The sequence below is a fragment of the Brevibacillus centrosporus genome, assembly GCF_046622605.1.
Lineage (GTDB): Bacteria > Bacillota > Bacilli > Brevibacillales > Brevibacillaceae > Brevibacillus > Brevibacillus centrosporus.
In genome coordinates this window covers 2,093,609-2,148,617 of record NZ_CP176856.1, presented here as the reverse complement: position 1 = coordinate 2,148,617, position 55,009 = coordinate 2,093,609, and the positions used below count along the sequence as shown (strand labels likewise).

The following is a 55,009-nucleotide window of genomic DNA, read 5'->3' as shown; positions in this document are numbered from 1 at the left end:
TGCACCGTGGTCCAGACGACGATGGTTTTCATTTGGAGGATAACGTCGCCCTGGGCTTTCGTCGTCTAAGCATCATTGATGTGGAAGGCGGACATCAACCGCTGTTCAACGAAACACGGGACATCTGGATCATTGGGAATGGGGAAGTATACAATTACAAGGAATTGCAACAATGGCTAAAAGACATCGGACACGTTTTTCATACCGATTCTGATATCGAAACCATCCTTCACCTTTACGAGGAAGTAGGAACAGATGCGCCGAAGCATTTGCGGGGCATGTTTGGCTTTACCATCTATGACTCTCGCAAAAAACGAGTGTTTGGTGCCCGTGATCACTTTGGAATCAAGCCGCTCTACTACGTGGAGACGGCCGATTCTATCGGAGTCGCCAGCGAAATCAAGAGCTTGCTGGAGATGCCTGGCTTGACTCGCGAAGTGAACCATACGGCTTTTTATCACTATCTGACTTTCCAATACGTACCAGATCCTGAGACGATGTACCGAGGTATTTACCGCATCCCTCCGGCTCACTCTTTTATCATCGAAAACGATCAAATCAAGCTTTCCCGTTACTGGGATGTCGAGTTCAATCCGGACGAAAGCAAGCCTTTCTCTTATTATGTAGAGGGCACACGCAGCGTACTGCTGGAATCGGTCGATAAACACCGGATCAGCGAGGTATCGCGCGGAGCTTTCCTCTCTAGCGGTGTCGATTCTACCAGTATAGTCGGAATGCTTCGCACGTTCGAGCCTGTCAAAACCTTTTCTGTCGGTTCTGACATCCCTGGCTACAGCGAGCTGGACTTCGCTAGACGAACAGCACAATTTTTAGGTTCCGAGCACCATGAACTGGTCGTGGGCGCCAAGCAGTACATGAACGAGCTGCCTCGCCTGATTTGGCACCAGGATGAACCGGTAGCGGATCCGTCTGCGATTCTCCTCTATTTTGTCGCTCAAATGGCAAGTGAGCACGTAACCGTCGTTCTCTCAGGGGAAGGCGCCGATGAATTTTTCGGTGGCTACAACATCTATCGCGAGCCAAACTCGCTGAAAATGTTCTCCGGAATGCCTGGCTGGATGCGTCAATCGATCGGTTACATGGCAGAGCGTCTGCCAGATCAAGTCAAAGGTAAGAACTTCCTGATCCGTGGCTCCAAAACCGTGGAAGAACGCTTCTTCGGAAACGCTCTGATCTTCAGTGAAGAAATGAAAAAACGCGTCGTGATGGAAGATATCGCACGCTCCAGCTCGTATGTCTCTCCTTTTACCATTACCGAGGAAATCTACAAGCGCGCATCCCAGTACGACGATGTGACGAAGATGCAATACCTCGATATTCACACTTGGCTTCGCGGAAACATTTTGATGAAGGCAGACAAAATGACGATGGCCAACTCTCTGGAGCTTCGCGTGCCGTTCATTGACCTGAAAGTCTTTGAATTCGCTGCGACCATCCCGACGAAGTACAAAATCGCCAACGGTACGACCAAGCACGTCCTGCGCGAGGCGATGAAAGACTTCCTGCCGCCGGAAATCAAGATGAGAAAGAAACTGGGCTTCCCGGTTCCGACTCGTCATTGGCTGAAAAATGAATTCTACAAATGGGCGAAGGAAATCATTTTCGAATCCAAAGTGGACGATTTGATCAACAAAGCTTACGTCCTGTACATGCTGGATGAGCATCGCGAAGGCAATGCCGACTACAGCCGCAAAATCTGGACGATCCTCGTCTTCATGCTGTGGCATCAGATCTTCATTGAGCAAAAGTACAACTTCGATCCTTATGTCAGTCCGAACGTCGATATCCGACGCAAAAAAAGCTCGCTCCAGCATATTGGATAGAGCTGGCAAATAGATTTGCACACCCTCCCTTACTTTTCGTAGCATCAGGAGTAGAAGCAGTATCCTCTACTTCCAGAATCGACCAAGTAAGGGAGGGTTTTTTGTGTTCCTTGAATGGTGGGAGCGATATCGGAAAATTTTTTTAACAGCTATCGCGCTTTTGTTTGTAACGAGCAGCTTTTGGCTTTATCAGACTCGTGTGGCAGGACACGAGGGTACGGACACTGCACTCCCCCTCGTCCCTCCCGCTTACGCTTCGGATGATGTTTTGCCTGCTGACGAACAGGCAAAAGATAGCACTGTGGCTGGCAAACCAGCCTTAGAAAAAACGCCTTCTGCACCCGCGCCCCTTTATGTCGATGTGAAAGGTGATGTCAAGCAGCCCGGCTTATACCCTCTGGATGCTGGCATGCGTGTAGCTGATGCGATCGCCAAGGCAGGGGGAGCCAATCCCACTGCCGATCTTGCACAGATCAACCTGGCGGCTCCTCTGGTAGATGGTACCGCGATCGTCATACCTGTAAAGGAGAGCTCTCCTGCAGCAGGGCCGGTAAATCTGTCTGCACCTGCATACGCCGCCAATGGGAAAAATACGTCCAATGCCTCTTCCTCTGATCAAACGGTTTCGCTCAATTCGGCTACTGCCGAGGAGCTGATGACCTTGCCCGGGATTGGCGAAGCTCGTGCCAAAGCAATTATGCAGTACCGCGAGGAAAAGGGAAGCTTTCGGGCACTTGAGGAGCTGAAGAGCATCGAAGGTATCGGTGATAAGCTGTATGAGAGAATCGCTCCGCGCATACGGATCCATTAGTCCTTTTGGATTCTTGGTCATGATGGCTCCCCGGCGCACATAGAATGGGGAAAGAATAACGGAGGGAGGTATGGAGATGGATAGGATCGGGTTCATCGGTACAGGTAGCATGGGCACGATCTTGATTGAGGCTTTGCTGTCGTCCAAAGCCCTGTCCCCCGGTCAGATCATGATTGGCAATCGCACCCCCGCCAAAGCGGAACGGTTAGCCGAACTGTACCCCGGATTGGTCGTCGCACCAAGTAATGCTGAGCTGGCTGAAGCCGCCAAGGTATTGCTTCTGTGCGTTAAACCTTTGGAGTATAAGGTTTTGCTGGAGCAAATTACTCCTGTCTTGACCCCCGAGCATCTCTTAATCACGATTACCAGCCCGATCAAGCTGTCTTTGCTGGAGGAGCGAGTACCTTGCGCTGTTGCGAGAGTGGTCCCGAGTATTACAAATGCTGCCCGGAGTGGTATCAGCCTCTGCGAGTTCGGCTCGCGGATTGACGAGGCGCAAAAGCAGTACATTCTCAAACTCTTCTCGTCCATTAGCCACCCGACGATGGTCTCAGAAGTCTTTTTACGTGTCACCTCCGACATCACCAGCTGCGGCCCCGCTTTCTTGAGCTACATCCTCCAGCAAATGATCCAGGAGGCCGTAAACGAAACAGGCATCTCCGAGGACGCTGCCACTTATTTGACAACGCAGATGTTCATTGGCATGGCCGATCTCTTAAAAGAAGATATTTTCACCCTGCCTTCTCTGCAGCAGCGAGTTTGCGTACCAGGAGGCATTACTGGCGAAGGTTTGATTCCCTTGAAGGAAGGGATCCCTGGTCTTTTTACAGAGGTGTATCGCCGCACACATGCGAAATTCGCAGAAGATCAAGAGCTGGTAGAACAGCGGCTTACAAACCATCAGCGCTAATTGGAAAATTTGGCTGCGCCAAGCTTTGTGGGGGAACCTTAGTACCCAAAGGGCACAAGTCTTGCTTTCTCACTTCGTTCGAAGTCTCGCTATGTTGCCCTTATACTGGCTGAGAACCTTCTACATTCTTACTGTATGACAAAAAAAGGAGCGGAAACCTGTCTTGCACAGTCTCCACTCCTTTTTCGTTTTTTTAGCGAACGACGATGTTTACCAGTTTGCCAGGAACCGCAATCATCTTGACGATTGTTTTTCCTTCGATCAATTCCTTGATGACTTCATTTTCCATCGCAAGCTCTTCCATTTGTTCTTTTGTCGCATCGGAGGCAATGAGCAGTTTTTCTTTGTTCTTGCCATTTACCTGCAGAACGATTTCTACCTCATCTTCTACCAGCTTGGATTCGTCGTACGTTGGCCAAGCCTCGTATGCGATTGTTTCGGTATGCCCCAGCTTTTCCCACAGCTCTTCCGCAATGTGCGGAGCGATTGGGGACAGCATTTTCACGAAGTCTTCCATGTACTTCTTCGGCAATACCTCTTGTTTGTACGCTTCGTTTACAAATACCATCAGTTGGGAAATACCCGTGTTGAAGCGCAGACCTTCGTAGTCTTCGGTTACTTTCTTCACTGTTTGATGGTAAGTGCGCTCCATACCTGCCACTTCGGAGGTATCTACGATCTTCTCATTCAGCTGTCCGCTGTCATTCACAAACAGGCGATAGACACGGTCCAGGAAGCGGCGTGCGCCGTCCAGGCCTTTTGTCGACCACGCGATGGAAGCGTCCAGAGGGCCCATGAACATTTCGTACATGCGCAGTGTATCGGCACCATGGCTGTTGATGATATCGTCCGGATTCACTACGTTGCCTTTGGATTTGCTCATTTTTTCATTGTTCTCGCCCAGAATCATTCCTTGGTTGAACAGCTTTTGGAACGGTTCTTTCGTCGGTACGACTCCGATGTCGTACAGGAATTTGTGCCAGAAACGGGAGTACAGCAAGTGCAATACCGCGTGTTCGGCACCACCGATGTAAATGTCAATCGGCAGCCATTCTTTCAGTTTTTCTGGATCTGCCAGCGCTTTGTCATTGTGCGGATCGATAAAGCGCAGGAAGTACCAGCAGCTACCCGCCCATTGTGGCATCGTGTTGGTCTCGCGGCGAGCTTTTTGACCCGTCACAGGATCTACGATGTTGATCCAGTCGGTAATATTGGCGAGTGGCGATTCGCCTGTACCCGACGGCTTGATTTCTTTTGTTTTCGGCAGAATGACAGGCAGCTCTTCTTCTGGAACGACCTTCATCGTGCCATCTTCCAGATGAATGATTGGAATCGGTTCACCCCAGTAGCGTTGACGGCTGAACAACCAGTCACGCAGACGGTAGGTCACTTTGCGATTTCCTTTGCCGTTTTCAACCAGCCATTCGATCATTTTGGCAATGGCCTGCTCTTTGTTCAAGCCATCCAGGAATTCGGAGTTGATATGCGCTCCGTCCCCTGCGTACGCTTCCTTGGAGATATCTCCGCCTGCGATGACTTGCTTGATAGGCAGGTCAAACGTTTTCGCGAATTCGTAGTCGCGCTCATCATGTGCAGGAACCGCCATGATGGAGCCGGTACCATAGCTGATCAATACGTAATCGGCAATCCAGATCGGCAGGCGCTCGCCGTTCACCGGGTTAATGGCATATGCACCGGTAAAGACTCCGGTTTTTTCTTTCGCCAAATCTGTACGCTCCAGATCGCTCTTGTGTTTTGCCTGCTCCAGGTAAGCCGCTACCGCTTCTTTCTGTGCATCGGTGGTAATCAGGTCCACCAGCTTGTGCTCAGGCGCCAGAACCGCATAGGTCGCCCCATACAAGGTGTCAGGGCGCGTCGTGAAGACGGTAAAGGTCTCATCATGCCCTTCGATGCCAAAAGTGACTTCCGCACCCTCAGAACGGCCGATCCAGTTGCGCTGCATTTCCTTGATGCTCTCTGGCCAATCCAGCTCTTCCAGATCAGACAGCAGACGCTCCGCATACGCTGTAATTCGCAGGACCCACTGCTTCATCGGACGGCGTTCTACCGGGTGACCACCGCGTTCGCTTTTTCCGTCGATGACTTCTTCATTCGCCAGTACCGTTCCCAGTGCAGGGCACCAGTTTACAGCTACTTCATCGATGTAAGCCAAACCGTGCTCATACAGCTTTGTGAAGATCCATTGGGTCCATTTGTAGTAATGTGGATCCGTGGTGTTGACTTCGCGATCCCAGTCGTAGGAGAAGCCCAGTGATTTGATTTGACGGCGGAAGGTCTGGATGTTTTTCTCCGTAAATTCTGCAGGATCATTCCCCGTATCCAGTGCGTACTGCTCCGCTGGCAAACCAAACGCATCCCAGCCCATTGGATGAAGTACGTTGTAGCCTTGCATGCGCTTCATGCGGGACAAGATATCCGTCGCCGTGTAGCCCTCTGGATGCCCTACGTGCAGGCCAGCACCAGAAGGGTACGGGAACATATCGAGTGCATAAAATTTCTTTTTGCCCGCGTCCTCAGAAGTCTTGAAGGTCTTGTTTTGCTCCCAGTATTGCTGCCACTTTTTTTCTACGTTGTGATGACTAAAAACCATGGTAAAGCACTCCCATCCTTAATGGTAAAAAAATAAAAAAACCCCACGTCCCTATCGATTGACGAAAAGGGACGAGAGGTTGTGTTTACTCCCGCGGTACCACCCAGATTGGCAAATGTCCTGCATTCACCCACTTGATTCCATCCGTAACGTGGAGGATTCGCCCACCCTTACTCAACCGAGCTGTACCCGGCCTTGGGGGCAAGTGCTGGGAGGTGAGTTCAGCTTACTCCGGGTTGACTTGCACCAGCCGTCAACTCTCTTAGACTCGGAGTGATTACCTACTATTCCTCTTTCAACGCGTCGAATTTTGCAGTTATAACACGATTATAGTAAATGTGAACCTGCCGTGTCAACGTTTCGGCTTTCGTGCTGCAAAAAATAGGCGATCGCTCTTTTCATGCGGCGGTTGGTTGGAGTAATCTGCCGACAGCACGATATCTTCAAAACCTGCATCCTTCAGCCAGCGAATCAGTTGAATCGGCTGATATGCCCTTTGAAAATGCTCCTCTTCCATTCGCTCATACAAGCCATTTTCCTGGCGGATGAAAAAGGTCAGCTGATGCTCGACTTCAAGGCGAAGCGGATCGCAAAAACATTGCCAAATGTACGAAACTTCATCATCCATGTACGTGAACGTCTCGTCTCCGAAAATGTGCAGCATCTTGTACGGACTGTGTACGTCAAACAAGAAGCTGCCTCCGTAGGCGAGATGGGCGTACACCCTGCGAAAAGTCTCCTGTACATCTTCTTCCTCTGTCAGATAGCTAAGCGAATCACACAAGGAAATGACAGCATCTGCCACAGGCAGTTCCAGCTCACGCATATCTTGCTCGACCCAGTTAACGTCAGCTTGCGCCTGGCGCATTTTATCATAGGCGACCGCCAGCATATCGGCAGACAGGTCGACACCGGTCACACGATAGCCGCGCTTTGCGAGCGGGATGGCGATCGTGCCGGTCCCGCAGCCCAAATCAATCACCTGCTTAGGCTTATCCCCTTTTTCCCAGTTGCTTTCCACCCAGTCCAGCCACTGATCATAAGGCGAATCCGCCATCAGCTTGTCATACACAGCTGCCATATGCGCGTACGCCATAGCTATTACCCTTGTTCTGAGAAGGATACGACCTCTGCATCCTTCCACAGACGCTCCAGGTTATAAAACTCGCGATCCTCACGGTGGAACACGTGGATCACCACATCACCCAGATCGACGAGAACCCAGCGACCTTCCTCAGCACCTTCAATGCCGCGGATGTTCGTTCCGTTTTTGTGTGCCTGATCACGGATCTCTTTTACAATCGCTTGCACCTGACGCTCGTTGTTCCCGTGGCAAATCATAAAGTAATCGGAGATCACAGACAGATTGCGGATATCCAGCACCATTAGATTTTCTGCTTTCTTGTCCTCTGCTGCCTTCACGACCAAACGGGCCAAATCTTCTACTGTTTTAACCATTAAACCCTCCTATTCTCCCTTTTTAAGGATATCAAATCGTTATAAGCCAATAATGTCAACGGAAATACCGTCTTTTTCTTTTCTATCAAAAACTGCATCGTGCCTCCTAGAGCAAGGGCAAGCGCTGCATCCAGATCCTCTTGCGCCAAGGCGCGGATTTCTTCGACACCAGGGAAGTTGCGGTTCGGTTCTATATAGTCTGCCACACATACCACTTTTTCTAACAGAGTCATGCCTACACGCCCCGTTGTGTGATAGCGGACAGCCTGCAATATTTCCGGATCCGTAATACCGAGGTCTGACTGGATGACAATCGCTCCGGCAAAAGCATGCCACAGCTCTTTCTCGCCTTCCAACAGCTCTGTTGGCATATCATGGCGAACCAGAATCTCAAACATCTTGTCTACTGGCCAGCATTTGCAGTAATCATGCAAGTATCCGGCAAGCTGCGCTTTGTCAGGATCGGCCCCATAGCGTATCGCCAGCTGCCTTGCGGACTCCGCTACGCCCAGCGTGTGCGCATACCTTTTCTCATGCATTTGAGCCCGCACCTGTGCGAGCAGCTCCTCCCGATTGCTCCACTCACGCATAAAATCCGTTCTCCTTTATATAACGCTCGACTGAACGCGGAACCAAATAACGAATGCTTTGGCCTTCCGCTGCTTTCATCCGGATCAGCGTGGATGAGATATCCCAAACCGGCATTTCAACAAAGGTTACTGTGTCATTCGGCACACGGTCGATATCCGCACCAGGTCTCGCCAAACCGATAAATCGAATCATGCGGCTCAGCTCCTCAAAACGGTACCATTTCGGCAGGATCTCGACCATATCACCCCCAATGATAAAGGAAAAACGGCAATCTGGGTACTGCTCGACCAGCTGAACGATCGTGTCGTAGGTATAAGAGGGTCCCTCACGTCTGAGCTCCACATCCGTCACCCGAAACGATTCGTGATCCGCTACCGCAAGCTCCACCATCTCAAGCCTAGTAGCAGCGTCCGTCAGCCCGTCACGTGTTTTATGCGGCGGGATATGTGTGGGCATGAACCACACCTCATCCAGACCCGCTTGCTCCCTCGCCTGCTCTGCAGCAAGCAAATGGCCACAATGAATCGGATCGAACGTCCCACCTAAAATTCCGACATGCTTTATGCGTTCATCCATGATGTTCGCTACGGCAGCTTGATCGTTTTGTTTTCCCGAGACTCTTTGTACAGTACAACGGTATGCCCGATCAGCTGAACCAATTCCGCTCCTGCACCTGCCGCCAAATCTTCTGCGACTTCATGCTTGTCGTCATTGTTGTTTTGCAGGATCGCTATCTTGATCAATTCACGCACTTCCAGCGCCTCTTTGATCTGCGTGATCATATTTTCATTTACGCCACCTTTTCCCACTTGGAAAATCGGGGTCAGATGGTGCGCTTCTGCGCGTAAAAAACGTTTTTGCTTGCCGGTCAACATCGGCATGCCTCCTTCTACGTATGAACGTATCATTATCGTTATTCTGCTGTTTTTGTCAATTGCGAAAGGACGATCTGGCGCATGGCTTCTGTCGGAGCCTTTTTCCCGGTCCACAGCTCAAAGGCCAATGCCCCTTGGTTAACGAACATGCCAACACCTGAGTGAACACGTGCTCCAATCGCTTTTGCTTCTGCAAGCAAACGGGTTTCCAGTGGATTGTAGATCAGATCACTGACTGTCAGCTGATCGTGCAGCCACTCTTTTGGAACAGGCATTTCATTCACATTCGGCAGCATGCCGATCGAAGTCGTATTAATCAACAAGGACGCATCCGCGATCGCCTCTTTCCCCTCTCCCTGCTCCACGATGCGGGTCGACACAATCGACTTTAAGGATTCGGCCAGAAGGGTGGCTCTTTCACGTGAACGGTTGATGATGCGAATTTCCTTCACACCTTTTTCTGCAAGGGTAAATGCTACTGCACGCGCCGCACCGCCTGCACCTACCATCGTCACGATCTGCTGCTCAAGCTCAATCCCCGTCTCCTCTACGAGGGAACGGACATAGCCCATACCATCCGTGTTGTAGCCGATCAGACGACCGTCTTCAATCACGACCGTATTTACCGCACCGATCCGCTTGGCCAAGGGGTCAATCTCATCGAGCATCGGCATGATGGCGACCTTGTGCGGAATCGTCACGTTGATTCCTTTCAGACCCAGAGCGCGAATCCCTGCCACGGCATCCTCCAGGTTGTCAGGCTCTACATCAAAGGCTGCATAGGCATAGCTCAAGCCTGTTTCTGAAAAGGCGGCATTCTGCATCATAGGCGACTGTGAATGGGAAACCGGGTGGCCGAACAAACCAACCAGCTGTGTTTTACTCGTAATCATTTTGCTCTCCTACCCCCTATAGGCTCTCTTTACAAACAACCAAGAAACAAGGGCGGCCCTATTCTCTTCGGAGGAGCTAGATTAGCCCTTTTCTGATCCCCACACTAACCCCTTTAGGCGCATGAACGACAATACTCGCATCATGCTTGCCCTGGAGGCTAACCCAGCCTAATCCGGAAATGACAACGTCTGTCGTGATTCCAGTCGGCTTAATTTTAAATGTATGCTTCACAAACGGAGGTAACGCTTTTGCGGCCTCTTCTCCAGTCGGTGGAACAAGCAAGCTGCCATGATGCTTTTCCAGGACTTCATCCGCCTTTTCCAGCTTGGTGCGATGGATGTACAGATCGTTATCCACATAAATGACAAAAGGCTGACGAGGGCCGTGGACAAAGTCGATGCGGGCAAGTCCGCCCAAGAACAGCGACTGTCCGTCATCGAGCTGATATACCTTGGAGTTGATCCGGCTTCTCGGCGTGATTTTCCGCAAGTCTGCTGGCGGAATCATATGTCCGATCTGATCGCGATTGATGATCCCTGGCGTATCAAAGATGGAGCGACCATCCTCCAGCGGAATCTCAATCTTGTCCAGCGTCGTTCCCGGGAACGGCGAAGTGGTGATTTCCAGCTCGGCTGCCCCGTAGTCATGCAAGATACGGTTGATCATCGTGGATTTGCCCACGTTCGTAACACCGACAATATAAACATCGCGGCCTTTTCGCAGCTCTCCAATCCGGGCGAGCAGTTCGTCGATATGCAGACCTTTTTCGGCACTGATCAGGACTACGTCTTCCGGACGCAGACCGCGCTCTTTCGCCTCGTGCTGCATCCAGTTTCGCACGCGATTCAGATTGATGTTGCGTGGGAGCAAATCGACCTTGTTCCCTACGAGCAGAATCGGATTTTTACCGACAAAACGCGGCAACCCCTTCAGCCAAGAGCCTTGGAAATCAAAGATGTCCACGACCATGACAACAAGGGATTGAGTAGCGCCTATGCCATCCAAAATCCGCAGGAAATCATCATCCCCCATGCTTACAGGGGCTACTTCATTATAATGCTTGATCCGATAGCAGCGCTGGCAAATCACGACTTTTCTGCCTAGGGCAGACGGTGGCGCATAACCGGGCTGTTTCGCATCTTCCGACTGAATCAGGATACCACAGCCAGCACAGGCAGTAGTTTCATGATCCATCATGTTTTTCTCCTCCACGAAACCATTCCTTTCCGTTCCATCCAAATCAAGGCAACGCGTTCCATTTGACGATTGAAGCGCGTCCAAAAACCATCCGTCTGAGCTACCGGTACGACCAAGATCGTATGAAACCCGAGACGATTTCCTCCCAACACATCCGTAAACAATTGATCGCCGATAACGACTGTCTCGGCAATGGTCACGTTCATCTGCCGCACTGCCTGTAAAAAAGCACGATTCGTGGGCTTGCGAGCCGCGCAAATAAATCCGATATTCAGTGGCTTACAGAAACGCTCAACACGCGAGAGACCGTTATTGGAGACGACCGTCACCTGAATGCCTGCGTCATGCAAGCGCTTCAGCCAATTGACAACCTCAGGAGTCGCCTCCGGCCTGTCCCATTCCACCAGCGTATTGTCCAAATCCGTAATCACTGCGCGGACGTTATTTCGTTTCAATTGATCTATATCAATGTGGTGGATCGAATCCACGTACTGATTGGGCACCAGCTTTTGTAAAAACACGGGGCACCTCCAAATGATGTGAAGCAATCAACCGCGATTTCGGCACCTACTATACCATAATCGGCCACCCTGTTGCAAAAGAAAAAGCTAGCGCCGGCTTGCATCCTAAAGGAAAACCATGTAGAATTGCCTTGATCTAATAAAACTAAAACCGTTTACTTGGTTTTCTTTGCAGATTACATACAAGGAGGCGATGCTTTATCCGAGACAGAATCATGCGCGGCTTCATCGAAGAAATTTGGGAAAAAGGCATGAAGTTTTCGATGGATGACTTAGCTCGCAGACTTGGGATCAGCAAGCGTACACTCTATGAGCACTTTTCCTCCAAGGTCGAGATCCTCGAGACGATCATCGAACAAACAGCGCAGGAGTTCGATGAAAAGACGAGACAAATTGTAGAGGACAGCAACCTTACGCTCCTCGAAAAAATCCGTTCGGTCATCATGGTCGTGCCTACCCATAACGACTTTTACGACCTGCGCATACTCGAGCAGATGAAACGCTACTATCCTGAGCAGTGGGCGATCGTAGATGCTTCTCTTTCCAGTGACTGGGCGATGCTCCGCCAGCTCATTGAACAGGGGATTCGGGAAGGTCTGATCATCGACCGCAATGTCACACTCATGATGAAGATCATCATCGATGCATGCAACTCCGCCCTCGATCAGCGCTTTTACACGAAAAACAATATTACTACGCAGGAGTCACTCGCTGCGATTGCCGATGTGTTGTTATTCGGCCTCGTTCCGGTGGATAAAAGATAAGTCTTTTATTCCCCTTTTTTACGCGAAAACGATTTAAACGTTTTTAGTTTTCTTGGTTAACTTGAATAGTACAGAGGTGAATGACTATGACACTCCTTCCGAAAATGACAAAATCCCAAGGAATCGGCCTGCTTTTTGTCGTGCTGATCCTTTTCATCGACATGCTGCTCTACAGCCTGCTCATACCGATCGTGCCGTATTTCACGGAAACGCTGAAGCCCTCTTCGACAATGATGGGAATCCTCTTTAGCAGTTATGCGATCGCCATGCTCGTCGCCACCCCGATTTTTGGGCCGATATCCGATCGCATTGGCCGGCGGATCATACTGCTGACCGGGCTTGCCGGGCTTGCCTTCTCTACTCTTCTGTTCGCATTTGCCGATTCGCTCCCGCTGCTCATCTCAGCTCGTTTTATCCAAGGGCTGGCAGCAGCAGCTACATGGCCGACTGCTCTAGCCCTGTTGGCTGATCTGTTTCCTCCTAAGTCGCGTGGTGCCGTCATGGGGATCGCCCTGACTGCCATTTCATCAGGTACGCTGCTCGGTGCTCCGCTCGGTGGATGGCTTTTTGAAGTAAGCGGTCACCGCACACCCTTTTTGGCTGCGGCAGGCTTTACGGTGCTCAATATCCTGCTCGTTGCCTTATTCCTGCAGGAAGCCCCCGCGCGCAGCCAGTCCGAGCAGCTGCGTGTCAGCAAATTTTTACGTCATCCGCAGGTTGCCTTTATTGCCGGCATCGTTCTGCTAGCCGAGATCGCCCTTTGCTTGCTGGAGCCTACGCTTCCAAACTTTTTGACAGAAAAGCTGAGCGTAACACCCGCTATGATCGGTTTGCTATTTGCCATCATGACATTGGCCTACGGGCTTATGGCTCCTGTGGCAGGCGCATTGTCCAGCCGTTTCAATCCATTTTTACTCATGTTCATAGGGATTTGCATCCTGGCTGTTTTCATACCCGCTCTTGCTTTGGCGAGTACACTTTGGCAGGCATCTCTGGCGATGGCGCTTGTAGGCGCAGGAGTGGGATTTACCCTGTCTCCTACCCTCGCTACGCTTGGAGAGATTATCGACCGCTCGGGAAGCGGCGCCTATGGGATTGCCTACTCCCTGTTCAATATGTTCCATGCGGTCGGAATGGTCGCAGGGCCGCTGGCTGGCGGGATTTTAACCGACGTTCTTCCCGTTTCCACTGTCCTGTTTGTCGTTGCCGGTTCCATACTGGGCTTGGGGATTCTGTTGTACGTCTTCCTCAGGCTCAAGCAAGGCACAACTGTCTACGCCGACAGCCACGACATGAAAATGTGATTGTGGAACAGCAAAACCCCCGTCATCCTAGCGAAGCGGGGGTTTTGGCTCCTTCCATCGGTCGGGGTAGCCATGATGCTACTTCTCCAAGATCTGAATCAGGTTGCCGCAAGTATCGTCGAAGACAGCTATTGTGACATCGCCCATTTTTGTCGGCTCCATCGTAAACGTCACGCCTTTTTCCTTTAAACGCCTATACTCGTCTTGTATATCTGCAACGCCAAACATGGTGGCTGGAATGCCATCAGCAAATATCCTTTGTTGATACTCCTTTGCGGCCGGATGGTTGTTTGGTTCGAGCAAAAGCTCCGTATCGCCTTGATCATCCGGTGAAACAAGCGTAATCCACCTAAATTCTCCGACGGGGACATCCTCCTTTTTTATGAACCCCAGCTTTTCTGAATAAAACTCCAGAGCCCTGCCCTGATCTTGTACGAATAAACTGGTAACGATGATTCTCAAGCTGGCCCGCCTCCTTTGGTAGTCGTGCGCTTCTTGCTGAGCTGACAATCTAGCAGCCAGCATAGCTTTTCGTCAGAATTCTTGTAACTTTATACCCTCACCACAGCTACTCTTCAGTTTTCTCATGTCTTGCGTCCATTAGACGCTTGACGCTTTCTTTTGGGGACCAGCATTGAAACTGATACTCCGGTCTTGTCTCGTACGTCAACCGAGAGCAGCGATAGGAAACGTTTCCCGTCGTCTTTTCCACGCGAAAATGCTGGCAGGTCGCACAGCAATGATACGGATTGCTTCCTTCCACCAGCTCACCCTCCTATCTCCCCTGTTTCCAGGAAAACATCATTAGCTGCTCGTAGCGCTCCTGCTGCGGCTCTGTAAAATTCGAGAAGCCCACTCCGACCAGCCGAACTCCCGGCGTGTAATCAAAGGCATCCAGCAAGTCATCCAAAAGCTCCTGCCAATTGGCATCCGGTACCGCTTTATGCTGCTTGGTTCGCTGTGTGAAGTCCGCGTATTTGATTTTCAGCGTGATGGTCTGAGGATGGACGCCTTCCTCGCGAATGTCCTCTTCGACTTCTCGCAGCAAAGACATGGCGATCGGTGCGATGGATTCTCTGTCGAACAAATCGAAGGGCAGTGTGGTTTCGCGGCTCGAGGATTTCGGCGTACGCTCTGTGACAATTTCCCGGTTGTCCTCGCCTCTCGCCCGATGATAGAGCGAACGTCCCATCTTGCCAAAGAGCTGGACCACCTCCTCCAAGGAAAGTGCCCAAAAGTCCTCTACCGTCTTGATGCCTTTTTTGGCGAGAACCTCCTGCGACTTTCTCCCGACTCCGTTCAGGGTGCCAATCGGCAGAGGCCGCAGGACTTCCAATGCCTGCTCAGGACGGATAATGACAAACGCATCCGGCTTTTTCAAATCACTTGCTATTTTGGCCAGTGACATATTGTACGACAGTCCGATACTGCAGGTAAGCCCCGTCTCTTTTCTCACACGCCGCTTGATTTCCCGCGCGATGGGAACAGCATCCTCGTAATCGCTCACGTCTAAATAAGCCTCATCCAATCCTACCGTCTGATAGCGATCGGTATAGGCTGAAAAAATCTCCCGTACCTCTGCTGATTTTTCTACATAGCGCCAGTATCGGACGGGCAGGTAAATGCCCTGGGGACATTTTTTACGCGCCATTGCGATCGGCATGGCAGACCGGACACCGTATTTACGCGCCTCATAGCTGCATGTAGACACGACACCTCGATTCCCAGTCCCGCCGACGATAACGGGCTTTCCACGCAGCTCAGGACGATCCAGCTGCTCGACACTGGCAAAGAAAGCATCTATATCCATGTGCAAGATTTTTTTCATAAGGGGATAACCACCAAACATACATTCTCATTTTGTTTTATTATCCCCTTTTTTCTAGCATTGCGCAAGGTACGGACACCTACTCGGCAGGGAAGCCTACCTGAATACGATGTCGAAGCTGAAGGTATGATCGGCCACCTGCGTGAATTTGTTGGTCGTCGGATCAAAGGCAAGAACGAGGATTTTCCCAAAAGTCGGTGAATCATTTCGCGTGTCGACTACCGCGATTTTGTTCTTGTCCAGCGAAACGACAGAAGCATTCGAGGAATCAGGCACTTCTGGAAATGGAATCGAAGCTGGCGGACTGTAAAAAGAAGGCGCCGGCTTTTGCGCAATCACAAATAAGCATGCAAGTATTCCCAGAAGTAGGACTCCTGTTATTTTTTCAGAAACAGACATAGGATGAACTCCTTTCTCTCTTCTTAGGCAGGGCTAGCTTTGTGCTTCCAGAGCATGCAGCAGCTCTGAGACAGGGGGGTTGCCCTTTTTTGCGTAAATAATGTTGCCTGACTTCCCAATGATATAGACGATCCGCTGCTGGAAAAACAGCCCCAATATCTTGCCTACGCCATAGGACTGGCGGATCGATTGGTCAGCATCCACAATCAGCGGGAAGCGGTAACCAAACTTACCTGCAAACGCCTCTTTTTTTGCCCGTTCGGCAGGATTGATCCCGAAGACGACAGTATCCGCGTGCTCAAAGGCCGCATAATGGTCTTGAACAGCACACAGCTGCTTCGTGCACACTGGCGTATCATCCCCTGGATAGAAGATCAGGACGATATTCTTTTTCCCCATGTATTCTTGCAAGTCGATCAGGCCTCTGGTGCTGTCCGCTCGAAATAGCGGTGCTTTTGTTCCTATTGGCAGCATTTCCCTCACCTCGTATATAGTTTGCTTCCCCTCACATGTCAGCCTGTCTCTAGTATACATTTCCAGCAAAATAAGAAAACCTCTATCGAGGTCATCTCATGGAGGAGCGACCGCGATTTTTCGGAAGGTTATTCATGCTGAATCAGGTAGATGGCTCACGTCGTTTATACTTTCTGATTCAGTTAGAAAACTTGGCTCCGCCAAGCTTTGCGGTGGAGCCTTAGTTGCACTTATACTGGCTAAGAATCTTATAAATTCTTACTGTACAAAGAAAAACCGCTCCACATGTTGTAGGGGACTGACCCCCGTCCGTAGAGCGGCTTGCTATTCCTTTTTCTCTGGCGAAATTCTGCCTGATCTTATCTGGCTTGCAGCTTCGCTTGTTTGACTTTGGCGACAAACGCCTCCGCTATCTTTTGCATGTCGCTGTCGTGGCCCCACATCCGCTCTGGATGCCATTGCAGCCCGACATGCAGCCCGTCGAGACTCTCGATCGCCTCGATTACACCGTCAGCCGCTGCCCCTGTCATGGCAAAGCCCGGAGCGACGTCTTTTACCGCCTGATGATGCGAGGTGTTGACCAGGATTTCCGTCTTGCCAACCGCATCTGCTACAAATCCTGGCTGAAGAGTGACTTTGTGTGCGCCGTATTGACGTGAACCTTTTTGGGCGTGTTGGAATGCTCCTGGCACTTGGCTTGGAATGTCCTGAATGAGGGTACCGCCGCACGCCACATTCAGAATTTGCATTCCCCGGCAGATTCCGAGGATTGGCTTTTTCATTTCCAGAGCCAGCTTGATGACTTCAAGCTCTGCCAAATCCCGTTCGTATTCAATATGTCCCAGTCCTTGCAGCGGCTCCTCTCCGTACAAATGAGGAGCAGGATCGTCTCCTCCTGTAAGGATCAGGCCGTCAAGCGACTCCAGCATCGCGCGAAATGGCGCATCTGCATATGTCAGAAGAGGCAGGATCAACGGAGTTCCGCCACTGCGTGCAATCCCCTCCACATAGCCGGAGCCTACATAAAAGAACTGGTCGAGATTGTTATTCGGGAAATACATTTTCGTACACGCCACACCAATTATCGGACGCACACACGTCACTCCCTATTCTCTATTTATTTCTTTTCATTGGATGCGTATTTGAAGTCGATGAAGCCGAGTGCGTCTACAACTACGTCTTTTACAGAGTCTTGTTTCACCCATGCGTAAGTGTAGTAGTAGATCGGCAGAGCAGGCATTTCATCCATCACGATGGCATCCGCTTTTTTCAGGATTTCTTTACGTTTTTCTACGTCGCCTTCTTTGGCTGATTGAGCCAAGAGGTCGAGGAACTCTTTGTTCTCCCATTTCGAGGTGTTCAAACCGCCTTTGAACACTTCCAGGAAGTTGATCGGATCGTTGAAGTCGCCGATCCAGCTGCCGCGGCCGATTTGGAAGTTCCCTTCCTTCATTTGTTCGCGATGTACTTTATTTTCTTTATTCACCAGCTTCACTTCGATGCCAAATGCTTTTCTCCATTGATCCTGGATGACAGTCGCGATCCGTTGATTGGCTTCTGTCGTATTGTAGGAAATGGTGAGCTCAGGCAGCTTGGTGATTCCCGCTTCCTTCATTCCTTCAGCCAGCAGCTTCTTCGCTGTCTCCACATCACCGTCTTTGATGTAGCCGTCAGGGTTGAGCGTCATGGTAGGAGGCAAGATTCCGAGCGCTGCTGTACTCTTGAATGGAACGACGCTTTCAGTAATTTCTTTGCGGTTTACAGCAGTGGCAAATGCCTGGCGAATCTTTTTGTTGTCAAAAGGCTTTTGCGTGGTGTTGAAAATGTACCAGTAAGTTCCTGCCGTTGCTTGCGATTGCATTTTGCCGGAATCTTTCAAGGACTCAAGTGCGTCGAGCGGCAAGTCACCCAGCGGAGAGCCCGCCCAGTCCAAATCACCATTTTCAAACATCGAAAGCTCCGTATTGGCGTCTTCGATCATGTTGATGTTGAGCTTGGACAGCTTTACGTGGTCTTTATCCCAGTAAGTATCGTTCTTTTCGAATTCGATACCCGACTTGTGCTCCCATTTCTTCAGCACAAATGGTCCGTTCCCTACGTAGGTTTCAGGCTTGGAAGCCCAATCCTTGTTTGCTTCCACTGCTTTTTGGTTCACAGGGAAGTAAGTCACAGATGCAACCAGCTCAGGGAAAAACGGTGCCGGATTTTCCAGGTTGACGACAAGCGTTTTGTCATCGGTTGCTTTTACGCCAACATCCTCTGCTTTCGCTTTCTTCGCATTGAAAGCTTCTCCGTTTTTCAGATAGTACATCTGATAAGCGTAGGAAGATGCTGTTTCCGGATTCAATACGCGCTTCCACGCATATTCGAAATCATGCGCAGTAACTGCTTCGCCGTTGGACCACTTCGCATCGCGCAGATGGAAGGTATAGGTCAGTCCATCAGGTGATACCTCGTACTTCTCCGCGACCGCCTCTTTCAGCTCGCCCTTTTCATTCAGCCGAAGCAGGCCATCAAATGCTGCACGGGCAACAGACATCGAAGGGATATCTTCTGCCAGTCCAGGGTCGATCGTGTTTGGCTCCCCTGTGCTCAGGTTCACCTGCATGCTTTGCGGGGTAGAAGATTCACCTGCTGAAGCTGAAGGTGCCTTCTCTCCCGACGTGCTCCCTTGTGGTGTGCCACAGCCAGCGAACGCCAAGCTCGCGAGCAGCACTGCACAAAATGATAGTTTCTTAAACCGTTTCATGAAAAAACCCCCGTCTCTGGAATAATTCTTCTTGATTGTTAGGAGCATGTATAAATAATATTATCTTGAGAAAATTTTGTCTACATAAAAAGGGGATGAAGGAAATGCTCTCGAGTTTATCCACCCAAATCGCTCAATTGGTTGAAAATGCTGGCGGCGAGTGGGGTATCTACCTGGAAGACCTGCAAACAAGTGAAACGCTGGTGTTCAATGAGCATAAACGTTTCTATGCGGCTAGCGTGATCAAGGTACCGATCATGACGGCAGTTTTTGCAGAAGCCTACGCTGGCAACATCGCATTGGAACAAAAAATCAAGCTCCGCCAAGAAGATTTGGTAGGCGGTGCTGGGGTGCTTCAGCACATGACCCCCGGCACTGAGCTGACCGTGCAGGACATCGTCACACTTATGATCATCCAAAGCGACAACACGGCGACCAATATTTTGATCGACTTGGTCGGAACCGAGAGCATTCGAGCAGCGATGCAAAAGACAGGCATGACAAACAGTCAGTTCTACAACAAGCTGATGGTCGTGCCTGCCGAGCTGGAAGGCTACAACGAGCTGACGGCTGCAGACATGGGCTCTCATTTCCGTTATTTGGCTACAGGAAAAGTCATTTCCTATGACAGCTGCCTGAAAATGATGGCGATCCTAAAGCAGCAGCAGCATCGAGACCGCATTCCGTTCCACTTCCCCGATCCAGATGGAGACGTGATCGGCATGCTTCCTAAATGGGAGCTCGCCAACAAGACCGGCTCCGTTACCCACATCACGCATGATACCGGTGTGCTGTTCGTCGGCCCGCATGCTGTGACCATCTGCGCTCTGAACAAAGGTCTGGAGCAAATCCCAGCCGCCCAAACGATCGCCGAAATTGGCCGCCTCGTCTACAATCTGTACCAGAGGGCCTAGTTTTATCCCTCCCCCGCAAGCGTATCTTGCGGGGCTCTTTTGCAAGGGAAAAACGGGTGCTTCGCTCAAGCAACAGTTGAGAAAAGCACCCGTTAACAGATGAATTATTTTTCCAAAATTAACTTCGCAACGTTCATGGCACTGGAGAAAGAAAGCTCGGACAGTTGTCCTTGGCCTTCGCACCAGTCACCTGCAAAGAACAGGTTGCGATAGTCAGGCATGAAGATTGGCATAGGCTTCTGGTTCATTGTCCATTTGATCTCCTGTACGATGGCACGTGTGGAGACGCGAGGAACGACCAGTTGCTCACGCCAGCCGGCAAAGTGCTTGTCGTACAGCGCTTCGATTTCCAGCTTGCGTTGCTCTGCCAATTCCTTGTTCCCTACATCAGACTGGCGCATGTACGCTGTCGCTTGGAGCAGCTGACCGCCTTCTGGCACACAGGTCTGATCGTAGTAGGAAATGTCCGTGATAAAGATGTTGTTTTGCTTGTCGTAAATATAGGAATACGGAACATCGATGCGCTCTTTCAAGCCAATGTCGTACACAATAACAACGGTAGGCTCGTATTCTGCGTGCTGGGCAATGGCATGCTCCAACCGCGTTTCCGCAAATACCTTCACCATTTCTTTCGGCGGGATACAGCTGATAAACTCATCTGCCGTAAACTCGCCCTCCGGTGTTACCACTCCCACGACGCGATCTTCTTCTACGTGGAAACTTTCTACTTTTGTCTTCGTCAGGATGACGCCGTTATTCGCCTCGATGACACGAACGAATTCGTTAATCAGCGCCTGCCAGCCTCCGCCAATATACGCTACTGGCTTATTGGTCGTGAACAGTCGGCTGTAATAGGAAAAGAATACGTCAGATGGGATTTTTTCCGGTTCACGTGTAAAGAAGTTGGAGGAAGCCAGTGTCAGCATCATTTCCTTTACTTCTTCATTGACGTTTTTCTTCTCCATCCATTTTTGGATAGACATATGCGGATGTCCCGTTTCCATCTTCAGCATCGTTTTCAAGATTTCAAACGTAAACAATACTTTGTCCAAGCCTTTGAGCAGCTTGGTTTGGAACAAGCCTTGTACATTCGCTGGAACAGCTGTCAGATCGTTCCCGATATCGTACTTCGCTTTTGTCGGATTAAAGTCTTGCCAGTCAATGTGAAGGTCCAGCTCTTTTTCAAACGTTTTCAAAACGGAGCTATCACGAGCGTAAATAGCGTGTGCACCAAAGTTAAAGTTAAATCCTTTGATCTTCAGCGTAACGGCACGACCGCCTAATTGTCCGCGCTCCAAAACTGCTACTTTTTTGCCTTTCGACGAAAGATAGGCGGCACTGGATAAACCAGCGAGTCCTCCACCTACAATAACTACGTCATAGTGATTGGTTGTCATACACAATCTCCCCTACGCACTAGCAATGTTGATAACATGATCGAAAACCCTCTCCTAGAATAAGGGATAGATCACAAGTAGTCAACCATTATTGAACTGTGTCTATTTTTATACTGTTTGATACCAATAATTTCCTTATGTTTCTCGTGCTATAATGAATAAAATCCCGCAGAAGGGTGTTTTCGACCTATGAAGTTTACCACTCCCATCCCAGAATCGGAATCAAGCGCCGCTTTAGCTAGCTTGCCAAAGATCCTGGAAACCAACGAACCCGTCGTCCCTCTGTTGCAGTATGCCCCCGCAATAGCAGTATATCCTGCTTACTATCACGAGGGGTTGGCTGGCACGCGATCTGATTGCTTCGTTCGGCGTTCCGTTGCTGACCGTCTGGTCGAAGCCGCGGGCTTGCTCCCACCCGACCATCATCTCGTGGTTTTGGATGGGTGGCGCCCGCTAGAAGTGCAGCAATCCCTGTATGATCGCCTAAAAAGCCAGCTTCTCGCACAAGGCTGGACGGAAGGAGAAGCTTTTTACGAGGAGCTCCACCGGTTCGTAGCCCGGCCCTCGCACAATCCTGAGCGTCCTCCCCGTCATTTGACTGGCGGTGCTGTTGACCTGACAATAGCAGGTCCCAACGGCTGGCTGGACATGGGTACTCCCTTTGATGACTTTACTGATCGGGCCCATACACGTTTTTTCGAAATCCATCTGCCCAGTGACGACCAGGAGCGGCAAATCCAGCGCAACCGCCGACTTTTGTATCACATCATGATTCAAGCCGGATTTACGAACTATTCGGATGAGTGGTGGCATTTTGACTATGGAAATCAGGCATGGGCGACTGCTCGCCGTCATGAACATGCTTTTTACGGAGGCATTTTGCAGGTGAATTGACCAGAAGCGAAGTGGCGCGTTCCACCAAGCCTTTTGGCGGAGCCTTAGCTGCACTTATACTGGCTAAGAATCTTATTCCTGTACAAAGAAAAAACAGGGGCAAATGCACCCCTGTTTTCGATTATGAGAGTCGTGCTCTTACTCGCTTTGTTCGTTTCTGCGGGTCATTTGCTGCCAGACCGTACCGCTGGCGGCTTCCCCGCTTTCGATCCGCTCCACAGCCATTTGCACCTGCAGGCTGACTTCAAACTCCGGATCGTTTTGGGCCGATCGCAATGCTGGAAGTGCTGACTCGTCTCCCACTTCGTACAGGAAACGCGCTGCACGCCAGCGAACGAGCTTGTTGCGGTCATGCAAAGCTTCACACATCGGTCCAGTCGCCAGTGGATCCCCCAGATCAGACAAGGTATCTCCAGCCGTTCTTCTTACGGATACCGAATCATCCTTTAATGCCTGGAACAGCAACGGGAAGACGGCATCTCCCCCAACCATCCCCAGATAGACGACCGCCAGCCTTCGGATCGACGTCTTCGTGTCCTTCAGGGCTTTCTCCAGCACTGGCAAATCCTCTTCGGTTGGCTCCATGCGATCCAATGCCGCGTACCGGTTTTGCCAATCGGGATCATCCAGCATTTGCAGGGTAACAACTTTCTTTTCACGGATGACAGGCTCTGGGGCTTCCCCTTCACCTAGCTGCAAGGCACGCTCCACAAGCTCCTCCACACGCTCTTCCGGATACGAAGCCACGATCTCTAGTGCGACTTCTTCTCCGATCTCGCGCAGATCGCCATAACGGACACCGTGCTCCACCCATTTGCGCTCCATGATCAGGTTTGGCGAGGCCGATCCAGCTCGCATCGCTGCTTGTCCAAACCTCTCCGGCAATGCTGCACGGATCTGTTCTGTCCCCATCGTGACTTTTACCTGCATGGGCACTTCCCGGAACATCTGGATAAAGACCTGGGCCTCCCCAAAAGCGGCTCCATCCGTAGCTGCCAATACCGGTACGGCCGTTCCTTCTCCTGCCTGAAGAATCTCTCGGGACTGGGTCAAGATGCGCTGCCAATCCGCGTTTGACTTTCTTTCCAGCGCCAAAAAATCAGCGGTATGAAAAATAGAGGTAACTCCTTCAATCGCCAGCAGCTTCCCCATCAACTCCGGGTACTTGGCGACATTCTCTTTTGTATAGACATGTTGGACACCATCCGGCAAACGCTCGTCTACGTTCAGCTTCATTACGTTTGGACTCGGCGTCGGTTCGATGGACAACAGCTTCATCACTCGTCACTCCTTTTCCGCACTCTTCCCTCAATCTTCTCTATCGTAGCACGGAACCAAACTACATTTCCAATCGTGGGGTGCAACTGTGCAATTAAAGTAGTAGCTTGTAGTAATCGTTCGCCGATTTGACGACAAATCCGCACGATTCGTAAAGACCGAGCGCATGGCTGTTCTCGCAGGCGACCTCCAGTGACATTTCCTCGTAGCCTTGCTCGAAAATCAGCTCGATCGTTTTCGCCAATGCTTGACGTCCATACCCTTTTCCCTGATGATCGGGATGCACACAGAAGCCGAAAATAAAGCCTTTTCCCTCACTGATCATCGCGCTGATCTTGCCGACGGGCTTATCCTCGACAAGGATAAGGTACGTTTTGCTGTTCGACTCGCCTTCGATGCGCCTGCTCATTTCTCTCGCCTGCTCTTCCTCCATCTGAAAGCCGTGGACATTCAGCCAGATCAACGTTTCCAGATCAGCCTTTTCTGCAGCACGCATCTGGATAGCGCTCACGGGGACGTTTTTCTTTTCCCCCTGAAGGTCCATCCAATACTCCGAAAATTTATACTGCGCTCCCAAATGCTCCATGCAAGCTTTTCCCGACAAAGACTCTCTTTGAACGATAAACAGCTGTTCTGGAATCTTTCTCTGCTGACATTCTTCTGCCGCCTGAGCCTGCATCGCCCGGAAAATTCCTTTTCTGCGATACTGCGGATGCACCATGCCGCTTACTTCCGCCTCTGCTCCATGAAATACGTACATCCCCAAGAAACCTACCAGCTGATCGTCTTCGTAGCACAAAAAATCTTCCGAGTGAGTGCCCGAACGTCGAGTGAGCATGTCTGGATTTATTTTAAGGTCAATTCCGTCATGCTCATTGCATACTTTCACCAGCTGCTTTACTGCGGACAGCTCTTCTGCTGTCATTTGTGTGGTTCCACGAACTTGATACCCCATACTCTCCAAGCCCCCTAAAAGTAAAGATGCCTCATTTCTGTAACCATATCATCCAAATTATTGGCCACCTGCGGAATGGAATAGCCGATGTAGAGCGGAGAGGTAACAAAGCGTGGCACGGCTTTTGCGATCAGCTTGTCTCCCCAGCGATAAAAGAAAAAGTTATAGCTGAGACAACGGCGATTGACGTGGTTCAAAATCCAGTGTGCCAGAATTTGTAAGTACTCAGCCATCCTGTCCAGCTGATCCCAGTCTGTTAGGATCACGTTGTATTCAAAAAAGCCTGCGCGCGGATGGGTAGACAGATTGCACTCCACCCCTCGCCCGCGGTCAATGGTGATTCCCTCAAAGTCCATTTCCTTTACTTGGCTGCGATAATCGTAGTTATTCAAGCCAACAATTTGCATATGTGGATGGCGAATGCTGCCCCCGGAGTACGGTCCGTGGTTCTTGAAGAAGAGCACAGATTGAAAAGATCCGCTATTCGAAAGCTCCTGCCACTTCTCTACGCCAAACGAGAGCAGCTCATGCACGTGTGCTTTTGAATAAGTCGACCAATCCCCTTCGCAATCATCCGACTCGATCAGAACCGTCTGATAGGTATCCTGCAAAACGGGGAACTTGTTCATAAGCCAGATCATGGACCCGCGCTGCTCGAGGATATTCGTCAGGTTATTGGTGTCGCAAAATGGACAAGCAGTTTCCCGATTGATCACGCTTTCCGGTTTCTTTCTGCCTATATGCATGTTGAAGTGCAAATGAGTCTGCGTCACACGAGAGTCCCTCCTAATTGCCACCTGCTTCCACTTTACAATGAAATCGGGCGAAAATCATTCACAAAAGTAAGGGTTAGCGTTACGATAACGGACAGAACCTAGAATGACGAGGAGGCTTCTCATGATTGACGTACATAAAGCCGCATCACGCTACACAGCAGATCACGGCTGGTTAAAAAGCAATTTCAGCTTTTCCTTTGCGGATTACTATGATCCAGACAATATGGGATTTGGGCCATTGCGCGTCTTCAATGACGATACGGTTGCCCCGCAAACCGGATTTGGCTCACACCCTCACCGTGAAATGGAGATCGTCTCGATCGTTTTGCAAGGACAGCTCGGTCACCGCGACAGCACGGGACGTCAGGAGGTCGTTCGACCGGGAGAAGTACAGCGGATGAGTGCAGGCACTGGGGTCGTTCACTCCGAGATGAATCCCTCGGCGACCGAGGAAGTCAAGTTCCTGCAAATCTGGTTTGAGCCGGCAGAGTACGGCCTCTCTCCGTCCTATGAGCAAAAGTCATACGATCCAGCCAAGCTGGTGAACCAGCTACTCCCGGTCGTATCCACCGAGGGCGGCGAAGAAACGGCCAAAATCCATCAAGACCTGACGCTCTACCTCTCGCGCCTGGAAGCAGGAAAAGCGGTTCATTTTGAACAAAATCCTGGCAGGCGCATCTATCTGTTCGTCATGGAAGGAGAGCTTGTGCTAAACGAGGACGCCACGCTTGAGACACGAGATGCCGCACGCATCACCAAAACAACTAGCCTGGATATCCGCGCTGCCCAAGATACCTACTTCATGCTGATCGATTTGCCTTAAGTCCTTTTCCTCATCCAAGCACAGCCTATTTTTCCTTCAATAGGCTGTGTTTTCTTTTTTTATCTCAATGGGTTCGCATACAATGGGTAGTAGTGAACCATGGAAAGGTGTTGGATGAAATGGAAAGATCCTTTTACTACCCGGTCAGCTGGAGTGAAGCTCACAAATACAAGCTGTTATTGGATCAAGAAGGCGTTCCGTACGAGATTTTGTCCCCGGTGGATTTGCCCATTCTGGAAAAGGGACAGCTGGCCATCGTCTTTCCGTCTATCCCTCTGCGTATGTACGCTTGGGTGCGCACCTTATTTTACCGGGATGGTTTGCGTTACCCCGACCCCTTTTCTCTGGATTTTCGTGCGCGCTGACCTATTTTGCCAGGAGGTGAGATCATGCCTGATTACAGCATCCGCATCTCCATCGCCAAGCTGCGCCTGGATTTGTATGATGCCTCCACACGGGTCCGCTCCTTTCCGGTTGCATTGGGGAAAATTGCGACTTCCACTCCTCGAGGAGATTTCACCATCATCAATAAAGTCCCTTATCCGGATTCCTACCCCGGCGGACCTTTGAGCGTTTTCGGCACGTATTGGCTTGGTTTGAGCCAGCCCCACTACGGCATTCATGGTACCAATGACCCTTCCTCCATCGGCAAATACGTCTCTCACGGCTGTATCCGAATGTATAACGTAGATGTGAATACGTTGGCAAGCCTCGTCCCCATTGGCACTCCTGTAAGAATCAGGGCCACGTAGTGCACTCTATTTCTTTTTTTCACAAACAGCAAAGACCCGCCTCTGCTTGCTTTGAGGCGGGTCTTTTTCACATGAGTCTTACGTTTTTGTCTTCTTCATCCGGTTCACTAGACTCAAAATACACCAGGTATCTTCTGGCTTGCTTGTACATGATAGACAATGTCAATTCTCGTATTTTGTTCATCACTACATCTTTTTGGTCTGGTTGAAGCTCCAGGGTGAGCTTCTCTTCTTGCATGGTTAGATAAGACATTACCCATTCTGGGTCCAACTTGTAGGCAGGCAACGACAGCGACTCCTCTACTAAGTAATCTATTACAGTCTACAGAAGCCCACTGTCGTTTCACAGCCACAATTACTGGCTACATACACAGAGATTGGCACTAGCAGCAAGAATTCTTATTTTCCCTGCTCCAGCTCTTCCACCATGGCGGAGAGCTCTGCCCAGCGTTCAATCGTCGCTTCCAGGTCAGATGCTACCTGCTGTTCCTCGGCGTACAGCCTCTCGATTTTTCCGTAATCGCTGCCGGATGCTGCAATCTCTTTCTTCAGCACTACGCTGCGCTCTTCCAGCGCTGCGATTTTGCCTTCGATTTCATCCCACTCTTTTTGATCCTTATAAGAAAGCTTCTTGGTCCGGTTGTTTCCCCGGTTGGCATTGCTGTTCTCGCTTTTTTCACTGGAAACAGCAGGGGCAGGTGCTGCGACTGCTTTTTGTGCCCGCAGCTCCTCCAGGTACTCGGAGTAATTCCCCATAAAATCCCGGATACGGCCCTGCCCCTCAAAAGCGAACAGATGGTCAACCGTCCGATCCAAAAAGTAACGGTCATGGGAAACGGTGATCACCGCACCCGGAAACTGCTCCAGATAATCTTCCAAAATGCTCAGCGTCTGAATATCCAAATCGTTCGTCGGCTCATCCAGGAAAAGGACATTCGGCTCCCCCATCAACGTGCGGAGCAAATACAGACGCCGGCGTTCTCCACCAGACAGGCGGGAAATCGGTGTGTACTGCATATGCGGAGAGAACAGAAAACGCTCCAGCATTTGCGAGGCCGTGATCGATTCCCCGTCACTCGTCTGAATGACTTCCGCCGCTTCCTTTACGTATTCGATCACGCGCAGTTTTTCGTTCATTTCGACGCTGTCCTGCGTGTAGTAAGCAATCTTCACCGTTTGGCCGATATCGATCGTCCCTGCATCTGGCTGAATTCTTCCTGCCAGCATGTTGAGCAGCGTCGATTTTCCGCTTCCATTTGGGCCAATGATCCCTACACGGTCGCCTGGAAGCACGATGTAGCTGAAGTCTTTGATCAGCTGGCGATCCCCGTAAGACTTGCTGATTTGTTCCAGCTCAATGACCTTTTTGCCGAGACGGCTTGCTCCCAGCGCCATATCCATCTTGGCGCCTGGTCCTTCGACCACACGATCACGCAGCTCCTCCGCTCGTTGTACACGCGCTTTTTGCTTGGTGGTTCGCGCTTTGGCTCCCCGGCGCAGCCAAGCAAGCTCGCGTCTCAGCAAATTTTGCCGCTTGCTCTCTGCTGCGGCTTCATTATCCTCACGCTCCGCCCTTTTTTCCAAGAAGGTCGCGTAATTGCCCTCGTAGCTGAAAAGCTTCCCGCGATCCAGCTCAAAGGTCCGGTTCGTCACACGGTCCAGAAAGTAGCGATCATGCGTGACGAGCAGCAATGCTCCTTTATAGCGGGACAAGTACTCTTCCAGCCACTCTACGGTTTCATTGTCAATATGGTTGGTCGGCTCATCCAAAATCAGCAGGTCCGCTGGCTGAATCAGAGCCCGTGCCATGGCAACCCGTTTCCGCTGACCGCCAGAAAGCTCGCTCACCTTTTGCGTGAAATCGTGCAAGCCCAGCTGGGTCAGGATCGTCTTCGCCTGTGTATTGCTCTCCCAGGCATCCGCGGCGTCCATTTTGGTCTGTAGAGCCAAGACACGCGACTGCTTTTTCTCATCGCTTGGCGAGAGCTGCAGGTCAGCCAAAGCGCCTTCGTACTCCCGCATCAGCTGGATCAGCGCTGATTCGCCATAAAACACCTGATCCAATATAGAAGAATCTTCATCAAAGCTCGGATTCTGCGGCAAATATTCTACATGAAACCTGTTGGCGTGCACGATCTTTCCGCTGTCTGCCGTATCCAAGCCCGCGATAATTTTCAAGAGGGTGGATTTCCCTGTCCCATTTACACCGATCAAGCCGATTCGCTGCTGCTCGCCGATATGAAAAGATATATTGTCAAAAAGAACTTTCTCTCCGTAGCTTTTGGAGAGATTTTCAACCGTTACGATTTGCATGGTAGTCACCTGTACTTTTCTATTTGCCTTGAAATGCAAATGAATGCTTTTCTTCGATGGTAACATGTTTTGCTAGGAAGCTCTAGGGCGGAGAAAACATTTCGTGAAGCGGAGTAATTGGAAACAAATGGTCCCTCCCCGTTATCCCCCATTCAAAAGCTGCAGCACTATCGCTGGAAGAGAACACAGATGCCTTGAAGAGCTCTTCGCCACGTGTCAAGCGCACGGTAGAGCAAACGATCGAATACTTCGGACTGACAGCGTATTCGATCTCCGCTCAGAAAACCCATGTCACTTTGCAAAACAAAGAGGTGGACTCCAGTCTGCCATCCGTACCTACAACTATTTACCTCTCTTTTTCAGACAAGGATGATAGGCTGACACAGCTGACTGCAGCTTGGTCCAAATCTCCAAAGGATCAGCCCCCCAATTTGGAAGCAGCCCGAAGTACTGCCGCAGACTTTGTAGAGCTGGTGCTCGCTGAGAAATTCGCCTCGGCAGAGCGCGGTACGTTGTGGAGCAGCTCCAAGATGGCGATCTTCCCCGTATATCCCGTCGTCAATGAGATTCCTGTACAGAAATCGGTCGGTGAAATCTTCGTGGATTCAAGCGGTCACGTATCCTCTTATCAACTTCGGGACGCCGACTTTAAGGAAAACAATCTCCCCTCGAAAGCCGGCATTCTTTCCAGGGAGCAAGCCATACATCAATTTTCCAGCCAGCTCCAGCTGGAACTGACTTATGACGACGAGAACGGGCGCTATGCATACGCGGCCCTTCCCTACAGCGCCATTGATGCCAAAACCGGAAAAGCCCTTGAAGCATCGGCGGACTTCACTGACACTCACATCACCATAGATAAGCAGTCAACCAAACAGTCCATCACGACGCCTGTCGCAGCGAAGGAGCTCGCGGCCACCTTTTTTGGTCTGAAGTCGGATCAGCTGTCGACTTCTGCCAGTAGGGAGAGTCACCCAAATGAACCGCCAATTTCCATTTACACCGTGGAAAATGATAGGCAGACTCTGGAGATTCGGGTAAGTGAACAAACGAGCGAACTTCTTTCTGTTCAACTCAGCGCTTACCGTGCAGATGATGACAGCGACGCCCTCGTCGATCTGTCGGAGGCACGAGGGCAAGCCCTGACATTTATGAAACGGTACATACCACTTGCACCTGGGGATTACATACTGCGCGCGTATCCCCAATCGTCCGAGAAAGCCACGAGTCCTGCCAGAGCTTGGATGGAGCTTTACGCAAGTGCAAATGGTGTGCGGTCTAGCAAACCACTCGTCGTAATCACAATGGATCTGCATGGAAATGTCCTGAATTCCGCAACTGCCCGGACCTACGCCCCCTCTTCCGCTGCGATACCAGGCGTCCTTTCATTAGAGGAAGCCAAGCAGAACTGGATGAGAGCTTTGCCAGTAGGGCTGGCTTACGTATATCCCAGTGATCTGGACCCGGAAAAGGACTCGCCTGTTTTGGCTTACGTCCCTTCCTTTTCAGCAGCTGACCGCTACGTAAATGCCCTTACAGGGGAAGTCGATTCGTGGAAATAAATCGGTCTATAATGAAAAAAACCAGGGAAAAATTCTCCCTGGTTTTTTGTTTCTCAGGTGCTAGCGAAGGGATTTGAACCCCCGACCTGCTGATTACGAATCAGCTGCACTACCCCTGTGCTACGCTAGCACGACGATTACAAAAAATATTTTAGTCAACTCCTCTCCAAAAAACAAGGGGGAAGTCTCACGCATTCAAATATTTTTCGGTTCGCTGCAAAATGCTGCCAATCGGCTCGTTTTGAATCAGCAGATCTGCCCTCTCATCCAATGGGGTAGTGTCACGGTTCACAATCACCAGCCTGGCTCCGCGTTGTTTGGCTCTCTGTGGAAACAGGTTGGCAGGACTGACAAGCAGAGACGAACCGAGGACGATAAACAGGTCGGCTTCCTCTGTCCACTCTTCCGCTCGCTCAAAATCGAAAGGTGGAAGCCCCTCACCAAACAAAACTACCGATGGTCGCAAAAATCCGCCACACTCGCAGTTGGCACCCGTTTCCTCCAAATATCGACTGCTGGCGTACTCCCGCACGCAGCGCAAGCATCGAACGGAGGCAAGTGTGCCATGTAGCTGCGCCACCTTCTGACTTCCTGCCCTTTGATGAAACCCATCCACGTTTTGCGTAATGATCCCCCGAACCACCCCCCTTTTTTCCCAGCTCGCCAGCAATGTGTGTCCACGATGCGGCTCGCATGACTGCAAGCTCTCGATCCGCATCCGATAAAAACGGAGGAAGTCTTCTCTGTTGTGGTACATGGCTTCCGTGCTTGCCAGCCTGGTTGGATCTTGGCCTTGCCACATCCCAGTCTGTGACCGAAAATCGGGTAGTCCGCTTTCCGTTGACATCCCCGCCCCAGTAAACACCACACACGAAGAAGCAGCCTTGATCCACGCGGCCAAAACTTCCGCCTGATCCTTGTTCATGTTATCCCCGCCTTCACCCATCTCGCACTTTCTCATATTGTAGTAGAGTATGAAGCCATTTGTACACAAAGGAGGTTGGCTCGTCCATGACGACTTATTTCGTTTCCGATATTCACGGACAGTACCAGGCGTTTCAAAAAGCGCTTCAGGATGCTTCCTTTTCACCCAGTCAGGGAGATAAATTGTACGTCATTGGCGATATGATCGACCGCGGCCCGCAGTCAAAGGACGTCCTGCTCTCACTGCTTGAGCTGCGCCAGCAATATCCCCAGCAGGTGTTTCTCATCAAAGGCAACCATGAACAAATGTTTGAAGACTGGCTGGACCGCAGAGGAAATGATGAGAACTACCTGCGATTCAATGGAGGGGATGCGACCGTACGCTCTTTGCTTGGGAATCATCCTTTGCGTCGGGCGTTTGCCAATGGCGGACTGCCATCTCCGGAAGTTCAGGAGCAGGCGCGTCAAATCATTCTTACGCAGTACTCCTTTCTCCTGCCTGCCCTTCAAGCCCTCCCCCTTTATATCCAGCTCCCCGCAGATGCACAGACCGGTTCCCCGGCTGTCCTTTTAGTCCATGCCGGCATCCGTCCGGGAATCCCTCTTTCCCAGCAAGCCCCCGAAGACTTATTGTGGATTCGCGAGCCCTTTTTTGAAGGCTATGATGGCGAAATGCCCGTCGTATTCGGTCATACCCCCGTACCCAAGCTGCCAGGTTATCGCGGCAGAGGTCCTTGGCGTCGCGACAACATCGTCGGGATCGACGGCGGAGCTGCCTTTCGCAGAGGAATCTTGCTGGTAGAGTGGCCTTCCCTGGAGTCGATTTTCGTTCCTATCCAAGACGTCCATCCTTATCCGATCGTCCAGGTAAACGCATAAAACAGCAGTTTGTCCAAACTGCCATATTGTTTCTTGTCCGCTTTTACACTACAATGGGTAGTGGAATCGGACAATTCGATGTCAGACAAGCCCTGTCTTGTCTCACCGTTTTTACCAATCTACAACCCTAGCTTACTGTGCTACTATGAGGACGAGGTGTTTTTATGAGGCGTCAACAAGCCATGGAACAGGCCATGTTTGCTTCCTGGGGAATCTCCCTGATTGCTACGGCAGGCAGTCTCTTTTTTTCAGAAGTCATGAAATACATACCATGCAACCTGTGCTGGTACCAACGGATTCTCATGTACCCGCTCGTTATTTTGCTGGGAGTCGCTTCGGCTCGCAAGGATTACAACATGTCTTTGTATGCGCTGATCCTCTCTGTCATTGGAGGGCTGATCTCGCTCTATCATTATTTGATCCAAAAGGTGCCTGCTCTGCATGAGCTCGGCAACGCATGCGGAATCGTGCCCTGCAATACCGACTACATCAACTGGTTTGGCTTTATCACGATTCCGTTTTTGGCCCTGATCGCGTTTACCCTGATCAGCGTGCTGCAATTTATCGTCTTGAAAAGTGGAGAGGAGCAATAATCCATGAAAAAAATCATTTTTTTCTCTATTCTGGTAGCTGCCCTGCTCATCGGAGCGATCGTCTATTCGGACATCTCCAATCGTCAGCAGGCTGCTGGAAACCCGTATGGCAAAGCCAATCTCAACCCGGCTACTCTCGCTCAGCTGAATGATCCGCTGTACGACAACCTGATCATGCCCGATGAACTAAAGACGCGCCTGACCAACAAAGAAGATTTGTTCGTTTACTACTACAGCCCGCTGTGCGAGCACTGCCAAGCTACTACGCCAGTTCTCGTACCAATCGTAAAAGAGATGCAGATCGATATGAAAAAGCATAACCTGCTCGAATTCACCAACAGCTGGGATGACTTCCAAATTGAATTCACCCCTACCCTTGTTCACTACAAAGGCGGACAAGAAGTGGCACGCCTCGTTGGTGGTCACGAAGCGAACGAATGGAAGCAATGGTTAGAAGAACAGAAAAAATCATAATTCCATCTCCAGCCTCCCTTCTTCTTTGGGAGGCTGGTCTTTGTATGGAAGGTGACATTTATGTGAACACTCCGGTTATATCTGGAAAAATAGCCCGAATGAGTCATAAGGCTTTCTCCTTCCTTTGCCTATAATGATGGATGGGGAAGTTCCTGGGTTAACGGAGGTTTGGTCATGATACTCACCTATTTCACATCGACGTTTGGTTTTCGAGCGACATGGAATCCTGAATTGATATTCCTGACCCTTTTGATTGGCTTTGCTTATTTTTCCTTGATCGGCCCGCTTCGTCATACCTTTGCCCACTCCACTCCGGTGCTGCTCCGTCAAAAATGGATGTTTGCACTAGGGCTTTTGCTTTTCTATTTCGGGATGGGAAGTCCATTAAATGTCGCTGGGCATTTCTTGTTCAGTGCACACATGCTGCAGCAGTCCTTGCTCTATTTGGTGATGCCTTTGCTGCTCCTCGCAGGTACACCTGGCTGGCTGCTTTCACCCCTGCTGGAACGAAAATGGTTGAGGGCACTGATCCGCCTGTTTAGCCATCCCATTCCTGCCGTTCTTCTATTTAATGCCCTATTTTCCTTTTATCACATGCCTGTTATTCTGGACATGGCGATGAATAGCTTGGCGATGCACAATCTGATCCACCTGCTTTTGCTGCTCTCTTCGCTCCTGATGTGGACGCCTGTCATTGCACCGCTTCCACAGATTCACCGCTTAACGGAGCTGCAAAAGCTGGCGTATATCTTTGCAAACGGCGTGCTGATTACTCCAGCTTGCGCTTTGATTATTTTCTCGGCTACTCCGCTGTACGAGACATACGTGAACGGACCTACGATGCTGTGCGCACCTTTCTTTTCCGCTCCCATCGACAAGTCCATGTTTGCCGTCTCCCTGGAAGCTCTCGATGATCAACGATTAGGCGGTATCATCATGAAGCTGATGCAAGAGCTGACCTACGGCTCCGTCCTCGCTTACATATTCACAGCCTGGTATCGGAAAGAAAGGGACCAGCCTGATGATCAGCTGCTTCCTCATTAAATTCGGAAAGGAGGCGAGGCTGGACATGCCTGAAGCATCTGTGAATGCCATTCGCCTCAAGCGGGTGCTGCTGCTTTTGCCGGTACTCGTACTTGTGGCCCTTGTCTCCTCCTGGTTTTGGGGAGACTTACAGCAAGCCAAAGCTGCCCTGCCCTCTCTGACCTTAGAGACTTTGGATGGCAAGCCTTACCCGCTTTCAGCCAGCCCTGGAAAAACCCGCTTGGTAGAGCTGATTTATACGCGCTGCCCGGATGTTTGTCCGACCACGACCTTTAAAATGGTCCAGCTGCAAAAACGCTTGACGGATGCAGGAGTAATGGGAAAAAACGTTGAGTTTTTGACCATCACCATCGACCCGCAAAACGATACGGCGGATGTGCTGCAAAGATACGCTGATCAATTGCAGATCCAAACACAAGGCTGGACGATCCTACGGGGGGACGAAAGTACGATTCAGTCTGTGACCCGCTCGCTGGGGTTTGTCGCCAGGAAGTCAGCCGATGGTTTCATCTCCCATACGACTAGCACCTATTTAGTCAACGCAAGCAACGAAGTCATCCGTACTTTCGGGATGGGCGACGATTTTAACACCGATCTTATTTATCAAGAGCTAATATCCAAGAACAAGGAAGGATTGTAATCATGAAACGGTATTTTTTCTCCCTGCTTTGCGTATTTGCTTTCTTCGTCTCTGCCTGTAGTCAAAATCAACAGGAGGCGTCTCTTCCCTCCTCTGACCCGATCGAGGCCGACTTTTCCTTTCAACCCGCTGAGCCCGCAAAAGGCGAGGCCATCACTTTTTCAGTCAAAGTGACCCAAAAGGGGGAGGCTGTCAACGACGCGAAGGAAGTCAAATTTGAATGGTGGAAGGACGGACAGGAACAGCATGTCACCATTCCTGCTGCCCTTCAAGCAGATGGCGTGTACACCGCACAGCAGACGATTGATGAACCCGGCTCTTATTTTGTTTATTACCACGTAACTGCTCGTGATTTTCACAATATGCAGAAAGTCGCCTTTACAGTGAAGGACCCAAGCGCAGGCTCTTCGCAAGCCCACGAACATGGAAATTCCACCGCCCCCAGCCAAAACGACCATCATTCGAGCGGTGTTGACTTTCACTTTATGCCAGAAGAGCCAACCAAGGCCGGTCAACCTGCTTCCTTCATGGTTCACTTGATGAAAGACAATCAGGCTATTGCAGAAGCCAAGGTCAAGTACGAGATTTGGCAGGGAAATGACGAGAAGCACATGTATGTAGAGGCAGAAGAAACAGCTCCAGGCCAATACAGTGCCACCGCCACGCTTCCATCAGCTGGCAGCTACACCGTAAACGTCCATGTAGAAAAGGGCGAGGTACACGATCACAAGAGCTTTCCGCTTACCGTGCAGTAGCTCTGTTGTTGAAAAACGTGAACCAGGCGCATTCCCAGCAGGAGAGGGGAAATGCGCCTTTGTTCGTTTAGCACGTAAAGTAAGCAATCCGGTCGAGTTCCGTACCGTAATAGTCCCAGCGATCTCGTCTCCAACGGTAGCCTGAAACAGAAGAACGACTGATGTAAACAGGATAAAACCAGAACGAATTCCCATTCTTCAGCCATACATAGGAGTATCGGTACAAACAAGGATAGAAACTCCCTGCGTCAATTCGACGTGTTCCTCCGTATCCACGCGCTCCTGGCGAACTAGGCGTCCTGCCCGGCGGTGGTCCTGGTGGTGGCGGTGGAAAACCTCCCGGTGGTTGTGGGTAACCTCCCCTTGGGGGCGGTGGCGGCGGTGGATAGCCACCAGGCGGTGGTGGCGGATAACGATGTGACATGGCGTTTCACCTCCTACAAGTCTCCCTATAGGAAATGCAGCAGACGCGGAGATGGCATGTGCGTTTGCCGCGGGGCATTCACCTATTTTTCCGCTCCTGTCTGCTATGCCATTGTCACGTATGCTTGCAGGCAGGCTGCATGCAAAAAGGACAACGCTAGATGCGTTGCCCTTTTTACGTTCGATGGTTGTAGATGGCAGAAGACTTATGGTATTTAGTAAGGGCGTCCACCCATGATAAAGCGGTATTCCCAATGAGTTCCTTTGAAATCCGTGATTTTCACTCCACCGGACTCTTTTGAGAAAGTATGTAGCAGCTTGTCATCCCCCATGTAAATTCCTACGTGAGTGATACTTTGTTTGGGGACATCAATATTTTTGTAATCAGACTGTTTATAGCCTTTGTAGCTCATGAAGAAGACCAGGTCTCCTTTTTTCAGCTTGCTGATGTCGGTTGTATAGGAACCGTGACTTTTGACATAGTTTGCTTGCGAGCGAGCCCCGCCGTTGCCCATGTCGATGTTTGCTCCATCCAGATACGCCCATTTCGTGAATTCCGAGCAATCCATGGTCTTTTTATTGGAACGTGTTGAGCCGTATTCATAGGGCGTTCCCAAATACTTTTTCCCCGCAGCAATGACCTTGTCCGCGATCGCAGTTGACGACTCTCCGTCTCCCGGATTGGTAGTTCCCGTATCCTCTGGGAGTACCCGACGAATCCCTACCAGCTTTTTGGAATAATCACTGAAGGTTTTCAGCACCACAGCGTCTTCCCCTTGGGAGGAATAAATATACTGATCGTCTCCAATGTAGATCCCCATAAAGCTGGGAGCTCCACTTCCATTCGACGAAAAGAACACCAAATCGCCTTCCTTAGCAGACGATACTTTGTCATCCGCTTTGTACAGCTCCGCGATGGTATCATCCACTTGAATGCCGGCCTGCTTAAATATGTACGTAGCCAAGCCAGCCGACCCAAACGAACTAGGCCCTTCTGCACCGTATTTGTAATCTTTTCCTATCAGTGTCTTTGCGATCTTCACTACTTCTGCTGATTTGGCAGAAGATTGAGAATCCACAGTCTGCGCTGCTGCAGCATGTCCGCCCTCTGAGAACATGAGCAAGGATGTACTCAGCATGACGGCGACAGTCGATCTTTGCAACCAATCTCGTTTCGTCATTCATTCTCCTCCTGGCTGTGTCGATCCCAACGGATTGGGTACGGAACCAGTTTACTGGAAAAAGAGGACCCCTAATAGGCTGTAAATATTACCAATACAGGATTTGATTACATAGACGGATGTCCAAAGCACTAGGCGGAAAATGGTTAATTCTGTTTTCATAGACAGATGGAAAAAGCCCTCGTCCACCTATGTGGCAAGCGCTTTTCCCCAGAATCTCTTTACTTCGGCTGCTGATATTGTCTGACCGTTTCCTTGCACAGAAAAAGGACCGTTTCTCCCATTTTTAGTCGATGGGAGCCTTTCACGAGAAAAGAGGTATCCGGCCCAATTCTTTTCGCCAGCAAACGGTGAAGTCTCGCCTTGGTCTGGCAATGAATCACCCGATTCGAAGGAAAACCAGAACGAATGGCTGCTCTTGCAATATGGCGTGCACTTTTTCCGATCGTATATAAATAATCGACGTCCTTCTCGCTTAAATAACGACCGACGTCCTCATGTCCGACAACCTCGTAATTGCCCATCTCCAGCATGCTCGCCAATACCGCTACTTTCGTTCCACTTCCTACTTGGCAGAGAACATCAATCGCAGCCTTGGCCGCATCCGGGTTGGAGCTGTAGGTGTCGTCCAGTACTTGTACGTTATTCGCAAGTCGGTAGCGTGTCAGACGTTTTCGCTGCGCCTGAAACGAGCGCAAACCATCTCGAACCACTCCGATCGGAAACCCTAGAGCACGGCTTACCGCAATAGCAAACAAGGCGTTGTAAATATTGTGCTCCCCAAGCATGGGCAAGTAAAACGCTTCTCGCTCCCCGCCAAACACACAAGTAAAGTGGATTCCTTTCTCATCCATAACAATATCTTCTGCTCGATAATCGGCCTCACTCTCTATCCCGACGGTAACAAATGCCCCCGCGAACGCTCCGACATACGGCTTCTCCGTCAGCTTTCGAGAATACTCACAGTCCATATTGAGAAAGACGGTTCCCGTGGGCTTCATGTGGCGGATCAGTTCTGACTTTGCCATAGCGACCCCATTGATCAGACCGCCGAAATTCCCGATATGTGCCGTGCCAATATTGGTAATCACGCTCATCGACGGCTGAATCATTTGACAGTGCTTTTTGATATGTCCACTATTTGTCATCCCGAATTCGAGAACAGCCGCCTTGTGCTCACTTTTGATCCGTTTGATATGTGCCCGTGTATTGCCTAAAAAGTTTCTGTTGTACATGGATTTATAGATGTTCCATCTTCTGCTCAAGATGTCTGCAATCATTTCTTTCGTCGTCGTCTTTCCGGCACTACCGGTCACCGCGATCACAGGCTTTTGGAGAATGAGTGTTTTCGCAGGTGGTGCTTTCGCTTTGCCCTTGACTTTGCCTTTGCCGGTACCTCTCAATGGAACTCCCCCTCACCTCTGTCTTCGCCATCAACGATATTGTATGTACAAGGAAGACAGCCTGTTTAGACCTTTATCTATGAAAACGCTCCGCTTTCATCCAAAACAAGCGGCCAGCTTCCCGAATAAAGTAGTGATAGAGGAGAGGTGATGCCTATGAATCGCAAAGCTACGATCGCCGCAGTAGGCGATATCCTGATGTGGCGAGAACAGATTGAGTCTGCCCAGATAAAGGGGACAGACCAGTACTCCTTTGCAGATATGTTCGCACCTGTCGCCCCCATCCTTCAGGGAGCTGATTTCACGATCGGCAATCTGGAGACGACATTCTCCGGCAAAACACAGCCTTATCAAATCGGATCTGCCCGGGCAGGATATCCCCGCTTTAACTGTCCAGACGAGCTGGCAAGGGACCTGAAGCAAGTAGGTTTTGATGTTTTAACAACGGTCAACAATCATTGCTTGGACGGGGGTCCCGAAGGTTTGCTGCGCACTCTTGACATGTTGGACCAGCGTGGGATCGCTCATACGGGAACGTACCGCAGCGAAAAGGAAGCCTCCACCTATTTAATCCGTGAAGTGAATGGCATTCGGATCGGAATTCTTGCCTATACGTACGGAACGAATAAACAGCATGTTCCACCAAACACGCCATGGCTTGTCAATCTGTTGGATCAAAACAAAATCGAACAAGACATTTCCCGACTTCGCCCTCAAGTCGATCTCTTGATCGTCGGCCTGCATTTTGGAATTGAATTTCGGTTCATCCCTACCCAAAAGCAGAGGTTGCTCGCTCAAAGCCTGTTGGAACGCGGCGCAGATGTCATTCTCGGGGCACATCCCCATGTTCTTCAACCTGTGGTGACCCCCACGATCACTACAGCGGATGGCAGAAAAAAGCGAACGCTGGTAGCCTACTCATTGGGGAACTTTACCTCGGAACGCATGCTTTCCTTTGACCAATCCCAATGTGGTGCCATCCTGCGCTTTACCGTTGAAAAAAACGAGCAGGATGTTACCTCCATCACCAAAATATCCGTTGTCCCGACGTATTCGCAGCGATATTTCTCCGGGGGAAGAGTTCATTTTCGTGTCCTGCCGCTGCGAGCCTATTTGAAAAAACCAGATCGTCACGTGACGTTAAGCGCTCTACGGCGGCTACAGCAAATGTGGAGACGGGCCATTCAAGTCATTGGCCGAAAATATATCTAAACGAAAAGGGAGCGTGAACTTGTACGTTCCCCTTTTCTGTTCTTTCAACACATAGCAGTGCGAGCAGCCAGCCGAGAACACGGCTACGGCAGCCAATTAATCGACCTTCTGATCCAAAAATACAAAAGTAAGGTGATTGCGGCAGAAACCGATCAGGAGGCTGTCGGCTTTTACCGGAAGGACGGTTTTCAGATCAAAAGTCTCGGTGAAAAATACCCTGGAGTGGAACGATTCCTTTGCGTGTACTACGTGTGAGCCCAATCGAATCATCAGGAAATAGCAACACCTGCAAAGGAAGCCTTCGTTGCCCTTGCCAAATCGGCAACAGTCAGCTCGATTTGCACGCCAATTTTTCCGCCGCTGACTATGATGACCTCTAGGGCCTGTGCGCTCTCGTCTATCACTGTTGGGTAAGCTTTTTTCATACCGACTGGAGAGCAGCCACCACGAATGTATCCGGACACCGCGGTTATGTCTTTGACCGGTATCATTTCGATCTTCTTCTCTCCTACGGCTTTTGCCGCTTTTTTCAGATCGAGCTCGTCCTCGACAGGAATCACGAAGACGTAGTAAGCCTTACTCGCCCCCTGCGAAATTAGCGTCTTGTAAACGATGCCCTTTTCCCGCCCAATCTTTTGCGCGACGGACACCCCATCAATCTTCCCGTCATCTGCTGTATACGTAAGCATTTCGTACTCGATTTTTTCTTTGTCGAGTAGACGCATCGCGTTCGTTTTCCCTTGCTTCATCGCTTCTCCCTCATTCCATGCGTTTTCTTGCTCCCTTTTTATTATAAAGTTAAATCAATGCTGCAGTCACAGGTTTGCTCAGCTCAGTATAGAAGAGCAATAAACAAGGCTGAACGGATCGACTCAGTCCAGCCTTTTGCACATTCAATGGCAGATATACGTCTACTGAAGCATGCGATCAACCCGAGAAAGCCAAAGTGCGACTGAGCCTCTTCCTGCGAAATGCTAACGACCGGTACATTCAATTGCTTGCCAATGATGCCGGCGATGTCGCGAAATGGCACTCCTTCGTCGTCTACTCCGTCCAGCCGTGAACCTGCCGTGGCGGATTCAATTGCCAAACGGAAAAGGGAAGCCGCATCGAGACGATGTACAGCGGTCCAGCGGTTGGAGCCCTCTCCAATGAAGCCGGAGAAACCCTTCTCGCGTGCAATGTGGATCAGTCTTGGCACAAATCCCTTGTCCTTCTCTCCATGCACGGACGGGGCAAGCGACACGATGGATGTTCGCACTCCCTGTTCAGCAAGAGCCATCGCCGCATCCTCCGATGCCTGCCCATTTGCGTGAGCCGTAATAACGAAGGGCGTTTCCGAGCCCTTTAGCACTGCTCCCATCGCTTCAACAGCGCGAAGATCGGTGGCGAGAGAACCAGCGAAATCAGAGAAATCGTGACGAAACGCCAAGTGAATAACACCATCTGCAGAAGCGGCTCCGCTTTGAAAACAGGCGAGATCATCCAGGGTGCCGATGTGCGCCTCCGCTCCAGCTGCCTTCAAGATTGCCGCACCCTCGTCTGAACGACTAAGGCCAACTACCTGATGACCGTATTGCATAAGCTCGCGGACGACGGCAGAACCAATGTATCCTGTTGCTCCTGTTACGAAAACTACCATTCGCTATTACGAAAAGGAAGGTTTTATTGGATAGTCGCCATGTCCAGAGAGAGAAAAATCAAAGCATAGGCTGTTCACTGGCTGAACTGAAGGAGGTCCTGCAAGATCACGATACAAATACACGCACCAACACTTCGATTAAAACTTTGAAACCGCCCGTCCCATACCAGGATGAGCGGTTTTTCTAACAACTTCAAACAGGTCTGAGCATCCATACATTGCGGTATTATAGGCAAATCGGATTAATCAGAGGGGTATAAAGAAAATGGAAAAGTCGGAAAGCTAGTCAACACAAAAAAGGATGCGATCGCTTCAGCAATCACATCCTCATCTTCGTATGAAATAAGATTGAGTACTTTGGGAAGGTATCCGTTAAGGAGCGACTTTTACAGCTTCCTCTGAAACCATTCGCTTTAACAGCTCGGTCGCTTCGTCACTCTTCAAGTCACGAACGAGGGCAATTTCACTGACCCAGTTCATCATGGCATTGTCGAGCATCATTTTGTCACTCGTGCCGAGAATCTTGTTTCTGCTGATCATAAGCAAATCCCGAATCACTTCGGCACATTCAAAAATGTCGCCGCTTTTCAGCTTTTCGGTATTCAGCTTATAGCGCTGTCCAGCATTCACACTCAGGTTTGGTTCTCCCTCATGGAAGACACAAAATGCTTTCTCCAGCGTCTGTCCGTCTACGATACTACGAATTCCCAGGGCGGACATTCTTTCAACAGGAACCATGATGTCGAGTTCCTTCAACAACATGTGCAAGACGAAATAGAGGTGCTTTTCACCGAGAAATTCTTTTTCCTCTAATGCCTCGATGATTCCAGCACCATGCATTGGATAAAAAATCTTGTCTCCAACTTGAAACATACGTCCACCTCCTTTAATTCCAACCCCTTTATTATAGCACACTTCAAGAGCAAATTTATCATATTAACACGAAATTAAATTTTGGGCAATATTTTTCTTTGAAAAATTTTACTGTAAGTGTACTCTTTCCCCTGCTTGGAAAAACACTTGTAGAAAAGGGTTCCCAGCCGCCTTTGCAGAATAACATGGATGTAATTTTCACAAGATGGTGGAGGTGGCTGACATGAATGCACGTGAAGGAATCAAAGCGATCAAATTGGCGATGAACGTGGAGGGCGGACAGTTTGTCGTCCATACTACGTTATTGTGGGACGAGCATGAGGTCATTCTGGTAGATACGGGAATTCCAGGGCAGCTAGACGTGATTCAAGATGTTTTCGAACAGGAAGCAATCCCTTTTCAAAATCTAAAAAAAGTCATCATCACCCATCAGGACCGAGACCATATCGGCAGCCTGCCTGAAATCGTCGATGCCTTCGAAGGCACAATCCAGGTATGTGCCCATGAAATCGCCGTTCCCTATATCGCGGGAGAAGTCCCTTTGATTAAAAGTGGGGTTTTGGCTCCCCCTGTCAAAGTCGATCAGGTGCTTCACGATGGTGAGGTTTTGCCTTATTGTGGCGGTATTCAGGTCATTCATACGCCTGGCCATACCCCCGATCACATTTCGCTCTATCATATTCCCAGCAAGACACTGATCTCTGGCGATGCGCTGACGGCAGAAGACGGTGTGCTCATGTCCTTCAACCCTGCTTATACGCAAGACAAAGCTTTGGCGCTGCAATCGATCGCCAAGCTAATCGATTTGGAGATTGAGTCCATTATCGTCTACCACGGCGGCGTCTGTACTGGCAATATTCGAGAGCGACTGCAAGAGATCGTTGAAAACACTACAGTCTAACATGCAAAAACCAATCGAGACACTCATGTGGTGTTCCGATTGGTTTTTTCGCCTTGACTCATGCCCTATGCGACTGTCCGCTCCATTTGAAAACAAGCATTCCCCCAATAATCATGAAGACTCCGAACAAATGGTGAACCGTAAAGGGAATCTTGTCCAGCCCCATCCACCCCATCGAATCCCACCACAGAGCAAATCCGAGCTGTGAGGTCAGAACGATGGAGATCGCAAAAGTCGGTCTGAGGCGCTTCATCGCCTGGACCAGACTGGTAACGACCCCCACTCCAATCAAGCCGCTGAACCAAAACCATGGCTGCATTTGTCCCACCTCGAGCAGATGACTCCCCTGTGTAAGCAGTCCCATCAAAAGAGACGCTAGAAATCCCATTCCTAAAACGAAAGTAGTCGTCGCCCACGAGCCCACACGTTCATTCACTTTGCTGTTGAAAATGTTTTGCAGACTGATAAGTGAGCCCGCAAGCAGTGCCAACGCCATCCCTACTAGCATGACTTTCCCTCTATTCGTAAATATTTTGTCCGGCTAACTCCCGCAAGCCCTGATGATCCTTCACAAGCAAGAAGCCATTTTTCCGCTCAACGAGCCCACTTGCACAAAACTGCTGCAGCACTCGATTGAAATGCCGATAGCTCGTTCCCAAAAGGCTTGCCGCATCCATCAAATCAGCTGTGCTCAGCTTTTTTTCCAACATCGTATCGGCCTCGTCAAAAGAAACGGAAAGGAGGTAGCTAGCCATTCTCACTTCCACCGGATACAGCAAATTAAAGCTCAAGGAATGCGATTTTGCATAAAACTTCATCGTGATGTGCTCCAGTAAAAACTGCAGGAGAGCAGGATCGCTCTTTCCGTACTTTTTCAAATACCGATAAGGCACACCTAGCATCAACACTGGAGAGACTGCCTCCACTGTATTGACAATGTCCGTTCCCCTCACATATTCGATATCCCCGATTAACTCCAGCGGCGTTTTAAACGAGAGAATCAATGTTTTTCCCTCTACAGAGGTGGTGTAGACTTTTACCTTCCCTCTGACCAATACATACAGCATAGCTGCGGATTCTCCTTGGGAGCAGATCAACTCCCCCAGTTCAAAGTCATACAAGGATATGTGCGGCTTGATTTGCTCATTCCAGACTGTATCTATGTTGTGTGCCCGCAAATACTGCTCGACCAGTTCATGATCCTGCCATTCGCTCAATGGCGACGCCCCCTTTTTCCTACCTATAGCTTCAGTATCACCACACCTGCGATCATCATGGCAATACCAAGGAACTGAGGCAGCTTCATTTTTTGCCGAGTTACACCAAACCAGCCGTTGCTGTCGATCAAAAAGGTCAAGCACAGCTGCGCGATCATCAAGATAGCGACCGTGAGCGTTACCCCTATCTGTTGAATTGCCGTGATGTTGCTGGATATTATTATGGTCGCGAAGGCTCCCCCTGCCAAGTACAGTGGCTTTACCGTCCGAAAGCCACCCCGTCTGGTATCGCGTATAAATAACAGGATCACGAAAGCTGCCAAAAACCCGATAAACTGCGTTAAGATGGCCGTTTGCCACGTACCGATGCTCTCGCTGATCCGGGTATTTGCTACGCCCTGCAAGGTCAGAAAAGCCCCGCCAACAATCGCAAACATGCTCCCTTTCATCTTTTGGATTCCCTCCTCTTGAGTCTTTCTTTATTAAAAGACAAATGAAAGCGAGGAAAAAGGACATCTGTCCTTAAACAACAAAAAACCCGCAAGATGGGCATCTCTCTCATGCCGATCTTGCAGGCTGCTGCGATACGTCAGGATTTCATTGGCTTTTCCTTTACCGGTTCTGCGTCTGCTTCGTACGGTAAAATTCGTTAAACAGCTTCATCAAAGCACGCTTCTCGATGCGAGAGACATAGGAGCGCGAAATGCCCAATTCGCGAGCGATTTCCCTTTGGGTCTTCTCTTTGTCCTGATCCAATCCGAATCGCCCGATGATCACTTCTTTTTCCCGATCGTCGAGAATGTGGATGTGCTGATAAATCTTGTTGGACTCCAGCTTCAGCTGCACCGCATCCACTACTTCGTCGGTTTCTGTGCCGAGGACGTCGATGAGGGTGATTTCGTTCCCCTCTTTATCTGTCCCAATCGGGTCGTGCAAGGAAACGTCTTTCTTGGTCTTTTTCAGACTGCGAAGATGCATGAGGATTTCATTTTCAATACAACGCGCTGCATAGGTAGCCAGCTTGGTGCCTTTTTCCACTTGATAGCTCTCGATTGCCTTGATTAAACCGATCGTCCCGATGGAGATGAGATCTTCGCTGTCTTCACCGGTGTTTTCAAATTTCTTCACGATGTGGGCGACTAGCCGCAGATTATGCTCGATCAGCTTGTTGCGCGCATAGGGGTCGCCTTTTGCCATCAAACGCAAGTACTTTTCTTCCTCGGTGTCAGGGAGCGGTTGCGGGAAAGCATTGTTTTTGACGTACGCCACAAACATCAAAAGCTCTTTGAAGACCAACGAAAGTGCTGCAATAATGCTGGACATGGCTGCCACCTCCACGTCTGGGATAGCTTACTCCTATGCTTATGTGGGCAGTTGCCCATAAGTGCAAGTACGAAAAAAAACGTCGGAAAACTCCCCATCGGCAAACCACTTTTCTGGAAGGTCACCATTCTCATCCGTACAATTTACGCTCCTTACTCCATTAGGAAAATAGTCGCAAACTCACTACTTCCAATTACCCATTTATCGTAAAAGCGCAGTATTATCGCGTTTTCGCGACTTTTTTCCATAATGCCTCCCCCACCGAATGCCGATAATATCTATACGAGTTTTACCGAAATCTTACCAATGACGAGAGGATGAGACGCCTATAGAATCCAACAGCTTCGTCGCTTTTGTAAGTCAGACTGACTCCCCCATCAAACTTGTGCAGGGTGATTCCTATGATTGCTTCAGAAATAATCGGCCTGACAGCCCTTGTGCTCGTCCTGATCTTTTTTTATACCCGTAAGCTGTTTCACAAACTGCGCAGCCTATTCATACTGGTCCTGGCCTTTGCCAGCGCTGGCCTGGTCGGATATTCCAGTGCCTCCAGCATCGGGATTGGATGGACCGTCAGTTTGGCGTTGTTTATTTTTTTGGGGTTCGCAGTCACTGTCATCTACCTGCATAGACGCGAGGATCGGCAGATTGAGGAGCATTTTGAGCTCGCTCTGAAGTCTGAACAGCCTCTTTCGCTTGGAACTATTGATGCCATTCCTTCTGAGCTGATCACTGCTTCTGCTCCGCTTCCCTGTACTCCGGAGCCTAAATTGTTGGAAATCCACCAAGCCTTGCCACCGATTGAAGAAATTGAAGTGGAAAATGGGGAAAAAGAGCCGATGCCAGAGCCTCGGGAGAGTCCCGTGGCAGTTGAGACTGTAGCGAAAAAGGTAACGGCGGCTACGGAAGTGCTTGTGGATGAGGCAGAGCTGGATGTTCAGGAAGAGTTGAATCTTGAGAAAGAACTAAGCCTTGAAATAGACGCTCCAGTTATCCCTGTCGAAATCACGGAACCAGAAGCGCCATCCAGCGATGCGGCCGAAGTTGAGCTTGTTCCCGAAACGACATCTGTCATTGATGATTCGGTACAGACTTCCCCAGAGACTCCCAGCGAGACCATCGCCGAGCCTGAATCTTCATCGGTAGGGCTGGAATCCTTCGAAGCAAGCAACGACTCCGCGAAGCTCGAGAGCACGGGGGTGCCAGCTGAGAAAGTAAATTCGCTGTCTTCCCCTTCCGCTGGAAACATTTCGGTCGTGCCCGTCGATCGCGAACGTATTCAGACACTCTCCGAAAATGCAGAGAAGGCCCTGCAGCGGGGGGATTTTCTGCGTGCCTACCAGTTTCTTCGGGAAGCCTTGTCATTTGCCGCTCCCCCGACGGCAGCCTACATACTGAGCCGGCAATTGGTACAGGTGCTCAATGAGATGGGCCTTTACCAAGAAAGCATCTCGGTCATGGAAAAGACCCTGCGGGAATACCCTTCGTTGTCTGCGAAGAAGCGCGATGAATTTTCCGCACAGATCACCTATCTAGAAGCGCTGATCCACCAATTGCAGCTCGAAAATAAACGGAATCTTTCTTGGTCGTCCGTCCCGCCTGCGATTCACCAGAAAGTGCTCATGCACTATCGCTCGTTGTTTCCGAGCAAGTGCGAGAACACCCCAGCCATCCCATTTCATTAAAGGAGCAACGTCATGAAACAAAGCAAAGAAGTTTTGGGAAAACCGATCATCAGCATTTTGGCAGGGAAAGAAATCGGCAAAGTAAAAAATTTCGTCATCAATCCAGACATGCGCAGCATCGAATTCATGGTCGTCCAAAATGATCAGTGGGATTTTGGAATCAAGGCTATTCCCTTCAAGCTAGTCGAAGGTTTGGGTGATTATGCCGTCACAATCGAATCGGAGAACGCCGTGATAGATCTCGCCGATATCCCCATTGCCAACGAGCTGCTGAGTAAAAATATCCAAATTAAAGGTTCTCGAATCATTTCCCGAAAAGGCCAGCACTTCGGACAAATCACTGAATATTATTTCGATCCAGAAACGGGGAAAATTCTAGGTTGTGTCCTGGACACCCCTGACGCAATTTCTGTTCTGCCGGAGACTGCCGTCATCACTTTCGGGAAGGAAATAACCGTCATTTCTGATGAAGGGGAGAATCCTCTCGTTTCCGACGAAGCTTTCCTCTCTGGAAAAGCAGATGAGGAACCAGTTGAGCATGTAGACGTTCCAGTCTCTTCGCCAGAACCGGCCGCCCCCTCCTCCTCGGATGGGCTTGACCTTGAGGAGCTGATCGGCAAAACCTTGTCCGCGAATCTGTACGATCCTTCCGGCGAGCTGTTTGCTGAGGAAGGTACTGTCATCACTGCTGAGATTGTCAATCAGGCAAAAGCGATGGGCAGCAACAAAGCCTTGGAGCTTGCCTTAAAAGTAGCGGAATAGTCTTACTGCCTCTTTCAAGTGATAGGACCTCGGGCGCCTCGGCAGCCGGGGTCTTCTTTTGTATCTGTCTATTTGGTAAAATAATGGAAATCATCAAAAAGGAGGATATCCGTGCTAGACTTCGGCGCCGTCTCCATTGAATGGGGGACATTGATTTTTCAACTCATCTTTTTTCTCCTTCCCCTCATCCTCGCAATCGTAAGCATCTTCAAAGTCACCAATCAATCCAAAGTAAGACAACATGCGATCGAGGCACTTGAAAAACGGGTGGAAGCACTGGAACAAGAGCTTCGTTCCAAGAAGCCGTAACGAAAAGAACCTCCCTCCACGAAAAAACCGTTTCCCGCGAGCAGCTCTTGCACGCAAGGAAACGGTTCTCCCCTATACCCATACAGTCAAGTTTTTGACCATATGACTGAATAAATGTCCACTGACTACAATCGTTCCGTCCTGGTGATAGCCGATAGCTTCATACAGCCTACGGGCACTCGGATTCTCCTGGTCCACCAACAGGGAAATTTTGTAATACCCGCGATGCTTGCTCTCCTGTTCGAAAGCTTTCAGCAGAGATTTCCCGATTCCCTTTCCTCTGTACTCCGCTTTGACGACAGCTGTATCCAGATAAAACTCATCGTCTCGTGCTTCTTTGACAATGACCGGCGCTGTACCTGTCACTTGCTCGACATACGCGACAAATGGCTGATCCAGCTGCTTCGTTTGGCTGCCGTGGTAAAACAGAGCCAGTCCAATCGGTTCGCCTTTGTCTTCATCCACTGCGATGAGCGCATTCTGGTAGCTTAAGCGGTTATTCGGTTGAGCGAAGAACTGGCTCATTACTCGAATGGCCTCCTGCGGATCAGTCGCTCCTGTAAGTGAGTGGGCTATATCACCGATAGCCTCATAGATGAGCGGCGACGCAAAAACAGCATCCTCAGGTGTGGCTTGACGTATCATGTTGTTGTTCTCCTTCCCTCCATGCATCTACCCCATACCGTGTACTTCTTTATTGTGTCACAATCCGTCTGAGGGGTCGAGCCAACCAAGGAAACGTTCACAGAACAGCAAAAATGAAACCGCTCCCATAAAAGAGCGGCCTTTATCACTATGTGGACTATCCAATCATTTTTTCAATCGTCAGTTTCCTGTCATGGCGCAAATCGATAAACTCGTCCCGTCTCCTGACAAGCGGTCGCATTGGCTCATCCTGATGAATCAAAATGACCTCGACTTCCTCGCCACTGTTCAAGCGAGCTCTTGCACCAACATAGAGCAGGGCGATATAGCGCACAAATTGGGAGACAATCTCGATGTTCAGCTTTCCATTGCATGCTTCCTTCCAGAGAAGCTGGGCAGCCTCAAAAGGCGAAGTTCGTTCCTTGTATACCCGATCCGAACAGATCGCATCAAACATGTCGGCGATCGCCAGCACTTGGCACTCAACTGGGATATCATCGCCTTTGAGCTGCTTGGGATACCCGGAGCCATCCAAACGCTCATGGTGGAGTAGTGCGCAGAGCGCCAGCATTTCAGAGGAGCCTTCCATTTCCTTAATCATTTGATAGCCGTACAGCGTATGCTTCTTGATTTCAGCAAACTCCTCTTCTGTCAGCTTTCCAGGCTTGAGCAGAACCTCTGTAGGGACCTTCATCTTACCCAAATCATGCAGAAAGCCTGCTGTTCCCATAAACGCGACACGTTCCCCATCCCATTTGATCAGCCGCGCGATCAACGAACAGAGAATTCCGACATTTAAAGAGTGACGGTAGGTATAGCTATCCGCTCCCTCCAATACGTACAGCGAACGAAATAATCCCAGCTGCTTCATGGATTGCTCGGCTACCTGGTCAAAGATTTCCGCGAACTGCGCAAGCTCTGGCGTCTCGCTTTTACTCGCTTGGTCAAACAGCGATTTTGTCTTGTCCAAAGCCTCGATGTACGCGGCGACCGTCTTTTCATCTGCATCCAGCTCCATGAGCTGTGTCCGGATATTCGTCTTCACTCCCTCAGCTAGCTCCTGCAGCACTTCTACTTCACTGATGCGTTGCTTTTGAAGCAGCTGCACATGAGCTGCGGTAATAACCGTTGCTTCGGGTAGCAGCAGGATTCCATTTTCCGTGAACAAATCAGCTGCTAAGACTCTTCCCTCTAGCGAATTGTCTACTGGTGCAAAAGACATAGGATCAACCTTTCACTCTCTTTTTCTAAATTATAGAAGTCAAGGATGTTGGTTACAATCTATTTTTTAAAACATTCCTAAACTTCATTCTCATTCGGGACACTCTGCCCGTTCATTACATATGATGAGTGAGTAGCAACAGGTGATTTCTTAGGAGGGACATCCGTCAGATGACGATTCTGTACATCACTCCGAAAGCTTGGAAACAGATCGAGACCGCAGTAAGAAAAGACCCCTCGCTCGAGACCGGAGGGGTAATGATGGGTTATCCGATGGGTGATGATCGTTGGGTCGTGACTTATGCAAGTGAGCCTGGGCCAAAAGCCATACAGAGCCCCCATTCCGTCTATTTCGACGACGCTCATTTACGCAAACTCGTTCGCAACCTGAGCAAGAGCAGGAAGTGGGAGTATCTCGGGGATTGGCACAGTCATACCATTAAAAGGCTATCGCCCAGCAAGGGAGACAAAAAGACCATCTGGGAAAAAGCCACGCAGTCCATTTATACGTCTCCCTCTCCGCTGATGCTGATCGTTGGTCTGGGTAGACATAATCAAGTCCAGGCAAGAGGCTTTATTCTTGGGAATTCCCTGCGCGAGGTTGGGAAGATTGAGCTGTTTGACCGGAAAGTGCATCAATAGCCCGGCGGAACAGTTCCGTAGCCTGATTTCCTCCCCAGCTTGGCTGATTTTCCGCTACCACGCAGAGTGCGTATTGCGGTTCATCATATGGTGCATAGCCGATAAACCAGAGGTGATTTTGCGACTGGTTTGCTCCACCTGTCTGTGCCGTCCCAGTCTTGCCAGCCACCTCCCATGGGGCGCCTCCCAGCAACTGCCCCGTCCCTTCCGTTACTACCTTTCGCATCATTTTGCGCAGCTTGCTCGCCGTGACATAGTCAATGCCTTGAACCGGAAGTACCTGCATAGGGAACCGGTGAAAGGTTTGTCCGTTTCTGTACGCAATTTCATTGACCACACGTACTTGTGCTGGCTGACCACCGCGCAAGATCGATACGACCATATTTGCAGCCTGCAGGGGGGTTACCCGGACATCCCGCTGACCGATCGCTGTCTGTATCAGGACTCCTTCGTCTCGGCGGGAAACCCCTTGGGCGAATATTGCGCCACGGTCCTCGCCTTCGATTTGGCGAAAACCATCGAGCTTGAACAAGTGAGCTGTCGCATGACCGACCTGCTCGGACAAGCCTAGGCGCTTTGCATACTCCTCCAGCTTTTCTCCCCCCACCCGATTGGCGATCTGAGCAAATGCGATGTTGCATGACTGGGCGTAGGCTTCATCCATCGTCACGCTTCCATGCCCATCCTTTTTCCAGCAAGAAAAATGATACTTGCCATATTCTCCCGTGCAAGTGAAACGCTCCATTGGTGAAACGAGTCCTTCTGCCAAGGCGGCCGCCGCTACCACTGTTTTAAAAATGGAGCCTGGCGGAAGCTGCTTCACCGCTCTGTTTTTCCAGTCATCCCCACGCACATCGACCTTCGTCTGATCGAATGTAGGGCGGCTGACCATCGACCGGATATCCCCAGTCTGGGCATCCAGCACGACAATGCTCCCTTGCTTCAAGCCCACTTCATCCGAAATTTGTTCCATGCTCCGCTGGATATGTATGTCGAGAGTCGTCGTCAGAGCGAGCGGGTAGTATTCGTTTTCCTGCTTTGAATAGCGGATGTCGAGCCCACGCAGCGGCTTCCCCTGTCCGTCTACGTAATACGATAAGATAGAAGGCTCCACCCCTTGCAAAAATCGATCAAAGCTGCGCTCCAAGCCAGAAGCTCCGATCGTGCTGTCCGCATTCATTTTTCCGCTTGCCCATTCTTCTGGATACAGTGACTCGACCAGGTTGGGGTTTTGATTAATAAAGCCGATGACATGCTTGGCTACCTCATCAGGTCTGTATCTTTCCGTGACTGCCAGCGCTACGACTCCCGGAATGTCCAGCGCATTGATCTGCTCAGCCTGCCTCTCGTTGAGAACGATCAGCTTCCCGTCTTCCTTGCGCAGTAATAATGGAGCTTTCGCTTTCTCCATGACTTCTGCAAGCTGTTCTACCGGTTGAGAAACAATCGTGGACAGACGGGATAAACCATCTGTTCCTGCCAGAGCGCCACGTGCGAGCGGAAAAAGGATCAAAGCCCGATGCTCTTCCCCTGTAAAGGCATAGCCGTTCCGATCTCGTATATCACCGCGTCCGCTATGAAGGACGATGCTTTGCTGCCGCTGTTTAACCGCGTTCTTGACCAGATCGACGTTGCGCTTGGTAAAGCGGTGAGGAGCCCCTATCTGAATCCACCACAGTCTCGTGATTAAACCAATCCATACGAGCGTCATACCCATCAAGACCAGAAAGTGCCTGCGTTTCAGCCGCCGTTCCAGTTGCACGAATCTTCCCTCCCTGGCTTTTTTAGCCAGTATTGCCCGAAAGAGAGTGCCGGAAACGAGAATCACGAAAAAACACGCTGACAAAGGCAGCGTGTTTGGTGGAATCGCTTTAGGTATTGGCCAGCTGCTGTTTTTCCAGCAGAATGTTGCTGATTTTCGTAGACAAAAGATCTAGCGCGACGCGGTTATAGCCGCCTTCGGGAATAATCACGTCAGCATAACGCTTCGTCGGTTCAATGAACTGAAGGTGCATCGGGCGGACGACATTCAGATACTGATTAACTACCGATTCCATCGAGCGTCCCCGCTCCTCGATATCGCGAAGCATTCTTCTGACAATCCGGACATCCGCATCCGTATCCACGAATACTTTGATATCCATCAGACCGCGGATCCTCTCGTCCTCTAGGATCAGCATCCCTTCCAGGATAATGACATCCTTCGGTTCAATCAGGAGCGTTTCTTTTTTTCTCGTATGCTCTTTAAAATCGTAGATTGGCTTTTTGATCGCCTTGCCTTTCAGCAAATCCTGCAGATGGGAAAGCATCAGGTCATTGTCAAAAGCAAAAGGATGATCGTAGTTGGTCAATTGACGTTCTTCCATTTTCAAATGATCTTGGTTCTTGTAATAAGAATCCTGCTCGATCATCGTCACACTGTCGTTTTGAAACTGGCGAAACAATTCTCTGGCGACGGTCGTCTTTCCAGAGCCACTGCCTCCAGCTACCCCAATCAATACGGGGTTGCGCATGCCTCATATCCCCTTCCTATTTAGCATCCAGGCACTATCGACCTCGGATTTTTTGCTCGACGATTATTTCTTCTTTTTCAGGCTCCCAGCAAGACCGTCGCCTACGGGTATAAAAGTGGTCTCCAACTCCGGATGTTCCACTAAATGCTTGTTAAATGCCTGCAGCTTATCGATCATCGGACGCTGACGTTTCGTAGCCTCTTCCGGTGTAGCAACCAGCCCGCGGAATAAAACATTATCACTGATTACGAGACCTCCCTCACGCAGTAAAGGAAGGTACAGATCGAGAAATGCCCGATATTGACCCTTGGCAGCATCAATAAACAAGCAATCAAATTGGTAGGAGTCCGGCAAACCCAGCGTAGCATCACGCAGCAGGATTTCAACCCGATCCTGAACGCCCGCCTCCGCTACATTGGCACGAGCTCGTGTCAACCGCTCCTCATCAATATCCAGAGTAACGATACGAGCTTCAGGTGCTGCTTCAGCCAGCCAAATGGTAGAATAGCCGATCGCCGTTCCTACCTCGAGGATCGACTGAGGTCGGTGCAGCAAAAGCAGCATCCTCATGACCTGAGCAGCAGGCAGCTGGACGATGGGAATATTTTCAGCAGCCGCTTCCTTTTCCAAGCGCGCAAGCAATTCCGAGCGCTCAGGAACCAAGCCTGCAATATAGTCATCTATCGCTGGATGGGTAATCATCTTTTCACTCCTCTATCATGCAACCGAATTATTATAGCATACCTCCATAGAAAATCTATACCGAGGTCTGTCACCCGAACAAACAAAAAAACAGAGGAAACTTGGTTAGTTTCCCCAGGCTGTCGATAAAGTCGGCAGCCTTTCTTAATACC

At 50.2% G+C, this 55,009-nt stretch carries 61 protein-coding genes, 1 tRNA gene and 1 pseudogene (1 of these 63 only partly in view); 25 read left to right on the top strand and 38 right to left on the bottom strand.

From position 1 onward, the window contains the following. The 3 genes from asnB to comER form a co-directional block, all read left to right on the top strand. Positions 1-1,844, top strand: the 3' portion of a protein-coding gene (gene asnB / locus ACLIN2_RS11030; RefSeq protein ID WP_122962015.1) for an asparagine synthase (glutamine-hydrolyzing). 82 nt of this gene lie to the left of the window's left edge; the window shows 1,844 of its 1,926 coding nt (coding positions 83-1,926); its start codon lies beyond the left edge, outside the window; its stop codon occupies positions 1,842-1,844. A gap of 103 nt (positions 1,845-1,947) precedes the next feature. Then, positions 1,948-2,655: a helix-hairpin-helix domain-containing protein gene (locus ACLIN2_RS11025; protein ID WP_411504051.1), complete on the top strand. Its 708-nt coding sequence runs from the start codon at positions 1,948-1,950 to the stop codon at positions 2,653-2,655. A gap of 76 nt (positions 2,656-2,731) precedes the next feature. Then, a complete protein-coding gene (comER, locus tag ACLIN2_RS11020) occupies positions 2,732-3,565 on the top strand; it encodes a late competence protein ComER (protein WP_411504050.1) in 834 nt (277 codons plus the stop codon). 193 nt (positions 3,566-3,758) lie between these two features. On the opposite strand, the gene leuS is transcribed toward comER, so the two are convergent. The 9 genes from leuS to ACLIN2_RS10975 all read right to left on the bottom strand — a co-directional run bounded on the left by leuS (position 3,759) and on the right by ACLIN2_RS10975 (position 11,712). Next, the gene (gene leuS / locus ACLIN2_RS11015) at positions 3,759-6,176 is read right to left on the bottom strand and encodes a leucine--tRNA ligase (RefSeq protein ID WP_122962013.1); all 2,418 of its coding nucleotides are present in this window, start codon (positions 6,174-6,176) and stop codon (positions 3,759-3,761) included. A gap of 352 nt (positions 6,177-6,528) precedes the next feature. Further along, on the bottom strand, positions 6,529-7,272 hold the full coding sequence (locus tag ACLIN2_RS11010) for a class I SAM-dependent DNA methyltransferase (protein ID WP_411504049.1): 744 nt from the start codon (positions 7,270-7,272) through the stop codon (positions 6,529-6,531). A gap of 5 nt (positions 7,273-7,277) precedes the next feature. After that, on the bottom strand, positions 7,278-7,634 hold the full coding sequence (rsfS, locus tag ACLIN2_RS11005; RefSeq protein ID WP_092269125.1) for a ribosome silencing factor: 357 nt from the start codon (positions 7,632-7,634) through the stop codon (positions 7,278-7,280). Continuing rightward, the gene (gene yqeK / locus ACLIN2_RS11000) at positions 7,634-8,224 is read right to left on the bottom strand and encodes a bis(5'-nucleosyl)-tetraphosphatase (symmetrical) YqeK (RefSeq protein ID WP_411504048.1); all 591 of its coding nucleotides are present in this window, start codon (positions 8,222-8,224) and stop codon (positions 7,634-7,636) included. The genes rsfS and yqeK overlap by 1 nt, the downstream gene beginning before the upstream one ends. After that, entirely contained in the window at positions 8,217-8,801 is a 585-nt protein-coding gene (locus ACLIN2_RS10995; protein ID WP_092269131.1) for a nicotinate-nucleotide adenylyltransferase, read from the bottom strand. Before ACLIN2_RS10995 ends, yqeK begins: the two co-directional genes overlap by 8 nt. A gap of 8 nt (positions 8,802-8,809) precedes the next feature. Then, positions 8,810-9,100 (bottom strand): ribosome assembly RNA-binding protein YhbY, encoded by a 291-nt coding sequence (gene yhbY / locus ACLIN2_RS10990; protein ID WP_092269134.1) that lies wholly within the window; start codon positions 9,098-9,100, stop codon positions 8,810-8,812. 38 nt (positions 9,101-9,138) lie between these two features. Next, complete coding sequence (locus ACLIN2_RS10985) at positions 9,139-9,993, bottom strand: shikimate dehydrogenase (protein WP_411504047.1); 855 nt, start codon at positions 9,991-9,993, stop codon at positions 9,139-9,141. Positions 9,994-10,069: 76 nt separating this feature from the next. Next, positions 10,070-11,188, bottom strand: a complete 1,119-nt coding sequence (yqeH, locus tag ACLIN2_RS10980) for a ribosome biogenesis GTPase YqeH (RefSeq protein ID WP_327932038.1) — start codon at positions 11,186-11,188, stop codon at positions 10,070-10,072. Continuing rightward, on the bottom strand, positions 11,188-11,712 hold the full coding sequence (locus ACLIN2_RS10975; RefSeq protein WP_411504046.1) for a YqeG family HAD IIIA-type phosphatase: 525 nt from the start codon (positions 11,710-11,712) through the stop codon (positions 11,188-11,190). Before ACLIN2_RS10975 ends, yqeH begins: the two co-directional genes overlap by 1 nt. A gap of 215 nt (positions 11,713-11,927) precedes the next feature. Between ACLIN2_RS10975 and ACLIN2_RS10970 the strand changes: the two genes are divergently transcribed. Together ACLIN2_RS10970 and ACLIN2_RS10965 are read left to right on the top strand one after the other, a co-directional pair. Then, positions 11,928-12,476, top strand: a complete 549-nt coding sequence (locus tag ACLIN2_RS10970; RefSeq protein ID WP_246070909.1) for a TetR/AcrR family transcriptional regulator — start codon at positions 11,928-11,930, stop codon at positions 12,474-12,476. 86 nt (positions 12,477-12,562) lie between these two features. Continuing rightward, positions 12,563-13,780, top strand: a complete 1,218-nt coding sequence (locus tag ACLIN2_RS10965; RefSeq protein ID WP_411504045.1) for an MFS transporter — start codon at positions 12,563-12,565, stop codon at positions 13,778-13,780. A gap of 78 nt (positions 13,781-13,858) precedes the next feature. Here ACLIN2_RS10965 and ACLIN2_RS10960 read toward each other — a convergent pair whose 3' ends face one another. The 7 genes from ACLIN2_RS10960 to ACLIN2_RS10930 form a co-directional block, all read right to left on the bottom strand. Then, positions 13,859-14,242 (bottom strand): VOC family protein, encoded by a 384-nt coding sequence (locus ACLIN2_RS10960; protein ID WP_411504044.1) that lies wholly within the window; start codon positions 14,240-14,242, stop codon positions 13,859-13,861. A 106-nt stretch (positions 14,243-14,348) separates the two neighbouring features. Then, complete coding sequence (locus ACLIN2_RS10955; protein WP_122962006.1) at positions 14,349-14,543, bottom strand: hypothetical protein; 195 nt, start codon at positions 14,541-14,543, stop codon at positions 14,349-14,351. Between the two features lie 12 nt (positions 14,544-14,555). Continuing rightward, the gene (locus ACLIN2_RS10950; protein WP_411504043.1) at positions 14,556-15,608 is read right to left on the bottom strand and encodes a DNA polymerase IV; all 1,053 of its coding nucleotides are present in this window, start codon (positions 15,606-15,608) and stop codon (positions 14,556-14,558) included. A gap of 96 nt (positions 15,609-15,704) precedes the next feature. Next, positions 15,705-16,007, bottom strand: coding sequence for a hypothetical protein (locus tag ACLIN2_RS10945; protein WP_411504042.1), 303 nt, complete (start codon positions 16,005-16,007; stop codon positions 15,705-15,707). A gap of 33 nt (positions 16,008-16,040) precedes the next feature. After that, positions 16,041-16,481 (bottom strand): peroxiredoxin, encoded by a 441-nt coding sequence (locus ACLIN2_RS10940; protein WP_092269166.1) that lies wholly within the window; start codon positions 16,479-16,481, stop codon positions 16,041-16,043. A 359-nt stretch (positions 16,482-16,840) separates the two neighbouring features. After that, positions 16,841-17,575 carry a gamma-glutamyl-gamma-aminobutyrate hydrolase family protein gene (locus tag ACLIN2_RS10935; RefSeq protein ID WP_411504041.1) on the bottom strand — a complete coding sequence of 245 codons (735 nt, stop codon included), beginning with the start codon at positions 17,573-17,575 and terminating at the stop codon, positions 16,841-16,843. 23 nt (positions 17,576-17,598) lie between these two features. Continuing rightward, positions 17,599-19,230, bottom strand: coding sequence for a peptide ABC transporter substrate-binding protein (locus ACLIN2_RS10930; protein WP_411504040.1), 1,632 nt, complete (start codon positions 19,228-19,230; stop codon positions 17,599-17,601). A 104-nt stretch (positions 19,231-19,334) separates the two neighbouring features. Between ACLIN2_RS10930 and ACLIN2_RS10925 the strand changes: the two genes are divergently transcribed. Continuing rightward, positions 19,335-20,144 carry a serine hydrolase gene (locus tag ACLIN2_RS10925; protein ID WP_411504039.1) on the top strand — a complete coding sequence of 270 codons (810 nt, stop codon included), beginning with the start codon at positions 19,335-19,337 and terminating at the stop codon, positions 20,142-20,144. A gap of 104 nt (positions 20,145-20,248) precedes the next feature. Here ACLIN2_RS10925 and ACLIN2_RS10920 read toward each other — a convergent pair whose 3' ends face one another. Further along, positions 20,249-21,541, bottom strand: coding sequence for a phytoene desaturase family protein (locus ACLIN2_RS10920; protein ID WP_092269179.1), 1,293 nt, complete (start codon positions 21,539-21,541; stop codon positions 20,249-20,251). 189 nt (positions 21,542-21,730) lie between these two features. On the opposite strand from ACLIN2_RS10920, the gene ACLIN2_RS10915 reads away from it, so the two are divergent. After that, positions 21,731-22,435, top strand: a complete 705-nt coding sequence (locus tag ACLIN2_RS10915) for a M15 family metallopeptidase (RefSeq protein WP_411504038.1) — start codon at positions 21,731-21,733, stop codon at positions 22,433-22,435. A gap of 138 nt (positions 22,436-22,573) precedes the next feature. On the opposite strand, the gene ACLIN2_RS10910 is transcribed toward ACLIN2_RS10915, so the two are convergent. The 3 genes from ACLIN2_RS10910 to ACLIN2_RS10900 all read right to left on the bottom strand — a co-directional run bounded on the left by ACLIN2_RS10910 (position 22,574) and on the right by ACLIN2_RS10900 (position 25,441). Then, positions 22,574-23,713 (bottom strand): virulence factor, encoded by a 1,140-nt coding sequence (locus ACLIN2_RS10910; protein ID WP_411504037.1) that lies wholly within the window; start codon positions 23,711-23,713, stop codon positions 22,574-22,576. A gap of 94 nt (positions 23,714-23,807) precedes the next feature. Further along, positions 23,808-24,668 (bottom strand): GNAT family N-acetyltransferase, encoded by an 861-nt coding sequence (locus tag ACLIN2_RS10905; RefSeq protein WP_411504036.1) that lies wholly within the window; start codon positions 24,666-24,668, stop codon positions 23,808-23,810. 14 nt (positions 24,669-24,682) lie between these two features. Then, the gene (locus ACLIN2_RS10900) at positions 24,683-25,441 is read right to left on the bottom strand and encodes a DUF4931 domain-containing protein (protein ID WP_411504035.1); all 759 of its coding nucleotides are present in this window, start codon (positions 25,439-25,441) and stop codon (positions 24,683-24,685) included. A gap of 124 nt (positions 25,442-25,565) precedes the next feature. Here ACLIN2_RS10900 and ACLIN2_RS10895 point away from each other — a divergent pair, with 124 nt between their 5' ends. From ACLIN2_RS10895 to ACLIN2_RS10885, 3 genes are all read left to right on the top strand, one after another. Next, complete coding sequence (locus ACLIN2_RS10895; RefSeq protein ID WP_411504034.1) at positions 25,566-26,267, top strand: pirin family protein; 702 nt, start codon at positions 25,566-25,568, stop codon at positions 26,265-26,267. Between the two features lie 119 nt (positions 26,268-26,386). Continuing rightward, positions 26,387-26,632 carry a hypothetical protein gene (locus ACLIN2_RS10890; protein ID WP_092269197.1) on the top strand — a complete coding sequence of 82 codons (246 nt, stop codon included), beginning with the start codon at positions 26,387-26,389 and terminating at the stop codon, positions 26,630-26,632. A gap of 24 nt (positions 26,633-26,656) precedes the next feature. Further along, positions 26,657-27,019 carry a L,D-transpeptidase gene (locus tag ACLIN2_RS10885; RefSeq protein ID WP_092269200.1) on the top strand — a complete coding sequence of 121 codons (363 nt, stop codon included), beginning with the start codon at positions 26,657-26,659 and terminating at the stop codon, positions 27,017-27,019. A gap of 67 nt (positions 27,020-27,086) precedes the next feature. Here ACLIN2_RS10885 and ACLIN2_RS10880 read toward each other — a convergent pair whose 3' ends face one another. Both ACLIN2_RS10880 and ACLIN2_RS10875 read right to left on the bottom strand, forming a co-directional pair. Next, a complete protein-coding gene (locus ACLIN2_RS10880) occupies positions 27,087-27,305 on the bottom strand; it encodes a hypothetical protein (RefSeq protein ID WP_092269203.1) in 219 nt (72 codons plus the stop codon). A 113-nt stretch (positions 27,306-27,418) separates the two neighbouring features. Then, positions 27,419-29,332, bottom strand: a complete 1,914-nt coding sequence (locus tag ACLIN2_RS10875; RefSeq protein ID WP_411504033.1) for an ABC-F family ATP-binding cassette domain-containing protein — start codon at positions 29,330-29,332, stop codon at positions 27,419-27,421. A gap of 194 nt (positions 29,333-29,526) precedes the next feature. Here ACLIN2_RS10875 and ACLIN2_RS10870 point away from each other — a divergent pair, with 194 nt between their 5' ends. Beyond that, a complete protein-coding gene (locus tag ACLIN2_RS10870) occupies positions 29,527-30,894 on the top strand; it encodes a hypothetical protein (protein ID WP_411504032.1) in 1,368 nt (455 codons plus the stop codon). A 58-nt stretch (positions 30,895-30,952) separates the two neighbouring features. Here ACLIN2_RS10870 and ACLIN2_RS10865 read toward each other — a convergent pair. Both ACLIN2_RS10865 and ACLIN2_RS10860 read right to left on the bottom strand, forming a co-directional pair. Further along, a tRNA-Thr gene (locus tag ACLIN2_RS10865) sits at positions 30,953-31,024 on the bottom strand. 57 nt (positions 31,025-31,081) lie between these two features. Continuing rightward, complete coding sequence (locus tag ACLIN2_RS10860) at positions 31,082-31,819, bottom strand: NAD-dependent deacylase (RefSeq protein ID WP_411504031.1); 738 nt, start codon at positions 31,817-31,819, stop codon at positions 31,082-31,084. An 86-nt stretch (positions 31,820-31,905) separates the two neighbouring features. Between ACLIN2_RS10860 and ACLIN2_RS10855 the strand changes: the two genes are divergently transcribed. The 6 genes from ACLIN2_RS10855 (at position 31,906) to ACLIN2_RS10830 (ending at position 36,203) form a co-directional block, all read left to right on the top strand. After that, a complete protein-coding gene (locus ACLIN2_RS10855) occupies positions 31,906-32,697 on the top strand; it encodes a metallophosphoesterase family protein (protein ID WP_411504030.1) in 792 nt (263 codons plus the stop codon). A gap of 164 nt (positions 32,698-32,861) precedes the next feature. After that, positions 32,862-33,290 carry a disulfide oxidoreductase gene (locus ACLIN2_RS10850; protein ID WP_411504029.1) on the top strand — a complete coding sequence of 143 codons (429 nt, stop codon included), beginning with the start codon at positions 32,862-32,864 and terminating at the stop codon, positions 33,288-33,290. A 3-nt stretch (positions 33,291-33,293) separates the two neighbouring features. Then, positions 33,294-33,764, top strand: coding sequence for a thioredoxin family protein (locus tag ACLIN2_RS10845; protein WP_092269218.1), 471 nt, complete (start codon positions 33,294-33,296; stop codon positions 33,762-33,764). A gap of 174 nt (positions 33,765-33,938) precedes the next feature. After that, on the top strand, positions 33,939-34,808 hold the full coding sequence (gene ctaG / locus ACLIN2_RS10840) for a cytochrome c oxidase assembly factor CtaG (protein WP_411504028.1): 870 nt from the start codon (positions 33,939-33,941) through the stop codon (positions 34,806-34,808). A gap of 25 nt (positions 34,809-34,833) precedes the next feature. Next, entirely contained in the window at positions 34,834-35,448 is a 615-nt protein-coding gene (locus ACLIN2_RS10835; RefSeq protein ID WP_411504027.1) for an SCO family protein, read from the top strand. A gap of 2 nt (positions 35,449-35,450) precedes the next feature. After that, on the top strand, positions 35,451-36,203 hold the full coding sequence (locus ACLIN2_RS10830) for a FixH family protein (RefSeq protein ID WP_327931556.1): 753 nt from the start codon (positions 35,451-35,453) through the stop codon (positions 36,201-36,203). Positions 36,204-36,841: 638 nt separating this feature from the next. Here ACLIN2_RS10830 and ACLIN2_RS10825 read toward each other — a convergent pair. Next, the gene (locus ACLIN2_RS10825) at positions 36,842-37,807 is read right to left on the bottom strand and encodes a C40 family peptidase (protein WP_411504026.1); all 966 of its coding nucleotides are present in this window, start codon (positions 37,805-37,807) and stop codon (positions 36,842-36,844) included. A 221-nt stretch (positions 37,808-38,028) separates the two neighbouring features. Continuing rightward, entirely contained in the window at positions 38,029-39,210 is a 1,182-nt protein-coding gene (locus tag ACLIN2_RS10820; RefSeq protein WP_411504025.1) for a UDP-N-acetylmuramoyl-tripeptide--D-alanyl-D-alanine ligase, read from the bottom strand. A 156-nt stretch (positions 39,211-39,366) separates the two neighbouring features. Here ACLIN2_RS10820 and ACLIN2_RS10815 point away from each other — a divergent pair, with 156 nt between their 5' ends. Together ACLIN2_RS10815 and ACLIN2_RS10810 are read left to right on the top strand one after the other, a co-directional pair. Next, positions 39,367-40,422, top strand: a complete 1,056-nt coding sequence (locus ACLIN2_RS10815) for a CapA family protein (RefSeq protein WP_400582726.1) — start codon at positions 39,367-39,369, stop codon at positions 40,420-40,422. 36 nt (positions 40,423-40,458) lie between these two features. Beyond that, a complete protein-coding gene (locus tag ACLIN2_RS10810; RefSeq protein WP_411504536.1) occupies positions 40,459-40,677 on the top strand; it encodes a GNAT family N-acetyltransferase in 219 nt (72 codons plus the stop codon). A 14-nt stretch (positions 40,678-40,691) separates the two neighbouring features. Here the strand turns inward: ACLIN2_RS10810 and ybaK are convergent, their stop codons facing one another. Both ybaK and ACLIN2_RS10800 read right to left on the bottom strand, forming a co-directional pair. After that, entirely contained in the window at positions 40,692-41,171 is a 480-nt protein-coding gene (gene ybaK, locus ACLIN2_RS10805) for a Cys-tRNA(Pro) deacylase (RefSeq protein ID WP_411504024.1), read from the bottom strand. An 83-nt stretch (positions 41,172-41,254) separates the two neighbouring features. Then, the gene (locus ACLIN2_RS10800; RefSeq protein ID WP_411504023.1) at positions 41,255-42,064 is read right to left on the bottom strand and encodes an SDR family oxidoreductase; all 810 of its coding nucleotides are present in this window, start codon (positions 42,062-42,064) and stop codon (positions 41,255-41,257) included. Positions 42,065-42,258: 194 nt separating this feature from the next. Here ACLIN2_RS10800 and ACLIN2_RS10795 point away from each other — a divergent pair. Next, positions 42,259-42,324, top strand: a pseudogene (locus tag ACLIN2_RS10795) (MerR family DNA-binding transcriptional regulator); the annotation flags it as partial. Between the two features lie 112 nt (positions 42,325-42,436). Here the strand turns inward: ACLIN2_RS10795 and ACLIN2_RS10790 are convergent. Further along, positions 42,437-42,937, bottom strand: coding sequence for a CarD family transcriptional regulator (locus ACLIN2_RS10790; RefSeq protein WP_411504022.1), 501 nt, complete (start codon positions 42,935-42,937; stop codon positions 42,437-42,439). A 223-nt stretch (positions 42,938-43,160) separates the two neighbouring features. On the opposite strand from ACLIN2_RS10790, the gene ACLIN2_RS10785 reads away from it, so the two are divergent. Beyond that, positions 43,161-43,838 carry an MBL fold metallo-hydrolase gene (locus ACLIN2_RS10785; protein WP_411504021.1) on the top strand — a complete coding sequence of 226 codons (678 nt, stop codon included), beginning with the start codon at positions 43,161-43,163 and terminating at the stop codon, positions 43,836-43,838. A 58-nt stretch (positions 43,839-43,896) separates the two neighbouring features. Here ACLIN2_RS10785 and ACLIN2_RS10780 read toward each other — a convergent pair whose 3' ends face one another. The 4 genes from ACLIN2_RS10780 to sigK all read right to left on the bottom strand — a co-directional run bounded on the left by ACLIN2_RS10780 (position 43,897) and on the right by sigK (position 46,378). Next, positions 43,897-44,346: a DMT family transporter gene (locus ACLIN2_RS10780; RefSeq protein ID WP_411504020.1), complete on the bottom strand. Its 450-nt coding sequence runs from the start codon at positions 44,344-44,346 to the stop codon at positions 43,897-43,899. A 10-nt stretch (positions 44,347-44,356) separates the two neighbouring features. Then, on the bottom strand, positions 44,357-45,055 hold the full coding sequence (locus ACLIN2_RS10775) for a Crp/Fnr family transcriptional regulator (protein WP_411504019.1): 699 nt from the start codon (positions 45,053-45,055) through the stop codon (positions 44,357-44,359). Positions 45,056-45,078: 23 nt separating this feature from the next. Continuing rightward, complete coding sequence (locus tag ACLIN2_RS10770; protein ID WP_411504018.1) at positions 45,079-45,504, bottom strand: DMT family transporter; 426 nt, start codon at positions 45,502-45,504, stop codon at positions 45,079-45,081. 163 nt (positions 45,505-45,667) lie between these two features. Continuing rightward, positions 45,668-46,378 carry an RNA polymerase sporulation sigma factor SigK gene (sigK, locus tag ACLIN2_RS10765; RefSeq protein WP_055743179.1) on the bottom strand — a complete coding sequence of 237 codons (711 nt, stop codon included), beginning with the start codon at positions 46,376-46,378 and terminating at the stop codon, positions 45,668-45,670. 401 nt (positions 46,379-46,779) lie between these two features. On the opposite strand from sigK, the gene ACLIN2_RS10760 reads away from it, so the two are divergent. From ACLIN2_RS10760 to ACLIN2_RS10750, 3 genes are all read left to right on the top strand, one after another. Further along, entirely contained in the window at positions 46,780-48,063 is a 1,284-nt protein-coding gene (locus tag ACLIN2_RS10760) for a hypothetical protein (RefSeq protein ID WP_411504017.1), read from the top strand. Positions 48,064-48,075: 12 nt separating this feature from the next. Continuing rightward, positions 48,076-48,825, top strand: a complete 750-nt coding sequence (locus tag ACLIN2_RS10755) for a photosystem reaction center subunit H (protein ID WP_411504016.1) — start codon at positions 48,076-48,078, stop codon at positions 48,823-48,825. Between the two features lie 111 nt (positions 48,826-48,936). Further along, a complete protein-coding gene (locus tag ACLIN2_RS10750; protein WP_092269365.1) occupies positions 48,937-49,134 on the top strand; it encodes a hypothetical protein in 198 nt (65 codons plus the stop codon). Positions 49,135-49,206: 72 nt separating this feature from the next. Here ACLIN2_RS10750 and ACLIN2_RS10745 read toward each other — a convergent pair whose 3' ends face one another. Together ACLIN2_RS10745 and ACLIN2_RS10740 are read right to left on the bottom strand one after the other, a co-directional pair. Continuing rightward, positions 49,207-49,779: a GNAT family N-acetyltransferase gene (locus ACLIN2_RS10745; protein ID WP_122959626.1), complete on the bottom strand. Its 573-nt coding sequence runs from the start codon at positions 49,777-49,779 to the stop codon at positions 49,207-49,209. 157 nt (positions 49,780-49,936) lie between these two features. Further along, on the bottom strand, positions 49,937-51,001 hold the full coding sequence (locus ACLIN2_RS10740; RefSeq protein ID WP_411504015.1) for an HD-GYP domain-containing protein: 1,065 nt from the start codon (positions 50,999-51,001) through the stop codon (positions 49,937-49,939). Positions 51,002-51,171: 170 nt separating this feature from the next. Here ACLIN2_RS10740 and ACLIN2_RS10735 point away from each other — a divergent pair, with 170 nt between their 5' ends. Continuing rightward, positions 51,172-51,642, top strand: a complete 471-nt coding sequence (locus tag ACLIN2_RS10735; RefSeq protein WP_092269375.1) for a Mov34/MPN/PAD-1 family protein — start codon at positions 51,172-51,174, stop codon at positions 51,640-51,642. Here ACLIN2_RS10735 and ACLIN2_RS10730 read toward each other — a convergent pair. The 3 genes from ACLIN2_RS10730 to ACLIN2_RS10720 all read right to left on the bottom strand — a co-directional run bounded on the left by ACLIN2_RS10730 (position 51,575) and on the right by ACLIN2_RS10720 (position 54,857). Then, entirely contained in the window at positions 51,575-53,404 is a 1,830-nt protein-coding gene (locus tag ACLIN2_RS10730; RefSeq protein ID WP_411504014.1) for a peptidoglycan D,D-transpeptidase FtsI family protein, read from the bottom strand. The two genes, ACLIN2_RS10735 and ACLIN2_RS10730, sit on opposite strands and share 68 nt — an antisense overlap. 109 nt (positions 53,405-53,513) lie before the next feature. After that, complete coding sequence (udk, locus tag ACLIN2_RS10725) at positions 53,514-54,155, bottom strand: uridine kinase (RefSeq protein ID WP_411504013.1); 642 nt, start codon at positions 54,153-54,155, stop codon at positions 53,514-53,516. A 63-nt stretch (positions 54,156-54,218) separates the two neighbouring features. After that, on the bottom strand, positions 54,219-54,857 hold the full coding sequence (locus ACLIN2_RS10720; protein ID WP_411504012.1) for an O-methyltransferase: 639 nt from the start codon (positions 54,855-54,857) through the stop codon (positions 54,219-54,221). Positions 54,858-55,009: the final 152 nt, after the last annotated feature.

What these genes read in the sequence shown, in the direction of transcription:
- comER (WP_411504050.1), top strand. Translation starts at nt 2,732, where the DNA reads ATGGATAGGATCGGGTTCATCGGTACAGGTAGCATGGGCACGATCTTG.
- leuS (WP_122962013.1), bottom strand. Translation starts at nt 6,176, where the DNA reads ATGGTTTTTAGTCATCACAACGTAGAAAAAAAGTGGCAGCAATACTGG.
- ACLIN2_RS11010 (WP_411504049.1), bottom strand. Translation starts at nt 7,272, where the DNA reads ATGGCGTACGCGCATATGGCAGCTGTGTATGACAAGCTGATGGCGGAT.
- rsfS (WP_092269125.1), bottom strand. Translation starts at nt 7,634, where the DNA reads ATGGTTAAAACAGTAGAAGATTTGGCCCGTTTGGTCGTGAAGGCAGCA.
- yqeK (WP_411504048.1), bottom strand. Translation starts at nt 8,224, where the DNA reads ATGCGTGAGTGGAGCAATCGGGAGGAGCTGCTCGCACAGGTGCGGGCT.
- ACLIN2_RS10995 (WP_092269131.1), bottom strand. Translation starts at nt 8,801, where the DNA reads ATGGATGAACGCATAAAGCATGTCGGAATTTTAGGTGGGACGTTCGAT.
- yhbY (WP_092269134.1), bottom strand. Translation starts at nt 9,100, where the DNA reads ATGTTGACCGGCAAGCAAAAACGTTTTTTACGCGCAGAAGCGCACCAT.
- ACLIN2_RS10985 (WP_411504047.1), bottom strand. Translation starts at nt 9,993, where the DNA reads ATGATTACGAGTAAAACACAGCTGGTTGGTTTGTTCGGCCACCCGGTT.
- yqeH (WP_327932038.1), bottom strand. Translation starts at nt 11,188, where the DNA reads ATGGATCATGAAACTACTGCCTGTGCTGGCTGTGGTATCCTGATTCAG.
- ACLIN2_RS10970 (WP_246070909.1), top strand. Translation starts at nt 11,928, where the DNA reads ATGCGCGGCTTCATCGAAGAAATTTGGGAAAAAGGCATGAAGTTTTCG.
- ACLIN2_RS10965 (WP_411504045.1), top strand. Translation starts at nt 12,563, where the DNA reads ATGACACTCCTTCCGAAAATGACAAAATCCCAAGGAATCGGCCTGCTT.
- ACLIN2_RS10950 (WP_411504043.1), bottom strand. Translation starts at nt 15,608, where the DNA reads ATGAAAAAAATCTTGCACATGGATATAGATGCTTTCTTTGCCAGTGTC.
- ACLIN2_RS10945 (WP_411504042.1), bottom strand. Translation starts at nt 16,007, where the DNA reads ATGTCTGTTTCTGAAAAAATAACAGGAGTCCTACTTCTGGGAATACTT.
- ACLIN2_RS10940 (WP_092269166.1), bottom strand. Translation starts at nt 16,481, where the DNA reads ATGCTGCCAATAGGAACAAAAGCACCGCTATTTCGAGCGGACAGCACC.
- ACLIN2_RS10930 (WP_411504040.1), bottom strand. Translation starts at nt 19,230, where the DNA reads ATGAAACGGTTTAAGAAACTATCATTTTGTGCAGTGCTGCTCGCGAGC.
- ACLIN2_RS10925 (WP_411504039.1), top strand. Translation starts at nt 19,335, where the DNA reads ATGCTCTCGAGTTTATCCACCCAAATCGCTCAATTGGTTGAAAATGCT.
- ACLIN2_RS10920 (WP_092269179.1), bottom strand. Translation starts at nt 21,541, where the DNA reads ATGACAACCAATCACTATGACGTAGTTATTGTAGGTGGAGGACTCGCT.
- ACLIN2_RS10915 (WP_411504038.1), top strand. Translation starts at nt 21,731, where the DNA reads ATGAAGTTTACCACTCCCATCCCAGAATCGGAATCAAGCGCCGCTTTA.
- ACLIN2_RS10910 (WP_411504037.1), bottom strand. Translation starts at nt 23,713, where the DNA reads ATGAAGCTGTTGTCCATCGAACCGACGCCGAGTCCAAACGTAATGAAG.
- ACLIN2_RS10905 (WP_411504036.1), bottom strand. Translation starts at nt 24,668, where the DNA reads ATGGGGTATCAAGTTCGTGGAACCACACAAATGACAGCAGAAGAGCTG.
- ACLIN2_RS10895 (WP_411504034.1), top strand. Translation starts at nt 25,566, where the DNA reads ATGATTGACGTACATAAAGCCGCATCACGCTACACAGCAGATCACGGC.
- ACLIN2_RS10890 (WP_092269197.1), top strand. Translation starts at nt 26,387, where the DNA reads ATGGAAAGATCCTTTTACTACCCGGTCAGCTGGAGTGAAGCTCACAAA.
- ACLIN2_RS10885 (WP_092269200.1), top strand. Translation starts at nt 26,657, where the DNA reads ATGCCTGATTACAGCATCCGCATCTCCATCGCCAAGCTGCGCCTGGAT.
- ACLIN2_RS10875 (WP_411504033.1), bottom strand. Translation starts at nt 29,332, where the DNA reads ATGCAAATCGTAACGGTTGAAAATCTCTCCAAAAGCTACGGAGAGAAA.
- ACLIN2_RS10860 (WP_411504031.1), bottom strand. Translation starts at nt 31,819, where the DNA reads ATGAACAAGGATCAGGCGGAAGTTTTGGCCGCGTGGATCAAGGCTGCT.
- ACLIN2_RS10855 (WP_411504030.1), top strand. Translation starts at nt 31,906, where the DNA reads ATGACGACTTATTTCGTTTCCGATATTCACGGACAGTACCAGGCGTTT.
- ACLIN2_RS10850 (WP_411504029.1), top strand. Translation starts at nt 32,862, where the DNA reads ATGAGGCGTCAACAAGCCATGGAACAGGCCATGTTTGCTTCCTGGGGA.
- ACLIN2_RS10845 (WP_092269218.1), top strand. Translation starts at nt 33,294, where the DNA reads ATGAAAAAAATCATTTTTTTCTCTATTCTGGTAGCTGCCCTGCTCATC.
- ctaG (WP_411504028.1), top strand. Translation starts at nt 33,939, where the DNA reads ATGATACTCACCTATTTCACATCGACGTTTGGTTTTCGAGCGACATGG.
- ACLIN2_RS10835 (WP_411504027.1), top strand. Translation starts at nt 34,834, where the DNA reads ATGCCTGAAGCATCTGTGAATGCCATTCGCCTCAAGCGGGTGCTGCTG.
- ACLIN2_RS10830 (WP_327931556.1), top strand. Translation starts at nt 35,451, where the DNA reads ATGAAACGGTATTTTTTCTCCCTGCTTTGCGTATTTGCTTTCTTCGTC.
- ACLIN2_RS10825 (WP_411504026.1), bottom strand. Translation starts at nt 37,807, where the DNA reads ATGACGAAACGAGATTGGTTGCAAAGATCGACTGTCGCCGTCATGCTG.
- ACLIN2_RS10815 (WP_400582726.1), top strand. Translation starts at nt 39,367, where the DNA reads ATGAATCGCAAAGCTACGATCGCCGCAGTAGGCGATATCCTGATGTGG.
- ybaK (WP_411504024.1), bottom strand. Translation starts at nt 41,171, where the DNA reads ATGAAGCAAGGGAAAACGAACGCGATGCGTCTACTCGACAAAGAAAAA.
- ACLIN2_RS10800 (WP_411504023.1), bottom strand. Translation starts at nt 42,064, where the DNA reads ATGGTAGTTTTCGTAACAGGAGCAACAGGATACATTGGTTCTGCCGTC.
- ACLIN2_RS10790 (WP_411504022.1), bottom strand. Translation starts at nt 42,937, where the DNA reads ATGTTTCAAGTTGGAGACAAGATTTTTTATCCAATGCATGGTGCTGGA.
- ACLIN2_RS10785 (WP_411504021.1), top strand. Translation starts at nt 43,161, where the DNA reads ATGAATGCACGTGAAGGAATCAAAGCGATCAAATTGGCGATGAACGTG.
- ACLIN2_RS10780 (WP_411504020.1), bottom strand. Translation starts at nt 44,346, where the DNA reads ATGCTAGTAGGGATGGCGTTGGCACTGCTTGCGGGCTCACTTATCAGT.
- ACLIN2_RS10770 (WP_411504018.1), bottom strand. Translation starts at nt 45,504, where the DNA reads ATGAAAGGGAGCATGTTTGCGATTGTTGGCGGGGCTTTTCTGACCTTG.
- sigK (WP_055743179.1), bottom strand. Translation starts at nt 46,378, where the DNA reads ATGTCCAGCATTATTGCAGCACTTTCGTTGGTCTTCAAAGAGCTTTTG.
- ACLIN2_RS10760 (WP_411504017.1), top strand. Translation starts at nt 46,780, where the DNA reads ATGATTGCTTCAGAAATAATCGGCCTGACAGCCCTTGTGCTCGTCCTG.
- ACLIN2_RS10755 (WP_411504016.1), top strand. Translation starts at nt 48,076, where the DNA reads ATGAAACAAAGCAAAGAAGTTTTGGGAAAACCGATCATCAGCATTTTG.
- ACLIN2_RS10745 (WP_122959626.1), bottom strand. Translation starts at nt 49,779, where the DNA reads ATGATACGTCAAGCCACACCTGAGGATGCTGTTTTTGCGTCGCCGCTC.
- ACLIN2_RS10740 (WP_411504015.1), bottom strand. Translation starts at nt 51,001, where the DNA reads ATGTCTTTTGCACCAGTAGACAATTCGCTAGAGGGAAGAGTCTTAGCA.
- ACLIN2_RS10735 (WP_092269375.1), top strand. Translation starts at nt 51,172, where the DNA reads ATGACGATTCTGTACATCACTCCGAAAGCTTGGAAACAGATCGAGACC.
- udk (WP_411504013.1), bottom strand. Translation starts at nt 54,155, where the DNA reads ATGCGCAACCCCGTATTGATTGGGGTAGCTGGAGGCAGTGGCTCTGGA.
- ACLIN2_RS10720 (WP_411504012.1), bottom strand. Translation starts at nt 54,857, where the DNA reads ATGATTACCCATCCAGCGATAGATGACTATATTGCAGGCTTGGTTCCT.